General features: G+C 43.9%; 44 protein-coding genes (2 of these 44 running past the window's edge). 25 read left to right on the forward strand and 19 right to left on the reverse strand.

Annotated elements, in window-relative coordinates; translation table 11 throughout:
* The 5 genes in view from cyoE to cyoA are tightly spaced (at most 6 nt apart) and all read right to left on the reverse strand, a layout consistent with a single transcriptional unit that may run on beyond the window.
* Window positions 1-387: the beginning of a heme o synthase gene (gene cyoE, locus HUO09_RS06665; RefSeq protein WP_188233424.1), read on the reverse strand. Its footprint begins 480 nt before the window's first position; only the first 387 of its 867 coding nucleotides appear in the window; it begins with the start codon at window positions 385-387; its stop codon lies beyond the left edge, outside the window.
* 6 nt (window positions 388-393) lie between these two features.
* Window positions 394-708 carry a cytochrome o ubiquinol oxidase subunit IV gene (cyoD, locus tag HUO09_RS06670; RefSeq protein WP_188233425.1) on the reverse strand — a complete coding sequence of 105 codons (315 nt, stop codon included), beginning with the start codon at window positions 706-708 and terminating at the stop codon, window positions 394-396.
* The gene (gene cyoC / locus HUO09_RS06675) at window positions 708-1301 is read right to left on the reverse strand and encodes a cytochrome o ubiquinol oxidase subunit III (protein WP_167410730.1); all 594 of its coding nucleotides are present in this window, start codon (window positions 1299-1301) and stop codon (window positions 708-710) included. Before cyoC ends, cyoD begins: the two co-directional genes overlap by 1 nt.
* Entirely contained in the window at window positions 1291-3327 is a 2037-nt protein-coding gene (cyoB, locus tag HUO09_RS06680; RefSeq protein ID WP_188233426.1) for a cytochrome o ubiquinol oxidase subunit I, read from the reverse strand. The genes cyoC and cyoB overlap by 11 nt, the downstream gene beginning before the upstream one ends.
* Before the next feature lie 6 nt (window positions 3328-3333).
* The gene (gene cyoA / locus HUO09_RS06685) at window positions 3334-4248 is read right to left on the reverse strand and encodes a ubiquinol oxidase subunit II (RefSeq protein WP_167410732.1); all 915 of its coding nucleotides are present in this window, start codon (window positions 4246-4248) and stop codon (window positions 3334-3336) included.
* 656 nt (window positions 4249-4904) lie between these two features.
* Between cyoA and HUO09_RS06690 the strand changes: the two genes are divergently transcribed.
* Both HUO09_RS06690 and HUO09_RS06695 read left to right on the forward strand, forming a co-directional pair.
* Complete coding sequence (locus HUO09_RS06690; protein ID WP_188233427.1) at window positions 4905-6566, forward strand: methyl-accepting chemotaxis protein; 1662 nt, start codon at window positions 4905-4907, stop codon at window positions 6564-6566.
* Between the two features lie 153 nt (window positions 6567-6719).
* Complete coding sequence (locus tag HUO09_RS06695; RefSeq protein ID WP_167410734.1) at window positions 6720-8606, forward strand: methyl-accepting chemotaxis protein; 1887 nt, start codon at window positions 6720-6722, stop codon at window positions 8604-8606.
* Between the two features lie 113 nt (window positions 8607-8719).
* Here the strand turns inward: HUO09_RS06695 and HUO09_RS06700 are convergent, their stop codons facing one another.
* From HUO09_RS06700 to HUO09_RS06720, 5 genes are all read right to left on the reverse strand, one after another.
* Window positions 8720-9595 (reverse strand): NAD(P)-dependent oxidoreductase, encoded by an 876-nt coding sequence (locus HUO09_RS06700; protein WP_167410735.1) that lies wholly within the window; start codon window positions 9593-9595, stop codon window positions 8720-8722.
* Window positions 9596-9762: 167 nt separating this feature from the next.
* On the reverse strand, window positions 9763-10482 hold the full coding sequence (locus HUO09_RS06705; protein WP_167410736.1) for a YebC/PmpR family DNA-binding transcriptional regulator: 720 nt from the start codon (window positions 10480-10482) through the stop codon (window positions 9763-9765).
* A gap of 72 nt (window positions 10483-10554) precedes the next feature.
* Window positions 10555-10764: a DUF3283 family protein gene (locus tag HUO09_RS06710; RefSeq protein ID WP_042479545.1), complete on the reverse strand. Its 210-nt coding sequence runs from the start codon at window positions 10762-10764 to the stop codon at window positions 10555-10557.
* Between the two features lie 204 nt (window positions 10765-10968).
* Window positions 10969-11166 (reverse strand): PA3496 family putative envelope integrity protein, encoded by a 198-nt coding sequence (locus HUO09_RS06715; RefSeq protein WP_042479543.1) that lies wholly within the window; start codon window positions 11164-11166, stop codon window positions 10969-10971.
* A 634-nt stretch (window positions 11167-11800) separates the two neighbouring features.
* Complete coding sequence (locus tag HUO09_RS06720; protein WP_167410737.1) at window positions 11801-13777, reverse strand: replication initiator protein RctB domain-containing protein; 1977 nt, start codon at window positions 13775-13777, stop codon at window positions 11801-11803.
* 1255 nt (window positions 13778-15032) lie between these two features.
* On the opposite strand from HUO09_RS06720, the gene HUO09_RS06725 reads away from it, so the two are divergent.
* Complete coding sequence (locus tag HUO09_RS06725; protein ID WP_167410738.1) at window positions 15033-16250, forward strand: AAA family ATPase; 1218 nt, start codon at window positions 15033-15035, stop codon at window positions 16248-16250.
* A gap of 7 nt (window positions 16251-16257) precedes the next feature.
* Window positions 16258-17229 (forward strand): ParB/RepB/Spo0J family partition protein, encoded by a 972-nt coding sequence (locus tag HUO09_RS06730; RefSeq protein ID WP_188233428.1) that lies wholly within the window; start codon window positions 16258-16260, stop codon window positions 17227-17229.
* A 55-nt stretch (window positions 17230-17284) separates the two neighbouring features.
* Here the strand turns inward: HUO09_RS06730 and HUO09_RS06735 are convergent, their stop codons facing one another.
* Complete coding sequence (locus HUO09_RS06735) at window positions 17285-18316, reverse strand: PotD/PotF family extracellular solute-binding protein (RefSeq protein WP_188233429.1); 1032 nt, start codon at window positions 18314-18316, stop codon at window positions 17285-17287.
* Between the two features lie 219 nt (window positions 18317-18535).
* Here HUO09_RS06735 and HUO09_RS06740 point away from each other — a divergent pair, with 219 nt between their 5' ends.
* Complete coding sequence (locus HUO09_RS06740; RefSeq protein ID WP_188233430.1) at window positions 18536-20566, forward strand: GNAT family N-acetyltransferase; 2031 nt, start codon at window positions 18536-18538, stop codon at window positions 20564-20566.
* 35 nt (window positions 20567-20601) lie between these two features.
* Here the strand turns inward: HUO09_RS06740 and HUO09_RS06745 are convergent, their stop codons facing one another.
* Entirely contained in the window at window positions 20602-22290 is a 1689-nt protein-coding gene (locus HUO09_RS06745; RefSeq protein ID WP_188233431.1) for an EAL domain-containing protein, read from the reverse strand.
* Between the two features lie 353 nt (window positions 22291-22643).
* Between HUO09_RS06745 and HUO09_RS06750 the strand changes: the two genes are divergently transcribed.
* Entirely contained in the window at window positions 22644-24317 is a 1674-nt protein-coding gene (locus HUO09_RS06750; protein WP_167410743.1) for a FapA family protein, read from the forward strand.
* A gap of 80 nt (window positions 24318-24397) precedes the next feature.
* On the opposite strand, the gene HUO09_RS06755 is transcribed toward HUO09_RS06750, so the two are convergent.
* From HUO09_RS06755 to HUO09_RS06770, 4 genes are read right to left on the reverse strand one after another with little or no spacing between them, the layout of a single operon-like run.
* Complete coding sequence (locus HUO09_RS06755; protein WP_188233432.1) at window positions 24398-26512, reverse strand: type I secretion system permease/ATPase; 2115 nt, start codon at window positions 26510-26512, stop codon at window positions 24398-24400.
* A 17-nt stretch (window positions 26513-26529) separates the two neighbouring features.
* A complete protein-coding gene (locus HUO09_RS06760) occupies window positions 26530-28440 on the reverse strand; it encodes an EAL domain-containing protein (protein WP_167410745.1) in 1911 nt (636 codons plus the stop codon).
* Window positions 28441-28445: 5 nt separating this feature from the next.
* Window positions 28446-29108: a transglutaminase-like cysteine peptidase gene (locus HUO09_RS06765; protein WP_167410746.1), complete on the reverse strand. Its 663-nt coding sequence runs from the start codon at window positions 29106-29108 to the stop codon at window positions 28446-28448.
* Between the two features lie 56 nt (window positions 29109-29164).
* Window positions 29165-30556: an HlyD family type I secretion periplasmic adaptor subunit gene (locus HUO09_RS06770; RefSeq protein ID WP_188233433.1), complete on the reverse strand. Its 1392-nt coding sequence runs from the start codon at window positions 30554-30556 to the stop codon at window positions 29165-29167.
* A 284-nt stretch (window positions 30557-30840) separates the two neighbouring features.
* Between HUO09_RS06770 and pdxH the strand changes: the two genes are divergently transcribed.
* From pdxH to HUO09_RS06820, 10 genes are all read left to right on the forward strand, one after another.
* Complete coding sequence (gene pdxH / locus HUO09_RS06775; RefSeq protein ID WP_188233434.1) at window positions 30841-31476, forward strand: pyridoxamine 5'-phosphate oxidase; 636 nt, start codon at window positions 30841-30843, stop codon at window positions 31474-31476.
* A gap of 141 nt (window positions 31477-31617) precedes the next feature.
* Window positions 31618-32094, forward strand: a complete 477-nt coding sequence (locus HUO09_RS06780) for an Lrp/AsnC family transcriptional regulator (RefSeq protein WP_042479512.1) — start codon at window positions 31618-31620, stop codon at window positions 32092-32094.
* 21 nt (window positions 32095-32115) lie between these two features.
* Window positions 32116-33558: a coniferyl aldehyde dehydrogenase gene (locus tag HUO09_RS06785; RefSeq protein WP_188233435.1), complete on the forward strand. Its 1443-nt coding sequence runs from the start codon at window positions 32116-32118 to the stop codon at window positions 33556-33558.
* Window positions 33559-33845: 287 nt separating this feature from the next.
* Complete coding sequence (gene nifH / locus HUO09_RS06790) at window positions 33846-34721, forward strand: nitrogenase iron protein (protein WP_167410750.1); 876 nt, start codon at window positions 33846-33848, stop codon at window positions 34719-34721.
* 52 nt (window positions 34722-34773) lie between these two features.
* Window positions 34774-36243 (forward strand): nitrogenase molybdenum-iron protein alpha chain, encoded by a 1470-nt coding sequence (gene nifD / locus HUO09_RS06795; protein WP_188233436.1) that lies wholly within the window; start codon window positions 34774-34776, stop codon window positions 36241-36243.
* Between the two features lie 77 nt (window positions 36244-36320).
* Window positions 36321-37886 carry a nitrogenase molybdenum-iron protein subunit beta gene (gene nifK, locus HUO09_RS06800; RefSeq protein ID WP_188233437.1) on the forward strand — a complete coding sequence of 522 codons (1566 nt, stop codon included), beginning with the start codon at window positions 36321-36323 and terminating at the stop codon, window positions 37884-37886.
* Between the two features lie 60 nt (window positions 37887-37946).
* Window positions 37947-38168 (forward strand): putative nitrogen fixation protein NifT, encoded by a 222-nt coding sequence (nifT, locus tag HUO09_RS06805; protein ID WP_167413034.1) that lies wholly within the window; start codon window positions 37947-37949, stop codon window positions 38166-38168.
* Between the two features lie 14 nt (window positions 38169-38182).
* Window positions 38183-38893: a NifB/NifX family molybdenum-iron cluster-binding protein gene (locus tag HUO09_RS06810; RefSeq protein WP_223159337.1), complete on the forward strand. Its 711-nt coding sequence runs from the start codon at window positions 38183-38185 to the stop codon at window positions 38891-38893.
* On the forward strand, window positions 38886-39206 hold the full coding sequence (locus HUO09_RS06815) for a hypothetical protein (RefSeq protein ID WP_188233438.1): 321 nt from the start codon (window positions 38886-38888) through the stop codon (window positions 39204-39206). The genes HUO09_RS06810 and HUO09_RS06815 overlap by 8 nt, the downstream gene beginning before the upstream one ends.
* A 296-nt stretch (window positions 39207-39502) precedes the next feature.
* On the forward strand, window positions 39503-40402 hold the full coding sequence (locus tag HUO09_RS06820) for a DMT family transporter (protein WP_188233439.1): 900 nt from the start codon (window positions 39503-39505) through the stop codon (window positions 40400-40402).
* 58 nt (window positions 40403-40460) lie between these two features.
* On the opposite strand, the gene HUO09_RS06825 is transcribed toward HUO09_RS06820, so the two are convergent.
* Window positions 40461-41864: an HD-GYP domain-containing protein gene (locus HUO09_RS06825; RefSeq protein ID WP_188233440.1), complete on the reverse strand. Its 1404-nt coding sequence runs from the start codon at window positions 41862-41864 to the stop codon at window positions 40461-40463.
* A gap of 438 nt (window positions 41865-42302) precedes the next feature.
* Here HUO09_RS06825 and nifE point away from each other — a divergent pair, with 438 nt between their 5' ends.
* The 6 genes from nifE to HUO09_RS06855 all read left to right on the forward strand — a co-directional run bounded on the left by nifE (window position 42303) and on the right by HUO09_RS06855 (window position 48952).
* A complete protein-coding gene (gene nifE / locus HUO09_RS06830; RefSeq protein ID WP_188233441.1) occupies window positions 42303-43730 on the forward strand; it encodes a nitrogenase iron-molybdenum cofactor biosynthesis protein NifE in 1428 nt (475 codons plus the stop codon).
* 10 nt (window positions 43731-43740) lie between these two features.
* Window positions 43741-45129 carry a nitrogenase iron-molybdenum cofactor biosynthesis protein NifN gene (gene nifN / locus HUO09_RS06835; protein ID WP_188233442.1) on the forward strand — a complete coding sequence of 463 codons (1389 nt, stop codon included), beginning with the start codon at window positions 43741-43743 and terminating at the stop codon, window positions 45127-45129.
* Window positions 45129-45611 (forward strand): NifB/NifX family molybdenum-iron cluster-binding protein, encoded by a 483-nt coding sequence (locus tag HUO09_RS06840; RefSeq protein ID WP_188233443.1) that lies wholly within the window; start codon window positions 45129-45131, stop codon window positions 45609-45611. Before nifN ends, HUO09_RS06840 begins: the two co-directional genes overlap by 1 nt.
* An 81-nt stretch (window positions 45612-45692) precedes the next feature.
* Window positions 45693-45983, forward strand: coding sequence for a ferredoxin III, nif-specific (fdxB, locus tag HUO09_RS06845; protein WP_188233444.1), 291 nt, complete (start codon window positions 45693-45695; stop codon window positions 45981-45983).
* Window positions 45984-46283: 300 nt separating this feature from the next.
* Window positions 46284-47582, forward strand: coding sequence for an HD-GYP domain-containing protein (locus HUO09_RS06850; protein ID WP_188233445.1), 1299 nt, complete (start codon window positions 46284-46286; stop codon window positions 47580-47582).
* 92 nt (window positions 47583-47674) lie between these two features.
* Complete coding sequence (locus HUO09_RS06855) at window positions 47675-48952, forward strand: HD-GYP domain-containing protein (RefSeq protein WP_167413049.1); 1278 nt, start codon at window positions 47675-47677, stop codon at window positions 48950-48952.
* Here HUO09_RS06855 and HUO09_RS06860 read toward each other — a convergent pair.
* Window positions 48939-49565 (reverse strand): DUF2057 family protein, encoded by a 627-nt coding sequence (locus HUO09_RS06860; RefSeq protein WP_188233446.1) that lies wholly within the window; start codon window positions 49563-49565, stop codon window positions 48939-48941. The two genes, HUO09_RS06855 and HUO09_RS06860, sit on opposite strands and share 14 nt — an antisense overlap.
* A 307-nt stretch (window positions 49566-49872) precedes the next feature.
* Here HUO09_RS06860 and HUO09_RS06865 point away from each other — a divergent pair, with 307 nt between their 5' ends.
* Together HUO09_RS06865 and HUO09_RS06870 are read left to right on the forward strand one after the other, a co-directional pair.
* The gene (locus HUO09_RS06865; protein ID WP_167413044.1) at window positions 49873-50607 is read left to right on the forward strand and encodes an IclR family transcriptional regulator; all 735 of its coding nucleotides are present in this window, start codon (window positions 49873-49875) and stop codon (window positions 50605-50607) included.
* Between the two features lie 5 nt (window positions 50608-50612).
* Window positions 50613-51449, forward strand: coding sequence for an arginase family protein (locus HUO09_RS06870; protein ID WP_188233447.1), 837 nt, complete (start codon window positions 50613-50615; stop codon window positions 51447-51449).
* Between the two features lie 121 nt (window positions 51450-51570).
* Here the strand turns inward: HUO09_RS06870 and fdhF are convergent, their stop codons facing one another.
* Entirely contained in the window at window positions 51571-55707 is a 4137-nt protein-coding gene (gene fdhF / locus HUO09_RS06875) for a formate dehydrogenase subunit alpha (protein ID WP_188233448.1), read from the reverse strand.
* A 662-nt stretch (window positions 55708-56369) separates the two neighbouring features.
* Here fdhF and HUO09_RS06880 point away from each other — a divergent pair.
* Window positions 56370-57671: the 5' portion of a PhoX family phosphatase gene (locus tag HUO09_RS06880; RefSeq protein ID WP_188233449.1), read on the forward strand. Its footprint extends 573 nt past the window's final position; the window shows 1302 of its 1875 coding nt (coding positions 1-1302); its start codon is at window positions 56370-56372; its stop codon lies off the right edge, out of view.

Raw genomic sequence — 57671 nt, forward strand, 5'->3', positions numbered from 1 at the left:
CTTGTACCACATGGTGTAGAAGAACACGTAGAACACGTAGCCCAATAGCACGACCACCGCAGATAACGGATTCGCCATGCTATAAAGCAACGCCGTTCCCGCTAACAGCAATACGATGGCAAACACAAACGCATGATCAATGTTGATATCACCCTGAGCCAGCAAACGGCCGCGAGTTCTGTCCATTTTCAAATCAATATCGCGATCGAAAATATTGTTCACTACGCAGCCTGATGCAATCACCATCGCCACACCCGCTAAGGAGCACAACAGTAATAATCCATCCGCGGCTTCTGATTTGGCTGCGAGGAAATACCCCGCAGCAACAGAGATCAGGTTGCCGATGATAATTCCCGGCTTAGTGATTGATAGGTAACCTCTGATCATTTCAACCTACATCGACATGTTGACGTTAAGGTTCCACATGATCCAGATAGAACCTGCAATCAGTATCAAGACAACCAACGCAGTGAACATCAGTGAAACAAAGTTCCACTTGCCTTCATCTGTCTTAATTTCCATATGTAGGAAGTAGATGAAATGAACAATCACCTGAATCACCGCACAACCAAATAAGATTGCGTATGTGACGTCTTTTGGCAGACTTTGAGTCGCAACAAAGTAAAACGGAATAATGGTCAGGATCAGTGACGCAATAAAACCTTTTACGTAGTCGCTCTTCGCGCTCTCTAAATGTTGGTTGCTCATTACATAACCCCCACTAGGTAAACGATGGTAAATACACAGATCCAAACGATGTCGAGGAAGTGCCAGAACAAGCTCAAGCAGTTAAAGCGAGTTTCCATCATTTCATTCAAGCCTTTGGTTGATAGCTGCCAGTAACATACTGCCAACCAGATCAAACCAAAGCTCACGTGTAGACCGTGTGTACCAACTAGCGTGAAAAACGCAGATAGGAACGCGCTGCGCTGCGGGCTAGCGCCTTCAGCAATCAGATGATGGAATTCGTACAATTCCATCGCAATAAAGCCAGCACCTAGAACGAAAGTAAACGCTAACCAACGTTTAAGAGCTGCAATGTCTTTGCGCTTCATCGCAATCATGCCGAAACCGAAAGTGATACTACTGAACAGCAGCATCATGGTTTCTACAAAGACGAATGGCAGTTCAAACAGCTCTTTCGCGTCAGGACCACCAGCGGTCGCGTTAGCAAGTACTGCGTACGTTGCGAACAAGCTCGCAAACAGCACACAGTCGCTCATCAAGTAAATCCAGAAACCGAACAGTTTCAGACCACCAGTATCGTGGTGATCATGTGCATCATGAGTATTAGCGTGCATAAGTCACCTCCATATCATTGTCGTCTTCGCTCTGTACTGGTGATTTAGCTCTTGCTTCCAGTACACGTTTTCGGTGCGCTTCTTCAATCGCTTTGATTTCATCCACTTGTACGTAGTAGTCGATGTCTTCATTGAAGCTGTGCTTGATAGCGGTTACTACAACACCGATGAAACCAACAGCGGCCAGCCACCAGATATACCAAATCATTGCGAAGCCAAAAATCAGTGCAAAGGCAGAGATGTACATACCTGTTGCCGTGTTCTTTGGCATATGGATTGGCTGATATTCCACTTCTTTAGTGATGTCGTGTTCGCCACGCAGTTTCTGGTACCAGAAAGCATCTAGCTCATCGCCTTTTGGAATCACGGCGAAGTTGTAGAACGGAGGTGGAGAAGAGGTCGCCCACTCTAACGTACGGCCATCCCAAGGGTCGCCAGTAACATCAGGGTTCAGGTGACGGTCACGGATACTGACGTAGATCTGAATGAACTGACACAGTACACCAAGCGCAATAATCGCAGTACCGAATGCTGCCACTGCAAGTAGCGGGAAGAATTCAGGGTCGAGATTTTGGCTGATACGACGAGTCATCCCCATGAAGCCCAGTGCGTAAAGTGGCAGGAATGCTAGGATGAAACCTGTAATCCAACACCAATAAGCACGTTTGCCCCATGTTTCATTAAGCATGAATCCTGTCGCTTTCGGGAACCAGTACGTAATTGCCGCGAAACAGCCGAATACCACACCACCGATGATGACGTTATGGAAATGCGCAATTAGGAATACTGAGTTATGCAGAACAAAGTCAGCGCCCGGAACCGCCATCAGTACGCCAGTCATACCACCAATCGAGAATGAAATCAGGAAGCCAACGGTCCACATCATAGGAGTGGTAAACGTAATACGGCCTTTGTACATGGTGAACAACCAGTTGAAAATCTTAACCCCTGTTGGAATTGAGATGATCATAGTTGCGATACCAAAGAAGGCGTTTACGTTCGCTCCACCACCCATAGTAAAGAAGTGATGCAACCACACAATGAAAGCAAGAATGGTAATAACGATCGTAGCCCAAACTAGTGACGTGTAACCAAACAGTTTCTTGCGAGAGAAAGTTGCCGTTACTTCTGAGAACACACCAAATACTGGCAGTACAAGGATGTATACCTCTGGGTGACCCCATGCCCAAATCAGGTTGACATACATCATCATGTTGCCACCCATGTCATTGGTGAAGAAGTGCATCCCCAAGTAACGGTCAAGCGTTAGAAGTGCGATGGTAACCGTTAAGATTGGGAAAGAAATAATGATCAGGATGTTTGAACATAGCGAAGCCCAAGTGAAGACAGGCATCTTCATCAATGGCATTGACGGAGTACGCATGCGCAGAATCGTCGCGAAGAAGTTCACGCCCGATAATGTCGTACCTACACCCGATATTTGCAGTGCCCAAATCCAATAATCGACCCCGACTCCCGGGCTAGCATCAATGCCAGACAGCGGTGGATACGCAAGCCAACCAGTACGACCAAACTCACCTACAGCAAGCGACATATTGGTCAGGATAATACCCACAACAAACAACCAAAAACTAAGGTTGTTCAAAAACGGATACGCAACATCGCGAGCACCAATTTGCAAAGGGACAATAATGTTCATCAAACCAATGACGAGCGGCATTGCCACAAAGAAAATCATGATCACGCCATGAGCGGTAAAGATTTGATCATAGTGGTGCTGAGGCAGATAACCTGCTTCACCCGCTGATGATAGTAGCTGTTGGCTACGCATCATCACCGCATCAGCGAAACCACGAAGTAACATGATCATCGCCGCGGCAATATACATAAAGCCAAGCTTTTTATGGTCTACCGATGTAAACCACTCATTCCAAAGATACTGCCATTTACCCATGCGAGTAATCGCCGTAACAACAGTAAGGCCAACGATCGCAATCACGGCTAGCGTGATCATGATAATTGGCTCATGGTATGGAATGGAGTCTAAAGTAAGTCTTCCAAACATCGTCTGTTACCCTTTATGTTCTGCCATGTCCATGTGACTGTGTTGTGTCTCTCCTTCACCCATATTGAGTGAACCCATGTGTTGCATAACAACAGACTCAAATAAGTCTTGTGGGATTTGAGAGTAGTAAGTCACCGGAACGTTTTCACTTGGCTGTGCAAGTGCTTGGTAATCACTGAAAGCGTGTAGCATAGATGGCTGCTTTTTCACTTCACGAACCCACTCTTCAAAGCTTTGCTCGTTAGGTAGTGCATTCGCGACAAATTTCATGTGTGAAAAGCCTTCGCCACTATAGCTTGACGATATCCCCTTATACTCTCCCTCATGGTTCGCAATCAGGTGTAGGCGTGTCACCATGCCGGGCATAGCGTAAATTTGACTGCCTAAACGAGGAATAAAGAAAGAGTTCATGATGTTGTCAGAAGTAATTTTGAACGTGACAGGAACATCTTTAGGGAAGGCAACGTAGTTAACTGTAGCGATTTTTTGTTCTGGATAAATGAACAACCATTTCCAATCCAGTGAAACCACTTCAATCGTGACGGGTTTGATATCGCTCTTCAGCGGCACAGACGGTTCTAGCTCGTGAGTTGAACGCCAGGTAATCACAGCTAAGATCGCAATAATGATGATTGGAATCGTCCAGACAACCAATTCGATCTTAGTGGAGTGAGACCACTCAGGAGCATATTCAACTTCGGTATTGCTAGCGCGGTACTTATAGGCGAAGTAAATTGTCATTAAAATCACAGGGATAACAACAATCAACATCAAGAGAAGAGAGGTAATGATCAACTCTTTCTCACGAACTCCTACTAGGCCCTTGGGATCCAGCAAAGCAGACTGACATCCAGACAGGAGCAAAATTGCGAAAAACAATCCTACTCGCGACAAGATGCTTTTATATCTTGAGGCTTCCATTGACTTTCTCGATTATGTTTACGGAATTCCATAACAAAAGTTGGCACTTTAAGAATCCGTATGAATTTATATGCGTTTTTTATTGTGTTGAGCATGTAACAAATGCGCTGATGCAATCTCAACCAAGACAATTTCTGACAAGTGATTCGAACCCTTCAAAAACTATCAACGTGAACGTTACAAAATGAAACATTTGGTTACAACCGGCGCATTATGCTTACATGGAGACGGCTTTCAAAGTGCGACAAAATGGAATCTAACCTTCCAAAAATGAAATTTACCTTCAAAATTAACCACTTACACAGAGAGGTTAATACCCTTAACCTGTTGTTATACCGTGATAAAAGATTTATTGATCTAAATCAATAAATAGGCCTATTGAACCGATAAATTACGCTCTATTTTTTTTATTTTTTATGCGTGTATTGACACAGTCGTTTTTTTACTGAGGACCGTTAGCTAAGTAGCGTTCGGAATGTAATTCCACCGAGTAGTTGCAGTAACTTCAAGACTTTAAGCAAGGATGTCGGTGATTACCTTCAAGCTTTCATCTTCCAATACAGAGTTTCTACAACTTCTGAACTAATCTTATTGATAACAACATTAACAACTATAAAAGCCAGTTGTTATGGTCTTTGATCTAAAGGGATGTGGCCATGAACTTAACTATTCGTACTCGACTTTATATTCTGTCTATTGTTCCACTATTGCTGATTGCCGCCAGCATGATGTTTGTGAGTTTTACTCAGACTACCAATCTGAATAACCATCAAATGGAATCAACCCAAAACGCCATGATGGCGATGAAAAAAACGGAGCTGAAATCTTATTTAAAAATTGCAGACTCAGCGTTAACACCACTGAAGAACAGTAACGCATCTTTACAACAGGCATTAGAAATCCTTAAAGAGGTGCAATTCGGCCAAAATGGTTATCTGTTTGGTTATGATTCGAAAGGGACTCGGCTGCTGTTGGGAAAAAGCAATGCTGGCATTGGTGAAAACTTTTGGAATCTGCGAGACACCCAAGGCAACTACTTGGTACAAGACCTACTTCGCAATTCTAAAACCGGTGAATTCACTACTTACTACTTCCCAAAACCGGGAGAATCCACGCCTTTACCTAAGTTGAGCTACTCCGTCTACGTACCTCAATGGGATTTAATGATAGGGACGGGTTTTTACACCGATGATATCGACGCTGAAATTGCGACTATGGAAAAACGCGCAAATGAAGAACTCATGCAAAGTCTATGGAGTTTAACTACCGTAACCGCAATCATAATACTCGTTGTCGGTGTATTTACACTGTTCTTCAACCGCACCATAATGCGCCCGATCGAAATGTTTGATTCTTCAATCCGTTCTTTTGCCAGTGGCGATGCCGATCTCACCGCGCGAATGGAGAAGTTTACCGTTCCAGAATTCGCATCACTCAGTACCAACTTCAATGCTTTCGTTGGCAGCCTGCAAGAAATCATTAAACGAGTGAATCAAGTGGGCAGACAAGTAGTGGATGAAACAAATCTGATGACAGAGCGCGCGGCTCAGGTCGACAACTTAGCCACTAATCAGAGCGGAGAAACTGAGCAAGTTGCTACCGCTATGACAGAAATGACCACCACTGCCAATGAAATTTCAAATAATGCCATCCAAGCCGCACAGTCTGCTAAAGATGCCGATGACAATGCAATATCAGCGCACAAAATCGTCGATTCCGCAGCGCAATCAGTGCAGGCACTTGCAGAGGAAGTCTCACAAGCAAGCAGTGTTATTTCGAAACTAGAAGGGGATGTAAAAAATATTTCAATGTCTCTGGAAGTCATTCAGGATATTGCAGAGCAAACCAACTTGCTGGCGCTCAATGCTGCAATAGAAGCGGCAAGAGCGGGTGATCAAGGTCGAGGCTTTGCAGTTGTTGCTGATGAAGTGCGTAAGCTAGCCAGCAGAACGCAGCAAAGTACAGGTGAAATACACGCAGTGATTGATCAGCTCAAAACAGCATCAGATGCTGCAGTGCATGCCATGGACTCAAGTCAAAGCAGAAGCGAATCGGCGGTGAATGAAGCCAACGCCGCGGCAGAAGCTCTAGAAAAAATCCAACAATCCATTAGCATGATTATGGACATGAACGCCCTGATCGCGACCGCAACGGAAGAGCAAAGTATCGTTGGTCAAGAAATCTCGCAACGCATTGTGGTTATCTCCGATCAAAGTAGTGAGTCAGCAAGCCTGGCAAATGAAAACCGACAAGGTAGTCAAAGCTTGAATGAACGAGCGCATGAGCTTTACGATCTGGTAGCAAGATTTAAAGTGTGAGTAATTTACACTGTAAACAACAACTTTGAAGCACTTAAAGACAATCCGCAATGAGTGGCGATTTAGTTTTCGACATCGACGCTCATTGCTCAATGAATCTCTAATAAATACATAACTATTTAATGAATACACAAACATCAAAAAGGCCTGCTTATGTTTAAAAATTTGTCTTTGAAAAACAAATTGGCTATCTCTGCCAGTGTTGCCATCATCCTTGGTGGCGTGTTAGTAGAAGCGTTATCTTATAATGCGGCTCTTAAAAGGCTCGACATCGAAGTTGAACAACGTTTACAAAGCACAACCACCTCTTATAACCAGTACGTTAACGACTGGCTTATTTCAAAAGAGCGAGCCCTGACAGCACTTTCAGAAGAAGCAAAAAAAGAAGACATTGTTACTCACCTAAAACAAGTGCGTGATTCAGCAGCATTTGACAACGTTTTCTTAGCATTCCCAGATGGATCTCAAAGCAACGCCAACGGCGTAAAGCTACCACCGGGTAATGACGACCCTCGAAAATGGGGTTGGTACATCAATGCCAAAGCTAATCCTGCCAAAGTGTTTATGGATAACCCAACAACTGCAGCGGCAACCGGTGCCAACGTTGTTTCTCTCGGTAAAGCGTTAAACTTACATGGCCAACAAGTTGTGTTGGGTGCGGATGTAGAAATCACAGATATCATCAACAACATGAAACAGGTAATTTTACCGGGTGATGGTTATATGTTTATTGCCAACGAACAAGGCAACATATTCACTCATACCAACACAAAATTACTGAACAAAAGCGTTTCAGAATTAGGTATCGACTACTCTGACATCAAAAAAGCCGTTTCCAGTCAAACCGATCTGACGATTTCAGTGGCAGGTGAAACCTACGTTTTGTTCGCGAGAAACATAACCAACACACGTTTAACTACGGTAACAGTGATTAATTATGAATCACTGGTCGCCCCCTTGTATGACGCGATTTTAGGGCAACTACTTGTCACTGCTGTCGTTGTGATTCTCTGTACCGTATTGTTCAACCTGTTATGTAATGTTCTATTCCGTCCATTGAATAATGTGTCAAACGCACTGGCACAAATCGCCAATGGTAGCGGTGATTTGACTCAACGTATTGAAGTTGAAAACAATGATGAAGTTGGAACGTTAGCAAACAACTTCAACACATTCGTTGAAAGCTTAAGACAGTTGATCGAACATATTCGTCTACAGGCGCAACACCTATCAGAACAGTCGGAACATGGCGCACATCGCGCAAATCAATCAGCATCTGAACTGAATCATCAGCATCAGGAAGTGGTAATGGTAGCAACGGCGGTGACTGAGATGGCATCTGCCACTCAAGAAATTGCTTCGCATGCAGAACAAACCGCTCAAGCAGCACAAGACTCAGCTATCAGCACGAATAATGGTCATGATTTGGTGATTCAAACCAAAGGCTCAATTAATAATCTGGCAAACTCAGTAAGCGAAGCAAGCACGGTGATTTCAGCGCTCAATAAGCACGCTCTTGAAATATCAACAGTGCTCGCAACCATTCAAGGTATTGCTGAGCAAACTAACTTATTGGCACTAAACGCTGCAATTGAAGCAGCACGTGCTGGAGAACAAGGTCGAGGATTCGCGGTAGTAGCAGATGAAGTTCGCGTTTTATCTCAACGAACTCACACTTCAACGGAAGAAATCAAAGCGACCATTGAGACCTTGCAAGATACTACCAAACAAGCGGTAAATTTGATGGAAAGCAGCTCTGAACTCGCTAGGGATTCAGTAGACGATGCCGATAAAGCAACGATGGCACTGGAAGAGATCAAAACGGCCGTCGCTCTCATCAGTGACATGGCCACTCAAATCGCAACAGCGGCGGAAGAGCAGACCCATGTGACCAGTGAAATTACGCAAAATGTCACGTCAATCAAAGATGTGACTGATCAGCTTGTTGTCGGGTCTGAAGAAAGTTTAAGCCAATCAAATGAACTAAGACACCAAGCAGATGAACTAAGAGAGAAAGTGGCGACATTTAAACTCAGTTAATAATCGTTAGTGTGATAAACAAAAGCCGCGCCTCAGAAATGAGCGCGGCTTTTCATTTGCTTCTAACACTATCTTTACCAAGTGAGGTATCAACCCTCAAAGGCATTAGAAATTTAGTGCTCAGCTTCCTTTTTGATCGCTTTGATCAAAATGGAGGTATCCATACGACCTTCACCTTGTTCAGACAAAGATTTATAGGACTCAATCGTTTTTTGAGTCATTGGCAATGTGATACCTTGACGCTCCGCTTCATCGAGACAGAAACCAAGATCTTTGATCATCCAATCGATAGCAAAACCGAAGTCGAATTTACTCTGTGACATGGTTACAGCACGGTTTTCCATCTGCCACGATCCTGCAGCGCCATTTTTCAAACATGCTACAAGTGTTTCGATGTCAAGACCGGCTTTTTCAGCCAGAATCAAGCCTTCTGAAATTCCGGTCAATGCGCCAGCAATGCATATCTGATTCACCATTTTGGCGCGTTGTCCCTGCCCTACTTTGCCCATCAGAACAGAAGAACGACCATACGCATTAAATATAGGCTGAAGATAATCGAAAATCTCTTGCTCACCACCGCACATAATCGTCAGAACGCCATTCTCCGCGCCAGCTTGACCACCAGATACTGGTGCATCCATAAAGCGCACTCCAACAGCCTGAGCGGCTTCTGAGAGCTCTTCAGCAAGGAGAGCAGATGTTGTCGTATGGTCAACCAGCACAGCTCCGGATTTCATGAATGCCAATGCGCCTTTTTCGCTGGTGGTCATGCTACGAACATCATCGTCATTGCCAACACAAAGTAAAACCACATCTGCGTCTTTCACGCATTCTTCAACCGTTGAGCGATAAGCTCCACCATGTTGCTCCGCCCAAGCTTTTGCTTTCGCTTCTGTGCGGTTAAAAACGGTAACGTCAAATCCAGCTTTAACCAAATGACCAGCCATGGGATAGCCCATAACACCTAAACCAATAAAACTGACTTTCATTTAAATATCCTTGAGAATTGAGCTTTTCTTAGCCAATGGAGTGGAGCCATTCCATCGATAGGGATTCACTTTATTCTTATGCACTGACTAAGTTGATTCTTGTAAACTGACTAACTTACACGATTAAAGTTCAAGAACAAAAAACCGAGCCTAAGCTCGGTTTTTCATTATTGGATTTCAGCGTTGTGGTAAACCTGCTGAACATCGTCACAGTCGTCTAGTAGATCTAGGAACTTCTGGAACTTCTCAGCATCTTCACCAGAGATTGGGCTTTGGTTCTGAGGAACGAAAGTAATCTCTTCAACATCAAGAGTTAGGTCAGGAAATGCTGAGTTCAATGCTGTTTTCACTTTAAAGAACTCAGTGTTTGGTGCAAATACAGTGATCACACCATCTTCAAGTTCGATATCCGTTACATCCGCATCTTCCATCATTAATGCTTCTAATACCGCTTCTTCGTCATCGCCTTCGAACTGGAATACAGCTTGGTGATCAAACATGTGTGCAACAACACCAGGAGTACCGATTTTAGCACCAGTCTTAACGAAACATTGGCGTACATCTTGGAAAGTACGGTTACCGTTGTCAGTCAAACAGTCAACGATCACGCTTACGCCGCCAGGCCCAAAACCTTCGTAACGTGCTGGTTGGTAATCTTCACCGCCACCACCACTTGCTTTGTCTAACGCTTTGTCAATAACGTGTGCTGGTACTTGGTCTTTTTTCGCTTTGCTGATCAGATGGCGTAAAGACAAGTTCATGTCTGGGTCGATACCACCGTTCTTTGCACAAACGTAAATCTCTTTACCGTATTTTGAGTAAACTTTAATTTTTGCGCCTTGAGTTTTCGCCATAGAGGCTTTGCGCACTTCGAAACTTCTTCCCATCGGGATGTTCTCTCTAGTTCAATTTAATGCGACGGATTCATGCAGAAAGCAAGGTTTCTGCTTAGGTGGGCATTACATGACGCCCATAACCCTTTTGTATTTGTCCACCGACTGTTGAAACCATTCTTTATCTTGTTCAGAAGTCAGAGTGGTTAGATGCTTAGTAATCTCTTCCGGTCCGCCTTTTGCCTGCTTCATTTTCCAAATCAAAAAAGAAGCCTGTTTATCCAGTTCTATTTTGTTTTTCTCATTCGCATCAAGCAGAGCAAGGTTGAAAGACATTAGTAAACCCACAGTCGATAAAAACATGAGGCGAAATATAGCATAGGAATAGCAAAAATTAAGAGTCAAAAATGTCGGATTCTATGACTTTCGTTACTAAGCGTACAAAAAAGCGTATTAGGTGAAAATTTGATATTAGGGCGAATACCCACAAAATAGAAAGGGTGGCCACAGCCACCCTTGTAAACCTAGCAAGTGAGTATCTTAATGAAGGAGTCCTAGTTCCTTTGCTTCTTCAATAGACAAGCCACTTTCACGGATCTCTCTTAATGCTTCAATGCGACGACGAGCTTCCGCTGATTTTTGTTTGCTTACTGGAATCTGAGTATCAACTTCTTCTTTGAAGTCCCACTTTTCTGTGATGCCAGTGATTTCATCATGGTTAATAGAATTAATGGACATTGTAACCTCCGAACAAACCATGCAAGGACATGTAATCTGTAGCAAAGGACCAAATCGCTGTTAAGTACATTTGAGCAAGAATGTGATTCAGGCGATAGTTCAGCAATCTAATTTATAAATATCTCAATTATATTTTGTACAAGCTCAAATCTGGCAGTACATTTAGAGAATTCACAGCAAAAAATCCAACCTGATCCAGCTCAACTTTTCTCTCTTCTAAGCCACGCCATATCTGGATATCTGCCTTATATCTCGCATCAAAAAACGTTCAATTGTTGTTTGTTTTTCATTCTATTATTTCATCGTTTTTGAGTACTTTTACTCTATAAAAGTAACGTCACCATTTTCACTAGAGATTAACGGTCCGGAAAAATGATCAAGGGAATGGCAAGAAATACGAAAGCATGATCATGGAAGATTGATCAAACTACACAAATTTGAGACAAAAAAAATCGAGCCCTTGGGGAGAACTCGATAAAAAAATATTCAGAATGAATGTAACAATATGAGCCAATCTTTAAATTCATCAGATAGGGCAAAAGGTTGTCTATTCGCTTGTAACTTTAGCCAACAAACGCAGGTAAAATGTCAGGCATATGTCAGCGTTATGTTCAATGTCTGTTCATTTGCGGTGTTAAATGCCAATAGCGACTTCATCAAGAGCTCTGAACACAGATTCGTCCAGATGCCCGTCAAAAACCTGCTTACAAACTTTTCTTCTTACCGCTAGACCAGAGATCAATCGTTCGATCGAAAGATGCTTGTTCTCATTCTGGGTGTTATAAAGCTCGATCATCTTACTCAGCGTCTCATAAGGTATGACTTGGTCATCTACTCGTAGCCAATCAAGCTTGTCAATCAACTCTAAGCACTCTTCTCTGATTGATGAAGGTGCATGTCCAGTCATAGCTGCTAACGCGCTTATACTGCGTTCTAGAGCTTCTGAAGATGTGTACTTAGATAGCGTAATGGTTATCTCATCAGCATTGATTTCAACTAAATGTTTACGCTGTTTCACTCGACGGCCTAATTTGCCTCTTGGCGAGGGTGATTTACGTTGTATAGGTTCAAATTCACCATCGATGATCTCAGAAAGTTCAGCCAACTTTTGTTTCGACACCATTTCATGGCGAAGCGGGTTCGGTAATGTTGGCGCCATATTGCGTTTCCCAGCATTCGTCATCTTCGCCCGAGAGTAGCGTAAAACTTCTTCAACATCGCATTTGATATCCACTTGGTAATCAATAACCTTACCTTTATCGATCGAAGTCGTGATCGTCAGATGATAGCCCCATAAGTTAACAACAAACAGATCATCATTGCCTTTGCCATCAGAGAGACGTTTCAGCTCTCTGATAAGATCCATTGAGAATCTGCGCCATTCGATATTACGCGCGAGCTTCTGATTAAGTTCGCTTAACATCATCACATCTGTATGTCTGCGTGACATACGGCTTCTGAAATACGAGTACAACTGGAAGACGAGAGTGTGTTGTTTCAGAATTTCAGGTGGGAACAGGAAGAAGTAATCACGAGTCATCAGCTCTTCGAAAAACGAAGGCTCCCAAACCAGAATGTACAGATTCGGTTTGATCCTAATTTCGCCATCACTTCCTTCTGTTGGCGCTTCTTCTGAAGCCGTGATCGTTCTCGCTAAGAAACGAAAGCGATCACTTTTAAAGCCTTCAGGCATGTTCTCGCTCAACCAGCGCCCTGTTAACTCATGCAACTGGAAGTCTGTAAATTCGATACGATCAATGCTGTCACGAATAGAATCACGCGCAGGACCACTGTCTTTCTTTCCTCTCAGTGAAAGAATGTCTGTGATGTAGAGCGGCGTCTTATTCGGAACGTGACTTGCGTTGAGCTGATAGTCTTCGTGGTGATGATCATGGTATTGAACTGTCAGCGTAAACAGAGCAAACAAGGTCATAAGATCATCGACTGTCATGATGTTCTTTGATGAACGTGTTTCTATTACCGCTCGGGTACCAGAAATAGAAACCATTGATTTTTGATAGCTTTTTCGTGTTCTCGGTGGAGCCAACGCTTGATCAATGATCCCAGCCCAGTTTGTTGGCGAAACAACGAACTGCTCTGTTTCATCTTTCATCGCTGGTGGCGTATTAAGACCGTGCTCATTAAGCAAACGTTTGTTGACCTGTGTTTGTGCTAGTGCCTTAGAACGCTTTTGCTTTTCTGATTGTTTCACTGATTCAGTGACTAAGCTGGTGGAGCCCAATACAGAAATAAGCTGATTTGGATTGATAAAACGATGCAGCATGGTTTTACCCGCTAGACCTTCTTCAAATCGCACCGGGATTTGCTGGAACAAGCCAATACTGACGGCTGCACGGAGCCTTTGTTGAATAGCGGCTCGAGTCAGTTGACCATCTGTGGCATCAATCAATTCGGTTGTTGAAACCAGCCCATCTTTACTGCTAAAGCCACGAAGTGAGATAAGATTAAGCAATTCGATAATACTTTTCGTCACACCTTTAAAATGTTGATACTGCTCTATCCAATCGATCGCAGATTCAGAAACGGCAAAAAGATGTCCATCTTTGTGGCTTCTGGGTGCTTTGATCAGTATTTTTTCGTCTGATGCCATTATTAGATCTATCCCACACTAACCGTAATATCGCTATAGTTCCAAAAGAATAAAGAAAAAAAGATCATAAATAAAGAAAAAGTTGTAGCTCTTAAATAACTGATCTTTTTGATTATAATGATTAATAGTGATTAGAGTGATCATATGATCTGAGTGGAAAATTGCGTATAACTGACTGTATTTATTAAAGATTTATTTTTACCCTTCAGAAGCATGATCATCGTTATCCCGAAACTATGATCATTAACTCTTTGAAAGCATGATCAATATTATTTAGAACGATGATCATGATGATTTCGAATGAATGATCAACGTAACTCTCAAAGCATGATCATGGTGGGTTCACAACTTATCCACAATTCGAATTGGTATTTCGTCGTCATATCATTTTACACCATTATTTTTGTAAGAGATTTCTTTGGACGCATGATCAAGGATTTCAAATAAACGCCATTTGTTGAGCAAATTTTAATCGTGTAAAGTAGAAATGCATCTTCAATGAACACTCGGTGTACAAGCAGTATTCATAGGGACCTGTCGAAAGCATGATCAGGGAATATTTCATATCCAACCGTTGTCGTTCTAATTTGCAATGAATCGTATACCAGTACCATCAAAATTGACTAAATCCCCTATTACAACTGACATGTACCGTAGTTTGGTCGATTTTTTTCATGCTTCCGAACGATGTATATCTCTTGATCATTGATCCGAAAATGGATCTTCAGATCATATATGTTCGTTGAAGAAAATCATCAACCACCATCCTTGATCATTGTTCCTATGGTGTCTGAATTCTTCGGAACTATGATCATCATTGTTACCTTGATCATGCTTCCTTATTTATTTTTGATAAATATATTACTAATTAAGGTGCCTGATTCATTACTAATCTTTTTGGTCAAATTAATTCTATTGATAAAGTTTCTGTTGAATTTACACCTCCCGTAATTTATTCGCCGTCTTTAATCGTTCCGAGAGAATCTATATAGGTTTTAAAGTTAATCTCCGGTTTACATTGTAAATAAGTGACACTGTAATATTTTAAATCTTAAGCGGTTTACCTAACTTTGTTCGAGTAAATAAACGTTGTTATCAGGCTCATTTTTGACCATTTCATCGTTCATTCATTTAAATGATACTATTTTGTCAATTTAATGTGATTATTGTCTAAAAGTGATTGTTCACCTTTTTATTGTAAATTGCATTCTATGCTGTACAATCTTTTGTTAGAAACTAATAACGGAAATTGGCTATGAAAAGAGAACAAACAATCGATAATCTCTACAAGCTCGCCGAACAAACACAACAGGTGCAGTCTGACCGTATTGAGATTGTTTTAGAAGAACGTCGTGATGAACATTTTCCTCCGATGTCAAAAGCTTTGATGGAGACTCGTTCTGGTTTAACTCGACGTAAGTTGGACGAAGCGATTGCTAAAATGGAAGAAGCTGGGCATCAGTTTACAAAGAACAATGCTAACCACTACTCCATTTCTTTGTCTGAAGCGCATATGCTAATGGATGCGGCCGGTGTGCCGAATTTCCACGAACGCAAGAAAAACTCAGAGAACAAACCTTGGATTATTAACGTACAAAACCAAAAAGGTGGTACGGGTAAATCAATGACAGCAGTTCATTTAGCTGCTTGTTTGGCTCTGAATTTGGATAAGCGCTACCGCATTTGTCTTATTGACTTGGATCCACAAGGTTCGCTACGTTTGTTCTTGAATCCACAGATTAGCGTGACTGAACACAGTAATATTTATTCAGCTGTGGATGTTATGTTAGACAACGTCCCTGAAGATGTTGAAGTGGACAAAGAGTTCTTACATAAGAATGTATTGCTTCCAACCCAATATCCGAATTTGAAGACGATTTCTGCGTTCCCAGAAGATGCGATGTTTAACGCTGAAGCGTGGCAATATCTGTCTCAAAATCAGTCTCTCGATATCGTTCGTCTGTTAAAAGATAAGTTGATTGATAAGATTGGTGACGATTTCGATGTCATCATGATTGATACTGGTCCACACGTTGACCCACTTGTATGGAACGCTATGTATGCGTCTAACGCGCTACTTATTCCATGTGCTGCGAAGCGCCTAGACTGGGCTTCAACGGTCAACTTCTTCCAACACTTGCCAACGGTCTATGAGATGTTCCCTGATGATTGGAAGGGATTGGAATTCGTACGTTTAATGCCGACCATGTTTGAAGATGACAATAAGAAGCAGGTTTCGGTATTAACGGAAATGAACTATCTATTGGGTGACCAAGTCATGATGGCTACAATTCCACGTAGTCGTGCTTTTGAAACTTGTGCAGATACCTATAGCACTGTATTTGATTTGACTGTGAGCGATTTTGAAGGCGGTAAGAAAACCTTAGCTACCGCTCAAGACTCCGTTCAAAAAAGCGCGTTAGAGCTTGAGCGTGTTCTTCACAGTCACTGGACTTCATTAAATCAGGGGTAAGTAAGTTATGGCAATTAAGACATCTGATCTGAATGCAAAATTGTTTGGTAAAGTTGATAAGCGCCGTGCAACTACGCCTAAAGAAGCTCAGTCAGCCGCAAAAGAGCAGGCTCAAGTTATTGAGTTAGCCGTTGCTGGTGAGCAAATGGTGACGTTTGAACTGACGCGAATTCCTGCAACAGAAGTTGAAGCTAAAACACAAGTTTTTGCAGCGAATGCCCGTGAACAGAGCTTTTTAAATGAGCATGCACTTTCTGACATTTTAAGCACGCTACGTGAACGTGGGCAGCAATATCCGGCTGTTGGTCGCCGCATGGCTGATGGAACTGTTGAAGTTCTTGATGGTAGCCGTCGTCGCATGTCGTGTATTCTGGCTGAAAAAGAGTTCCTTGTTTATGTTGCGGATGACATTAATGCAGAACACGCGAAGTTTTTGTCTGATGTAGCCAATGCTCATAAGCCACTTTCTCTGTATGAGAAGGGGAAAGAGATGCAAGCTAAGTTAGACAGCGGTGAAGCTGAAGACCAAAAAGCACTCGCGAAAATGTTCCAGTGCAGTGAAGCTCTTGTGAGTGGTGCTCTTAAAGCTGCGGCTTTACCTCTAGAGTTATTACAAGCTTACCCTAACGTGGTTGAATTGGGACGCCCTACTATCGTTAAACTGCATAAGCAATTTAATGAGCTAAACGACAAACAACGTTCTGCACTGTTAAACAAGTGCCACGAAGAAGAAGGTTTTGTTTGGCAGCGTTGTCAGTCACAAGGCGTAGCACGAATCACAAAAGAAGTGACAGAGACTTTAGAAGAGTGGATTCACGATTTAGTTCCACCAAAACGTGCTGTCAGCAGCAGTGTTGATTTGATCAAGGGGCGTGTAAGTTATGCCCGCAAAGGCAATAACCTGACCTTGAACCTGAAGAAAATTGACGACGCTTTAATGAAAGATATCTTCGAGTTTTTGGAAAACAAAATCGACTAATAAAAATCCCGCGAACTTCGCGGGATTTTTTTATCTATTCATGCTTAAAGCGTCATTAGTTTCTTAGACGTTGCCAGTATTTTTCGTAAATAGCTAACGCTTCTGGACCTACGTCGTTAATGAATTCACCGTTCGCGATATCTTCATCTGTTGGGAAGATAGTTGTGTTGTTTCTTAGCTCATCCGGTAGCAGTGCGCGGCCAGTTGTTGTTGCCGATGCGTAACCCAAGCTGTTAACGATTTCAGCCTGGTTATCTGCTTGATACATGAAGTTAATAAACTTGTGTGCCAATGCTTTGTGTTCACTTCCTGACGGGATAGTGAAGTTATCCATCCACAATACAGAGCCCTCTTTTGGGAACACAAATTTAAGCTCAGGCATATCCACTTGGCCTTGATATGCATTACCGTTCCATTGCATACCTACAGACGCTTCACCAGACACGTAAGGAACGTGTGGCGCATCTGAGTTGTACAGTAGAACGTTATCTTTAAGTTCAACAAGAGACTGATACGCTTTTTCGATCTCTTTTTCGTTCTTGGTATTGACGCTGTAACCGTTAAGTTTTAGTGCCATACCAAACACGTCGCGAATATCGTCAATCAACATCACTTGCTGAGCGTATTTTTTATCCCACAAATCAGCCCAGTGAGTTACACCCTCTGGAATAACCGCGGAATTGTAGCTCATGCCTGTTACACCGAAGATGTATGGTAAAGAGTACTTGTTCTTCGGGTCATGAGCTTGACCTAGTAACGCTGGCAAAGCATCTTTCATATTTGGGATTTGGTTATGATCTAATTCTGCAAGCAAACCTTCACGCCCCATTTTCTCTATGAAGTAAGCTGATGCGAACACAACGTCATACCCTGTGCCTTTAAGAAGCTTGAGTTTGGTATACATTGACTCATTGTTCTCAAATGTTGAGTAGTTAACAGTTACGCCTTCTTGTTCTTCAAATCGTTTAAGCGAAGCTTCCGGTAGGTAACCACCCCACGCATAAACGTTTAGAGTTTGTATTTCTGCACTTACTTGAGCAGATCCAATTGTTGCAGCTAATACCAATCCTTTGATGAAAGTTTTCATTAATAATCTAATCCTGACAGCCAGTACCATACTGGGGTTCTATTGAATAATTAGGCAAATTGTTTGCTCAATAAAGCAAATATAATTTGTCGTCAGGGAAAATTTTTTTGACCTTAAATAGCCTGAACCAAAAGGCCTTACAGGCGAGCCTTAACTCACCTTACGGTCTATTATTGGGGTGTGTTACCATACAATTACTTTCACTGATTGCGTAACGTTATGTCTTCTGAAACCACTCAATTTATACCTTATTTATTCTCGCTACGTGAGCTTGCTTTGAAACATCAATATCGATTTGGTGTGGATTTGAAGGGGGCGCAAGAATGGAATCATTCGCTGATTCAACATTGGCTGAAGGATTCAAATAGCAATACCGCTTTCCAAGTTGGTGGTGATGCTTTTGAAGGCGTGCGATATGTTCCGTTTAATAAAGGCCAACAATTGTTGGGACAAGAGTGCGACCTGCTGATTTGTGATATATCTACAGGTTGGGATGCAAACAGTTTTAGCGCTGCATTGGGTACGCTTATAGGCGGCGGACTTTTGCTTGTGTTAGGCGGAAGTTCTCTCTCTGACAATCCCGCTGAAGTATGGTTGAAGAAAGCTTTAGATAAACTAATCACCTTATCTCCGACCAATCAGCCATCCCTACCCCCAATTATTGGCGATGAACATAACATTGATTACTCTCAGCAGCAGCTAGCGGTAGACAACATAGTAAAAGTGGTTACTGGGCATAGAAAGCGTCCATTGCTTTTAACTGCAGATAGAGGTCGAGGCAAAAGCAGTGCGTTAGGAATGGCCTCTGCAAAGCTAATGTCAGAACGCAGTATACGTATTGTGGTCACAGCTCCAAGCCTGGCCTCTGTCAGCCCCGTTTTTCATTTTGCGCAGAAATTGTTGGCGGGCTCATCTGGTCAGAAAGGTTTGGTTGAATACAAGCATTCTAGTTTGCGTTTTATTGCACCAGACGAGTTATTAAGAAGTCGATTTGAATGTGACTTGCTCTTGGTCGATGAAGCGGCTGCTTTACCTTTACCTATGCTAAAAGAGATGGTGACCCGATATCATCGCGTGGTGTTTTCATCAACCATTCATGGGTATGAGGGATGTGGACGAGGCTTCTCTTTAAAGTTTCAGACATGGCTAAAGGATGTTAGGCCAGATATGAGACTGCAAAATATGTCTCAGCCAATCCGTTGGAGCCAAGGCGATCCGCTGGAAGCATGGCATCGAGAGAGCTTTTTACTCGATTTTGAATTCCAACCAATCCGTGCTGAAGTTGCCGTTGGCGATTTGCAATTCAGTGGTGTAACCAAAAACAATTTACTGGATAAACCTGAATTGCTTCATAGCATTTTCAGCTTGCTAGTTAATGCACACTATCAGACATCACCAAATGATTTATTTCATTTACTGGGTGATGACAAAATGTCAGTCCATATAGCCATGCATCAAGATGTTTTAGTCGGGTGTATTCTCGCTGTGGAAGAAGGAGCGTTGGACAAAGCTCTAATTGAAGACATTCAACTTGGTAGACGACGACCTAAAGGACATCTGTCCCCTATAACCATCGCCAATCAGCTCGGTATTGAAGATGGTGCGACTCAGCTTAGCCAACGAATCATGCGTATTGCCGTTCATCCTGACGTGCAAAATCAGAATATCGGTTATGCGTTCGTCAAACACTTTACTTCAAAAAGTTCAACTGACTACCTTTCTACAAGCTTTGGCGCAACATCGGATTTAGTGAAGTTTTGGCGAAAATGTGGTTTTCAAACCATCAAAGTCGGCTCTCAACGAGATCAGGCAAGTGGTTGTTACTCTGTGCTGATGGTAAAAGGTGAAAACATCGATTGGCTTGAGCTGGCTAAGCAAAGACACGCACTGCACTTTGAATTTGAATTATCTGATTCTATGCAAGAGATGGAGCCTGATTTAGTTAAAACCTTGCTTAGCGAAAATCTATGTTCTGATACCCGAGCGCCCATCTCTCTTATTCACAATTACGCGCTTGGTGGTTCAAACTATGAAAGTGTCGCCGTGTGGTTGAGGTCATTCGCTTTTTCAGTTGGAAGAGAGCGAGTAACATCTCTGTCGGATCTATTTGTCTCGAAAATCGTTCAGCGATTATCGTGGACGGAATGCGCCGAGCGACATCAACTTACGGGCAGAAAGCAAGTTGAAGCGTATATTAGAAAAGAACTACTAGCGTTAATCGACGATTTACACTGTAAACTGGCAAAGTAATCTCTTGCGTGGCGATTTTACAGTGTAAATTAAACTTATCTAATTGATTTATATGATATTTGATTAAAAACAGGGTTGTTTAATCTATCTGTCAGCATTGCTTGAACAACCGGCATTGGTTTTGCGATTAAATAACCTTGATATGAACAAACATTGAAACGCGCGAACGCTTCAACCATATCTTGGGTTTCAATACCTTCAATAGTCATCTCCATCTTCTTGTTTTCACACAAGGTCGACAAAAATTGCAGATATTCAAAAGCTTCGTTTTCGATGAGAGATTGATTAGCGAGTTCTCGATCCACTTTTAATAATTTGAATGGAAGTTTGAAAATAGAAGTAATGGAGCTGTAGCCCGAACCAAAGTCGTCCATCGCTAACGGAAAGCCCATGATGTTCAGCTCATTGAGCCCTTCTAAAACTTGATGGTTGTTATCGATAAGAACCGATTCCGTTAATTCCAAAACTAAGTTTTCAGGCTTGGCGTTTTTCTCTAGAGTTATTGCTAACAGCTTTTCCGGAAATGTCTCTTTCAATAGTTGCAGAGCAGAAATATTGACGTGCACTTTCAGATTGCAGTTCCAAGTCTGATTGTATTGCACGATAAATTCGGCTGACTTAGAAAATACTTTTTTACCAAGTAGAGAAATAAGACCGAGAGCCTCTGCTACCGGAATGAATTCATCGGGAGGTATAAAACCAAATTGTTCTGTTTCCCAGCGAGCGAGTGCTTCAAAGGATTTCAGCTGGCCGCTTTTTGCATCAACGATAGGCTGCAAATGTATCGAAATTTCATTGTTTTCGATCGCTTGCTTGATATGGTTTTCTACATAAAAGTATTTGTCGACTTCTGGTTTAACTTGGTCGTTATAAACCACCCAATTAAGTTTGGACTTTTCAACCGCATATTCGCACGTCTGGTAGGTGGAATTCATAATCTCTTGTGATGAAAGGCTGCAATCACGGCAGACGTATATACCGATATACGCATCACCAAAGTAAGAAACGTTGTTGCGTGTCGTCGCTTTGAAGAGATGGATAAATTCGTTGGATAGCCTACCCAGCTCTTCGTCGGATAACTCTTCCGCAATGAGTACTGAAAAGGTATCTAAGCTGCTTCTATAACATTGGCTTTCATAACGGCTAAATAGGTGGAAACATTCTAATAAACTCGCTATGAAATCGGTCAGGATGAATTCGCTGTACTGACTGACGTAGGACTTAATGCCGGAGACATGAATGGTTACCATGGTAACGCTGGAAGTACGCTTGGATAAATCTAACGTGAGCTTATCCTTATTTGGAAGGCCTGTTAGCTTGTCAAAATAAGCCAGCTGAAAAACAGATTCTTCAAGCTTTCTCTGCTCAGTAATATCTCTGTGGTTTCCCACCATGTACTCACCAGAATCATCGACTTGGTTAATACCTGTCGCTTCAATCCAAATATAAGTACCTTCCTTATTTTTCACTCGGTACTGAGTGATAACGCGAGTGTCGTCACCCACGGCTTTAATATGAGTGCTTACATTATTGCTGAAAGGTTTTCTGTCTTCTGGATGTATCAGTTGAGTCCATTGATCAAGAGTTGTCTGTTGTTGCAAGTCGAACTGTTCGTAGAAACTTTGATTGTAAAAGGAGATTTGCCCATCAGGCATCATCATCCATAAACCTTCTACGGCTGAGTTAAACATGTTGTTAAAACGTCTTTGGATCAATTCATCCATATCAAGGAGTATCCTTTCTCTCTCTGAATACTTATGTTTACAGTACGGCAGGCACTATCATACATGTGTTACTTGATTTATATCAATTATATTAATATCAGTAATCTATTTTGAACGCCCCCTTTGATAGGTGAATCCTGCTGTTGCTAGTTTCAAAAGTTAGAGATAAGGTGGCTCTTGTATAGCTAGTGTAAATGACCACACTAGCTACAATTTACACTGTAAAGACAATATTGGCGTGTAGTGCTATTAGGGTGATACATGCCTTAATTTGAATATAAGGATGTTTGGTATACGTCTCAGTTTCGATACACTGGAAACCTACGTTATGTATACCGTAAAGGTTTAGTTGTATGTGGAAGGATGTCATTACGCTCACGGAAGATAAAACACGTGTAGTCGCTAAATTAACCGATGATCAATTCATCAAGAAGGAGTTTACTCAAGAGGGGCTTTTGAGTGCTTTACAACATCTTGATGCTTCTAAATTCTATCTGATGGAAGATGAAGTCACGCGTTTCGTCAATTGTGCCGGTGAAGGTAAAGGTGAAGCGTATGAAGGTATTGTCATTGCGGAAACACGCAACGCAAGTCTTGAAGTGGTGCTTAGCGAGCATGACATGATTGCAAGCATGGTTGTGACCGGTGCGTACGGTGGACGAGGTCTGCAAAGCGGTGAAATTATCCAGGCTCTGGCAGGAGCAAACGTAGTCAAAGGCATCAATAAAGCAGCACTGAAAAAAGTCTTTGTTTTGAGTAATAAATTGGCGGGCGGTGAGACGTTTACTCAACCTGTAGCTCAAGGAAAAGAAGCCATTAATGGTAAAGATGCGAAGTTTTTACCACTAGTTGAAGATGTGAACAAACGAGTTCTTGCGCCTCAATCTTCTAGAGGTCAGGACAAAATTGATATGCGCGACTTAGGTGAAACGATTACGGTCAGTGAAAATGACCCTGTGATGCGCCGCCAGCCTGCGACCAAAGGTGAACCTGGATACACTGTCCAAGGCAAAATTCTTCTTCCTAAACCCGGCACCGATTCTGCTCTTGTCGCGGGTAACGGTACCCATATTAGCCCTACTAATCCTAATTTATTACTGGCATCGATTAATGGTATGCCTGTATTTCGAAATAAGAGCATCGACGTTGAAAATGCAATTTGCCTTAATAACGTGAGTGTCGCAACAGGGCATGTGAAGTTTAAGGGCAATGTGGTTATCACTGGTGATATCGAGCCGGGGATGATTGTACGTGCTACAGGCTCAGTGACGGTCGGCGGTTTTATTGAGTCCGCTGATGTTCAGGCGCAAGGTAACATTGAAGTTGGTAAAGGCATTATTGGTCACACCGCGACTGAAGGTGAAGAAAAGAGTTGTACGGTTAAATCGGGAAGCTCAATTAAAGCCAATTATGCTCAGTACGCAGAACTTCAAGCTGGCGAAGATATTCATCTAACTGTACATAGCATGGGGAACGTTATTCGCTGCGCTAAAGATCTCGTTGTTCTTGATGAAAAAGAAACCCAAGGAACATTAAGTGGTGGAACCGCGAAAGTGGGCGGAAAAGTGGTGTGTCTCAACTTAGGCGTGGAAGGGGATACCGTGACTCACCTTGAAGCGTTTGCCAATTTTAACCGCTTCAAAGAGCGTATAGCCAGCCACAAAGAGCAGTACAAGCAGGCCCAAGAAGGTACGATGGATGCCATTCGTAAAGAACTGGAGTTCAAGAAGCGCCCTAAAGCCGAACGTACCGAAGAAGAAGAACTTAAGATTAATGATAGAAAAGAAAAAGCCAATGAACGCTTAGAGAAAGTTAAGAACTCACTGGATTTGCTGAATGAAGAGTTCGAACTTGCTATGGCTGCAAACACTGTAGATGTGAAAAGTAAGGTGTTTACTCATGTTACAGTTCAGTTTGGCGAAGAAAAAGTTACGACTAAACGAGTTCGTGGCCCATCTATATTTTCTTTCAATCAATATGAAATCCAAGTGTCTTCAAAACTGGAAGATGAAGACGTTGGCGTTTAACTATTAATCTGAAACAACGTTGAACATAACAAAGGGGAGCATTTGCTCCCCTTTGTTATTGGATTGATCTCTAGTTACGCTTAATTCACGGCGCGTATCTTGCCGTGTTTCAGATCGCTCAGCACCATGGATTTTGGTCCATCTGCAATGATGGTGCCTTTCTCCATTACAATTACACGTTCAACGATATCCAGCATTGATGTTTTATGGGTAATCACAATCAAAGTTTCACTTGGAGTCAGCTGTTTCATTTGATTCTTTATATGCATTTCAGAGCGATTATCCATAGCGCTGGTTGGCTCATCCATGAGTAACACCGGAGGGCGACCTAACAGCGCTCTAGCGATTGAAACCGCTTGACGTTGACCTCCTGATAGCAACAAACCACCTTCACCAACTTGGCGCTCTAAACCCGCAGGATCTTGCTGTGTAAATACGGTAACACCAGCTCTGTTAGCCGCATCCATGACCTCTCTATCGTCCACCAGCGGGCGTCCTAAAGTAATGTTATCTCTGATAGAGCCGTAAAACAGAACGCTTTCTTGAGGCACGCAGCCGATATTACGACGGATATCTATGTGATGAAGTTGGGCAATATCGGTATCGTCAATGCGTACATGACCTTCAGTCGGTTGGTACAATCCCATGATTAAACGCTCAAGGGTTGTTTTACCTGAGCCTATACGACCGATAATCGCTACTTTCTCACCCGGATTAATGGTCAGGCTCAAATCGCGAATCGAGGCAATTGGAGAATCTGGGTAATGGAACGTAACTTTATCCAGTTCGATTTTTCCCTGAATCATCGGACGGTGAATATAGCGTTTACCTTCTTCTTGTTCATCCGGCATTGCCATTACCTGCTCGATGATTTTCAAAGACGCTTTTGCTTGGTTGTAGCGGGTCGATAATAGAGATAATTGAACCATAGGGCCAATAGCGCGGCCACTCAGCATGGTTGCTGCAATTAGACCACCCATCGTTAGGTTGCCTTGGGCAATGAGGTACACACCCAGAATAATCATCCCAACGCTCGATGCCTGCTGAACCAAACCAGCCGTGTTTTGAATGCCGTCTGTAATTCGGCGGCTTTTGATGTTCCAGTTCGCCATGTGGGAAATGGCTTCTTCCCAGCGATGTTGGAATTGTCCTTGTGCACCAAACAGTTTTACCGTTTCAAGGCCAGCTAAGCTCTCTATCAAGTTCGCGTATTTCTGAGAAGCTAGGCGGGAGCCTTCTTCAATCGCACGACGTAAAGGCGCTTGAATCAGCAGAGAATAGATGATCAGGATACTTACACCGATAATCGGTACGTAAACCAGATCGCCAGCCATCAGCCAAATAATGATCAGAAATAGAATCGAAAACGGCAGATCAATCAGCGAAGAAATGGTCGCGGAAGTAAAGAACTCTCGTATGGATTCAAATTCTTGTAGATGGCGAGCAAATGCACCTACTGATGGAGGGCGAGACTCCATTCGAATCCCCATTACTTTACTGAACAGTTTTGAGGAGATGAGGATGTCCGATTTCTTACCAGCAACATCAATAAAGTAGTTGCGAAGCATCTTCAATGTGAAGTCGAACAGGAAGATGATAAACACGCCACTGGCTAAAACCCACAAGGTCTCAAAGGCGAGGTTCGGCAGCACCTTGTCATACACTAAACGGGTAAACATCGGCGCTGCAATAGCAAACAGGTTTGTCAAAAGAGAGGCGAATATAACATCACGATAAATGCGCTTTGATTGCCAAATTGTGCCCCAGAACCAGTGTCCTTCACGAGTTTTTAGAATTTCAGGTGAACGTTCATCGTAACGAAACTGCTTTTTCACCATGAAGTAGCGGCCGATAAAGCGAGCATTTAATTCTTCTAGCGGGTACGCAATCGGCACCATTCCTGATTCAGCTGTAACAATCTCGGCTTCTTGTTTCTCTTCATTAATACTGTTGAGAACACATGCTTCATTTCCCCGTAGAAGAAGAATCACAGGGAAGACCAAGCGAGGGATCTCTTTGAGAGTCGAACGATTTTCTTTCGCGATAAGCCCCGCACGCTCTGCAGCGCGGGGGAAAAGAAACGGAGTCAGCTTGCCATCTGTCAGCGGTAATCCATTGATTAGCGCGTCAGGTGAATTCGCCAATCCATAATAACGACTCACATAGACCAGTGAATTAAGTAGCGTATCTTGCATTAAACTGACCTTTATCCTTATTTATCTACGATGAAACCTTGGAATACTTCTATAAAATGCTCTGATAAGAAATCCAATTGAGCTTGAGTTTCAACGCGAGAAGCGATGGTTTTAATTCCTAGGTTATGCGCAGTTCTTGAAATCGACGTTAACGTGAATTTCTGCTTTTCATCATCTAAGTGGTGCGTAAACAGATAATCCAGTTTCACGTATTTAGGTCTAAATTCGTTGATGTAATCCAATGATTGGAAATTACGCCCATAGTTATCGACACCAAATTCAGCGCCTGCAGAGCGTATAGCGTTGCAGAACAGTGCAGTATGGTGTGGAGCGTTGATAAAACAGCTTTCTGGTATCTCAAAGTGGAGTAGGGCACAAACCTCTCTGTGTTTTGCAAGCTTTTGCGTGATCCAACGGATAAAGCTCGGCTGTTCAATACTGCTTTGAGCAATGTTAATCGCCAGTGGCGCGTTAAATTCGTTCGCTTCTAACTTCTCTATCATTTTCTCAATGACGTACTCATCGAACTGGTGGCTTGCGTTTAACTGTTCAAGAGCAAACAAATATTGGTTGGCTGTGTAGCGTTGTTCGCCATTATCAATCGCAGAGAACACTTCACGGTGGAAAGTCTCACCCCAGCCGTCATTCGCCGCCTGAAAACGGTATTGGAACCAGTCGTTGTGCATGGCTTCTTCAACCAGTGCTTTCCACTGTTGTTTACCCATAATGACTTGGTCGGATTCCGCTTTGATAAAGCCGTATTTCACTTCTGCGTTGGCCTTAGAAGCCGCGACGGCGTTATCTAGCAACGACAGTATCTGTGTTGAGTTTTTCTTGCTCTGATTATGCACAATACCCAGATAGACTTTCTCTTGAGTCATACCAGTTGGGTCTGCGCTGATGTCCTGAACGCAGCCGAAGATACTCTCTGCGACCATTTTCAGCTCGCCTTCGTCCATGTTCGGCAGAATGAAACCAAACTCGTCAGTAGAGATACGGGCAATGGTGGTGTTTGGTGCTGAAAGCGTGACTTTTAAGCGCTCCGCTAGGTTACCAATCATGCCGTCTCCGGCTTCATAACCCTTATCGTCGTACAACTCTTTAATGAATTGGGCCTGAAGAATGGCTACACCACCGATGGCACTTTCTGCCAACCAGCTATTCAGTTGGTTCATGTAGTAAGCACGGTTACCTAAATGAGATACAGGGTCGATGTAAGCACGCTCACGAAGTTGTTGGGCTTCTTGTGCTTGCGCTTTGAACGATTTTTCAACTTGTGCTGACATGCTGTTGATGCCTTCCACCACAGAGATAAGGTCTTTGGTTTTAGGCAGAGGAAGTGGGTCGCCAAAGTAGTTGCGAGCCACTTGTTCCATCTTATTGACGATCATTTGTAGTGGACGAAGTGCGCGTCTTACGATGACTGAAATCGCAACTAAACCTGCAAAGAAGATGGCGCCGAAAGCAATGCTCAGACGAATAAGCGCGTTCCATAATTGCGAATAAGCCTCACCAGGGTGGCTGATAATTTCGACTTCTGCCAGTTGCATCCAGCCACTGGTGACGACGCGTTGATCGTGAATCGGTTGAAACAAGTTTAAATTAGTAAACCACTCAGGAACCGAACTTGGCTTGATAGGGTAGGCACGTTCAATCTGTTGGTCGTCGTCGAGAAATTTCAACCTAACTAACGAGTAGGTACTTCCATCAAACAGAGCATTGATAACAGACTCAACCGCGACGGTGTCTTTCTTCTCAAGGTAAGGTGCGAGAGCTAAACCAACGGTATTGATCGTATTACTCACCTCAGAGCGTTGCTGCTGCTCTAAGTTGTCACGAGTGGTGTTAAATTCGATAACGAAGACCGAAGCTAACAACAGAACAAATACAGTGATCATCCCTGCGACCAATTGTTTATATAGTGTCATAGTACCTACTCATCGTAACTGATTAGTGGTTTATTCAGTTTAAGAGAGCGCTCTCGAGCGCGTAAATCATTCCAAAGGCTAAGACGTGAAGAGTCACCAGCAAGCTGGCCGTTCTTAGATTTCATTAGCCACAAGTTTTTACCGTTGAAACTGTATATAGGTAACAAGTCTCTACGAGTTGAAGCGGGTTTTATTTCCCCGTTGATGTTGTCTAAAATCAACGGTTCTGCATTCGACGTTGAGTAGTAGGCAAGAACCATGTGGAACTGGTTCAGCTCGATGGCTTTAACGTACACGAGGCGCAGTTTTTTATCTGATACACCAAGTTCAAGCAGGGAGAAATACTTCGCAATCGTGAAGTCTTCACAGTCTCCTGCATTACTGCCCAGAAATTCCAGTGGTGTTGCCCAGTAGTCATTTTTTCCCCACAGCTGAATGTCGTTAACAAAGTAAAGCTGGTTAAAAAAACGATTCACCTGAGTGAGTTGTTCTCTCTCTGACAAGCTTTGATAACGAACCATTTCTGCACGCCAGGTCGCAACGCGTTTACCCGCTCTTTGACCATAAGTCGCAGAGACAGCATCAATCCACTTTTGCTCTTGTTTGCTGAGCGCCAGTGACAAGGATGAAGTCATCAGGATAAGCGTTGCAGCTAGCCAGCGCTTCATAGCGTGTCCCAATTACTGTTGTTGAAAAGGGTTAGTTCATACTTGAGCATTCGCTGTTATTCCCGCAAGGCGTTTTTCTTTGCTCTAAGAATCGGTTCAAGTAAGTACTCCATTACTGTTCGTTTACCGGTAATAATGTCAATCGATGCTGTCATCCCCGGAATAATCGGCAGATTTTCATCGTGGCCCAACGAAGTCTCATTGGTACGCACTCGAACCAAATAAAAACTGTTGCCTTCTTCATCTTGTGAAGTATCGGCACTGATATGTTCTAGAGTACCTTCTAAGCCGCCGTATTTAGTAAAATCGTAAGCGCTGAATTTCACAATTGCATGTAAATCAGGGCGTAGGAAAGCGATATCCTGAGGGGCTATTTGTGCTTCCACAAGCAGCGTGTCTTCTGTCGGAACGATTTCAACGATATCCATACCCGGCTGAATGACACCGCCCACGGTATTCACATTCAGGGTCTTCACTGTACCAGTGACAGGCGAAATAACGACAGTTCGATTTACGCGGTCTTCTAATCCCACCGCAGATTCTGTCATTGAAGAGAGCTTATCCTGTACTTGGTTGAGTTCTTGTTGTTGTTGGGAACGGAATTTTTGAGCGGTATCTATCCGGCTCAGCATCGCTTCGCGAATGTTTGATCTCAATACAGGCACTTTTAGCTCACTGGAAGTGAGTTCACGACGAGTGTCATTCACCTGACGTTGCAATTTGAGAAGCTCAATTCGTGGCACCACACCTTCATCGGCTAAAGGTTTGGTGATTTCCAGTTCTTTATTCGCAAAATTATAGCTTTGGCGAAGGTTTTTGATTCTTGCCTGAATCTCTATCAGTTCTTGTTGCTTCTGCTTCACTTGCTGAGTCATTACAGAAATTTGGTTTCTCAAATTGTCCAAATCTTGCTGATATTCGGCGCGTTGACGTGCTACCAGCTCAGGCTTTGTATCTTTGAGTAGGGGAGGGAATGCGAGTTTGTTGTAATCAATACGTACACTGTTTTCCCAATTTTTTTCAGAAAAATCTTCATCAATTGTGACACTGGAAAGTGATGCAGAGAGCTGCAACACGTTTGCCGTTAAGTTGGCTACTTGTTGTTCACGTTCGCGGAAATCTGAGCGAAATCGGGTGTCGTCAATCAGGATCAGTTGTTGGCCCTTTTGAACTTGCTCACCTTCTCGAACCAATATCTGTTTTACCAGACCGCCTTCCAAGTTTTGGATGACCTGGACTTGTGACGATGGCACGACTTTTCCTTGACCTCGGGTGACTTGATCGATTTCTGCCCAAGAAGCCCATGCGGAAGCTGCGATAAAAAAGGCGATCATCACCCAAAGCATGACCCTCGCACTACTTGGTGTGTTTAGCAGTAGTGCGGCTGTTTGGTCGTCGACATACTCTAGTTCTGTCGCGGAGAGCTTATTGTAACTACTCTTGCTCATGATGTTCCTTGATATTGCGGTTCGTCGCTAATCGCTTATTGATTTACCTATAAGAATAAATGTTAATTATGGAATGCGTATAGCTATTTCCATTTAATTTTTGAATTCATTCGTTTTTTCGATAGGTTTGTTGAATTGTTAGCTTGCTTATTTGGTCTATGAGTTGTTTTTCTTAACTTTAGTTAAGATCATAATTTCTCGCTGTTAACGCTTATCTACTGGTGAATCGCTTGAGTTCTGTAACAGTTCAGAGGACAATCGGCAAAAAAATACGAGGAGTAGAAATGGATCTTTCAGATATTCGCCGTGAGTACATCCAAGGTGGTTTGAGACGTAAGGATTTGCTTGCTGATCCTATTGATCAGTTCAACTTATGGTTACAACAAGCGATTGATGCAAAACTAACTGACCCAACAGCGATGACGGTTGCGACCGTAGATCAAAATGGTCAGCCTTTTCAACGTATTGTTCTGCTGAAGAACCTAGATAAAAATGGTTTTGTTTTCTATACCAACTTGGGAAGCAGAAAAGCACAGCACATTGAACACAATAACAAAGTCAGTATCCATTTCCCTTGGCATCCTTTAGAAAGACAAGTTCATATTACAGGCACGGCAGAAAAGCTGAGTGCCTTAGAAAATATGAAGTACTTTACTTCTCGTCCAAAAGATAGCCAAATTGCTGCTATCGCTAGTCATCAAAGTAGTCGCATTTCTGCTCGCGGTATTTTGGAAGGCAAATATTTAGAGCTGAAACAGAAGTTTGCGAATGGTGAGATTCCGGTTCCTAGTTTCTGGGGTGGATATCGTGTTAGACCAGAGAGCATTGAATTTTGGCAGGGAGGGGAGCATCGTTTGCATGACCGTTTCTTATTTAGCAAAACAAACGATACTTGGACGGTTGACCGCTTAGCACCATAGTTATCTGACACAACAAAGGGCATCATCTGATGCCCTTTGTTTTTGATTGTGATTATGCTCACAACACATAATGATGAGGTTCATCCTGCCGTTATTAGCCAGTATTGTATGGCGCAATGACTGTTGGAAAAGTATTGAGCTATGAATCTAGACCGTGTGGATCAACAAATCCTGCGTATTTTACACACTAAAGGCAGACTGCCAGTGGTTGAACTGGCGAAGTTAGTGAATCTCACCACATCACCTTGTTCTGATCGAGTTAAGCGACTTGAAAAAGAAGGTTACATCAAAGGCTATCACGCTGAGTTAAATCCAGAAAAGTTAGGCTTAGATGTTCAGGTTTTTATTCATATTCGTTTAGATCAAACCTGTTTCTCCATTTTTGAACGTTTTGCTCGCGCAGTGGAAGACATTCCTGAAATTGAGTCTTGTTATTCTCTGTCAGGTGACTTCGATACCATGATTAAAGTTCGCGTCAAAGATATGAAAGCTTACCAAGCGTTTATGTCTGGACGATTAGGTACACTGCCTGGCGTGATTCAGACAAGAAGTGAGTTTGTGATTGAAGAACATAAGACAAGCTTTGGTATTAACCCAGAACTTCTTTCCACGTTATAACGTTGTCTGGTAGGAGATAATATGAATCGAGTATCCGCTGTAGAAGCTCAGTGGCAAAAATTACAAGTGACTGAGCTAGAAGTACTGCACGCGCAATACAGCCGTCTTCGCCTTCAATACGCTAATGACCCATCACCCAGTTTAGAGCAGAGATTACAACGTCTGTCGTTTTTACATGCTGCATTGCTTAAAGAAAAAAACGCGTTAGTGGAAGCTTTGAGCGAAGACTTCGGTTTCCGTCCGCACTTTGACAGTACTTTTTGTGATGTACTGCCTGTCATTAACCAGATTAAGTACACTCAAAAGCATCTTAAAAAGTGGATGAAGCCATCGCGCCGTCATGCGGGGTTATTGGTTCTGCCCTCGAAAGTGCAAGTACACTATCAACCCTTAGGTGTGGTCGGCATTATTGTTCCGTGGAACTTCCCTGCAATGCTCAGCTTGTCTCCTCTTGTTATTGCCATTGCGGCCGGTAACCAAGCGATGATTAAGTTCAGTGAATACACGCCCGAAACCAACAAAGTTTTGACTCGTATTATCGGTTCGCTAGGTGATATCGCGGTTTGTATGGAAGGGGATTTAACTATCGCCACGGCGTTCAGTTCTCTGCCATTTGATCACCTGCTTTTCACGGGTTCAACACCCGTTGGCAAACTCGTGGCTCAATCTGCGGTGAAAAATTTAACCCCTGTTACTCTGGAACTGGGCGGAAAATCGCCGGCGATTATCGCACCGGATGCTGACTTAGTTCGCAGTATCGACAACATCATGCAAGGTAAAGCGATTAACTCAGGGCAAATCTGTATTGCGCCAGATTACGTGATGCTACCTGCCGATAAGGTTGAGCAGTTTGTCGAGTTGTATCTGAAGCGTTTTACGAAACGTTTTATCAACAAACACGGCGAATTGGACTGTGCGGGTATCATCAATCAAGCCCAGTTAGAGCGTCTGCAAAGTTACCTTGACGATGCGAAACAAAAAGGTGCGCAGATTTACACTGTAAAACAGTCGGTTGAACTGAAAGCAACGCAGATGGCGCCAAGTCTAGTCACTAATGTCACTGACGATATGTGGCTAATGCAAAATGAAATCTTTGGGCCAATTCTGCCTGTCATTGGTTATAAAACCATTGAAGAGGCAATAGAAAGAGTGAACACTCAGTCTCGACCTTTAGCTCTGTATCTCATGACGGATGATAACGATATTGCTGACTATGTACTTAAGCACACTCACAGTGGCGGAATGTGTATTAACGATACATTGATGCATGTAGCCGCAGATTCCGCGCCATTCGGCGGCATTGGTGATTCTGGAATGGGGCACTATCACGGCATCGAGGGCTTTAAGACATTTACCCATGCTAAAACGGTCGTGCGCTCTTGGAGTAAATTGCCACGTAGTTCATGGATATTGAGTTATCGTAAAACGATTCTGTATCTGCTTAATCGTTTCTTGATTCGCTAGCTCTACCAATCTCATTTATAAAGGCGCCTGTGCGCCTTTTATCATTTTTATCGATTCTCGATAGCAACTGCGCCAACCAATCGCTCGCACAATTAACCTCTTGTACAGTTAGCTTCTCGTACCATCCACTCCTAGAACAATCAGCCGACAAAGGCTTGTTGCAAAGCAGACAATGTTTGCTTGTTGCTTCTCACGCCAATAACTAACTGTATGAAAAATCGCTGATTTTCTGATGGTACAAATATCGCAATAACGACCGTGAGTCTAATTTAATAAGGAGATAGACCATGGCAATTCGTCAATGTGCAATTTACGGAAAAGGCGGCATCGGTAAGTCAACTACTACTCAGAACTTAGTAGCAGCACTGGCTGAAGCAGGTAAGAAAGTAATGATTATCGGTTGTGACCCGAAAGCGGACTCAACTCGTCTTATCCTACACACTAAGATGCAAAACACCATCATGGAAATGGCAGCGGAAGCCGGTACTGTTGAAGACATCGAACTGGAAGATGTACTACTGACTGGTTACGGCGACGTTAAATGTGTTGAGTCAGGCGGTCCAGAGCCAGGTGTTGGTTGTGCAGGTCGTGGGGTAATCACAGCGATCAACTTCCTGGAAGAAGAAGGTGCATACGAGGAAGACCTCGATTTCGTATTCTACGATGTTCTTGGTGACGTGGTATGTGGTGGTTTCGCGATGCCAATTCGTGAAAATAAAGCGCAAGAAATCTACATCGTTGTTTCTGGTGAAATGATGGCAATGTACGCTGCCAACAACATCTCCAAAGGTATTTGTAAGTACGCTGCGACAGGTAGTGTTCGTCTTGCTGGCCTTATCTGTAACTCTCGTAACACTGACCGCGAAGATGAGTTGATTATGGCGCTTGCCGAGAAGATCGGCACTCAAATGATTCACTTCGTTCCTCGTGACAACATCGTACAACGTGCAGAAATACGTCGTATGACGGTTATCGAATATGACCCAAATTGTAACCAAGCTGACGAATACCGTGCTCTTGCTAAGAAAGTTATTGAGAACGAAATGTTCGTGATTCCTGAGCCATGCACCATGGATGAGTTGGAAGACCTACTCATGGAATTCGGCATCATGGAAGTGGAAGACGAGTCTATCGTTGGTAAAACGGCGGCTGAGTTAGCGTAAGCGACTGATTTAGAGTTATCTAAATACGCTTTAATCAATTTGGAGACAGAATATGTCGATGAATAAAGAACAAAAGCAGGCGCTGATAGACGAGGTGTTGGAAGTCTATCCTGAGAAAGCGCGTGAAGATCGTAAGAAACACGTCGCGGTCACCGATTCTACATCCGAAGGAACCTGTATCACCTCTAACCGTAAAACGGTTCCTGGTGTCATGACGGTACGTGGTTGTGCGTACGCAGGCTCCAAAGGGGTAGTGTGGGGACCAGTCAAAGATATGATTCATATCTCACACGGTCCGGTAGGCTGTGGCCAGTACTCGCGTGCGGGTCGTCGTAACTACTACTCAGGTACAACGGGTGTTGACTCTTTTGGTACGTTGAACGTAACGACTGACTTCCAGGAACGTGACATCGTTTTTGGTGGCGATAAAAAACTTTCCGCAGCGATTGATGAGCTAGAACAATTGTTCCCGCTATCAAAAGGTATTTCCATTCAGTCTGAGTGTCCGGTTGGTCTGATTGGTGACGATATCGAAGCGGTTGCCAAAATCAAAGGTGCAGAAATCGGTAAAACGATCGTGCCTGTACGTTGTGAAGGTTTCCGTGGTGTATCTCAGTCTCTGGGTCACCATATCGCCAACGATACCATTCGTGACTATGTACTGGATGCATCTGAAGGTGAAGAGAAAATCGAATCAACGCCTTATGACGTCGCCATTATTGGTGACTACAACATCGGTGGGGACGCTTGGTCTTCTCGTATCATTCTCGAAGATATGGGGTTGCGTGTTGTTGCTCAATGGTCTGGTGACGGTACGTTACCGGAAATGAAAAACACACCCAAAGTGGCGTTGAACCTGGTTCACTGTTACCGCTCTATGAACTACATCGTTCGCTACATGGAAGAGAAAAATGGGATTCCATGGGTAGAGTACAACCTGTTTGGTCCTACCAAGATCGAGGAGTCAATGCGCAAAATCGCGGCATTCTTCGATGAGAAGATTCAAAAGCAAACTGAAGACGTCATCGCGCGCTACCGTGAACAATGGCAAGCGGTTATTGATAAATATCGTCCTCGTCTCGAAGGCAAGTCAGTGATGCTTTATGTCGGTGGTCTGCGTCCTCGTCATATCATTGGCGCGTACGAAGATTTAGGTATGGAAATCACAGGTGCTGGTTATGAGTTTGCACATAACGATGACTACGTGAAAACGACACCGGAAGTGAAAGATTCAACGCTTCTCTTCGATGACGCAAGTGCTTATGAACTGGAAGAATACGTTAAAGCCCTTAAACCAGACCTTATTGGCTCCGGTGTTAAAGAGAAGTATGTATTCCAGAAAATGGGCTTCCCATTCCGTCAAATGCATAGCTGGGATTACTCAGGTCCTTACCACGGTGTCGATGGCTTCGCTATTTTCGCTCGCGATATGGATTTGACAATCAACAACCCTTGCTGGAACAAGATGAAAGCACCTTGGTTGGAAGAAGCATCAGACGACGCGTTAGCGAAAACTGCTTAATGTGAGTTGGAAAGGATTTCCAATTAATGTAACCCGAGCCGGAGTTCACAGATTAGTGGCACGGTAGGAGAATACTCATGACTCAAAAAGTTGAAGATATCAAAACTGGTTATGCTCTCTTTCAGCAACCAGAATATCAAGAGATGATGGCGAATAAGCGCGCATCTTTTGAACAAGGCGTTGATGCTGAGAAGGTTCGTGAAACCTTTGAATGGACAACAACGAAAGAATACCAAGAGATTAACTTTGCGCGTAAACACATTACGATTGACCCGGCAAAAGCATGTCAGCCATTGGGTGCGGTATTGTGTTCTCTAGGTTTTGAGAAAACATTACCTTACGTACACGGCTCTCAAGGTTGTGTAGCGTATTTCCGTTCTTACTTTAACCGTCACTTCAAAGAGCCCATCGCTTGTGTTTCTGACTCGATGACAGAAGACGCTGCGGTATTCGGTGGGCAGGACAACATGTTTCAGGGTTTGGAAAACGCTTTCGCGCTCTACAAACCAGAAGTGGTGGCGGTCTCGACTACCTGTATGGCTGAAGTAATTGGTGATGACTTGAATGCGTTTATCAATAATGCAAAGCAGAAAGGTCATATCCCAGCAGAACTACCAACACCGTTTGCGCATACTCCATCATTTGTGGGTAGTCATGTGACAGGTTGGGACGGAATGTTTGAAGGCATGATGAAATACTTTACTGATGTAGAAAGTATTAGTGCTGGCAGCAATGGCAAAATAAACATTGTTCCCGGATTTGAAACGTATCTTGGTAACTATCGCGTCATTCATCGTATGTTGAAAGAAATGGACGTTGATTACTCTTTCCTATGTGATCCATCTGAAGTATTGGATACCCCTGCAGACGGTGAATACCGTATGTACTCAGGTGGTACTTCAATTGAAGAAATGAAAGATGCCCCGAATGCGAAAACAACTTTCTTGCTTCAGCCTGATCAACTTGTGAAAACTAAGAAATACATCGAAGGCGTTTGGAAACACGAAGTGCCAAAAACCACTATCCCTATGGGCCTAGAGTGGACGGATGATTTCTTGATGAAAGTATCTGAAGTGACTGGCAAGCCAATCCCTGCGTCGCTAACTAAAGAGCGTGGTCGTTTGGTTGATATGATGACTGACTCGCACACTTGGTTGCACGGCGTAACGATTTCGCTATACGGTGACCCAGATTACCTCTTGGGTATGTGTAAGTTCCTAACCGAGCTTGGTTGCGAAATTAAGCATGTTCTTTGTAATAACGGTTCGAAAAAATGGAAGAAACAAATCGAGGCACAACTTGCGGAAACACCATACGGTGCAGGCGCAGAAGTGTTCTTCAAACAAGATTTGTGGCACCTACGTTCATTGATGTTTACTGACAAACCTGATCTATTGATTGGTAACTCTTACGGTAAATTCATCGAGCGTGATACCAAAGCAAAAGGTCCTGAATTTGAAGTACCACTTGTTCGTATCGGTTTCCCAATCTTCGACCGCCACCACCTACATCGCCAATCAACACTGGGCTATGAAGGCGCAATGTATGTTCTAACTACTTTAGTTAACGAAGTACTTGCGAAGCTGGATCGTTCAACAAGCGACTTAGGTAAAACTGACCTTGGCTTTGACTTAGTTCGCTAATGCAAATGGCCGACGGAGTGTTCTGTCGGCCTTTTTATCAGCCAAACAGAGGGAAAGGTTATGGCGAATGTAATGATTCAGTACAACGAAAATAACGAACTGTCGCTTTATTTACCGAAGAAAGATCTGGAAGAAGTGATCACTTATTTTGAGTTTGATAGCGAAAGCAAATGGGGTGGTGAAGTGCGATTAGCCAATGGGGCGATTTATCACATTGACCCAATGGGAACAAAACCCAAACTGCCAATCACCGTAAAAGCAAGACGATTACAAGCAGCTTGATTTAGGAGGACGATATGATGATGGACAATACCATTTCCGACCAAGCGGCGATACGCATTGCTTTAGCGTCTAAGTCGTTGCCCAATATTGAACTGCGATCGCTGTTGGGGTTGTTGATTCAGCACCTTGGAGAGCCGCTGACTGAAACTAAGCTTGTCGGTTTATCACCGAAAGCCTTCCGTTTAATGGTCGGTTCGCTAGGTTCAGGGCCAACTCGCAAGGACGTGTCTAATGCTTTGAATGTGCTTTGTAATCCAGAAATCAGTGATGTTTCTGCGCCAGAAATCTCTTTGCAAACGCCTATCTCTGGGCCAAAACTGCGCGTGGCGTTGACATCAAACCAAGGCGAAATGGTCAATGGGCACTATGGTTCCTGTTTGCGTGTTTTGATCTATGAAGTTAATGCAACCCAGCATCAACTGGTTGACGTGCGTGAAATGCCGATGGAGAAAAAAGGCGAGGAGCGAGCCATTGCAATGCTGGATAGAATTCGCGATTGCCATATGCTATTTACCCTTTCGATTGGTGGCCCAGCCGCTGCACGTGTGACTCGCGCCAATATTCATCCGATTAAGAAAACCGCGCCAGTGGAAGCCTCAATCGTGTTGGATGATCTTTCGCAAGTCATCGCGACTAATCCACCACCTTGGGTCAAGCGTATTCTTGGTTTAGAAAAGAGTGTACAAGAGGTGAGCGAATTGGTGCTGGAGGAGAGTTATGAGTGAGGTAACAATAAAATCTCCCGCGTCAAGCTCGATGCAGCTTACGCATCTTTCTTCCTCCGTTTTGTCGGACATCGTCGCCAAACTAGAGACGCAGTCGGACATTAATCAGCACACTTTGGATAGCTTGAAGCAAAGCTATCCTGAACTGCGCTTTACTCTCTGTTTTGAGCAAGAGATGGGAGCAAATGATGCTTATATTGAAGCTAATGGCTTTGATCTTCATTTAGTTTCGCACAGCTTGTCTGGTTGTAGCGCGTTGACCTTTGATTTAGCTGCATGCAGTGGTCTTGTGATTGCACTTCGAGATGAGTGAAACCAAACTTGGCTTTAAAAACACTTCCTGCTTTTTACGGTAATCAGCACTAATCCTATCTATTTAAAGCGCCTCTTAGCATGCAAAGAGTGCGCTCACTCAATTATAAAAAGCCATAGATTAGAAATAGTTAATTGTGATAGAAATACCTGTTCGTTAATTATTCATTCTCATTTAAGCTCTTACCTTCGATTCGGCTTGATTGTGCTGAATTTATCGCTCGCCGAGCTCAAACATCAAATAGCAGCTAGATAAATCGTTCAAATTTAGTTGTTTAGTATTCGATAGGATTAAAAATGCGGTTATCTGATTACACTCGATTATTGGCTCTCGCGGCAATTTGGGGAGCGAGTTTTCTGTTCATGCGTATAACGGTTCCAGAGTTTGGCGCAATCAATAGTGCATTTTTGCGCGTGTTTTTTGGTTTTACCGGTTTGGCTGTGATTTTGTTGGTGCTCAGATGTCCTATTCGATTTGAAGGCAAATTTCGCGCGTGTTTTATGCTTGGAATTATTAATTCTGGTGTGCCATTTATGATGTATTGCATCGCGGCGCAATGGCTTCCTGCAGGCTATTCTGCAGTACTGAATGCCACCACGCCTTTAATGGGAGCGCTAATTGGATTTTCTTTTTTTGCCGAGAAACTTACTTTAAGTAAGTGGGCCGCAGTGTTTCTTGGCGCGTTAGGGATTGCGATTATCACTACTTTTGGTGAGGCGGAATCAGCACAAGCGTTGATATTTGGCGGACTTGCTTGTCTGGTTGCCACTAGTTGTTATGCGGTTTCCGGTTTTCTTACCCGTCAATGGATCAACAATCGAGGCGGTTTGGATTCAAAAATCGTTGCGTTTGGTAGCCAAATAGGAGCGACCACTTTTCTGTTGCCGTTGTTTCTTTTCAGCAGCACTACCGATACCACCATTAACTGGGCGCAAGCCGAAGTGTGGGCCTGCATTATTGCGCTTGGCGTGATTTGTACTGCTTGTGCCTATATTGTGTTTTTCCGCTTAATCAGTGATATCGGACCGCTACGAGCAATGACAGTAACGTTTCTAATTCCTCCCTTCGCCATTTTGTGGGGATTCGTGGTGCTTGATGAAGCAATTAGCCAAGGGTTTATTTTAGGCTCACTAATAGTGGCTATAGCAGTATGGTTGATTGTTCGTCCGGTAAAGCAGGAAGCTGTAAAAGCGTGAAGGGCTGACTCTAGTCGTCGTATTCACTTGCGCTCATTCTTTATTTTTGCAAGTCAACCTAGAGCATCGGTGACGCGGGAACCCCACTCTTCCCAATATCTTTCATATACTTCTCTGGCAGTTTGCTTAGTGCCGCTTTTAGCGCATTAAAGCACAATGGGTCGATGGCTGTTCCAACATTTTCTTCCATGATTTCTAAAGTTTTTGGTATTGGAATGGCACCTCGATAAGGGCGTTCAGCCGTAATGGCATCAAAAATATCTGCTGTGGTAATAATCCGTGTCATCATCGAGATTTCATCGGCAACCAGTTTATCGGGATAGCCTGTCCCATCTAACTTTTCATGATGAGCAGCTGCCATTTTGGCGAATTGTTTTAAAGGCGAGATCTTTTCAATGATCTCTCTGGTAAACACCGCGTGATTTTGTATTTTTGCCCACTCGTCATCATCCAATTTTCCTGGTTTATCCAAGATCGTGTTACTTACCCCAAGTTTACCTAGATCATGTAAGAGTGCCGCACGTTTCAGCCATAATCGATCCTCTTTGTCTACCTTGAGTTCTTCGGCTATGAGCGTACTAAAAATAGCCACTCTGGAACTGTGGCCGGAGGTAAAAGGGCTCTTGGCATCAATAATTTTTCCGAAAGCAGTCACAATTCGATCGAAATAATCATCATCTAATGGAATCATCGCTTGGGCGGGTGACATAGAGAGTACAAAAGGGACTATCGATGGGGCATTCAGTGCCTTAAGGAACTCAGGATTGTCTTTCAACTGTTTAGAGATGGCCACTAAGTTAGGATCTAGCCAGTTTCCGGAACGACTTTCTAGTTCAGAAAATGCAATATTCAAATCATGTTCACGTTGAAAAACATCCATCACTTGAGCGAGGAGGGCAATTCTTGAAAATAGTGGGATTTGATCATGAATCAACCCATCAGGACGACCTGATCCATCCCAGTGCTCATCCAAATGCTGTATACCTTGAGCCACATTTTCACTGAACAAGAGCTCACGAGCAACTTCTGCCCCTTTTGTACAACGCGTTTGAATCAGTTCTTGAGCATAATCTGTACCATTTTTCAAAATATCAATCGTGGTTGAGATACGCTTGTGCCAATGTTCTCCCGAGCCTGCATTTTTTAGTACGAAATTAATCGCACTCGTCAGGCTAGTACCGACAGTTTTATAACGTTGTTTAAATATAAGATCATCGGTGGCGTAGAGTTCACAGATACGAGCTGCATTGCTGCTGCAGCCAGCATCCTTGAGAAGTAACGTAAAATAAAGGTCATGGAGCTCTGATGATGAGAGGTTCATTCGCTCCCCAATATGCATTCCAATCCAGCAGCAACGCATACTGTGCTCTGGAGGCTGTCCCTCTGTCATATCTAATGCTAATGTCAGTGAAGAAATCAGCTCGGCCAGAGGCATATTGAGATTCGAACCTTGTAATAACATCGCACTCTACTTATTAATATTTAAACAAAAAGTATAGTGAAATCTTACATAATGACCTAATCACAAATAAAACAAGAAAAATACTGTAGTGGCTTAGTGACATTGCCATTATCTTAGATTTTTGCCATATATTCTCTTATCCGAAATCACCCGCTCTAATTTAATTTCTAGAGGATTCCTGTCCCAAATCATGCTAGCAGGCTGTGATAGCAAGACCCATCATCACACCTGATAAAATTCGCGTATCAACCACTTTACTTTTTGTCGTACCTTCTGTTTGGCTTTGTCCGTTTTACGACAATCGTGCGTTCCATTTTCTAAATAAACTTTATTTATCAATCAGTTATTTTTGGCGCTCTAATTGCAACTTCACCGACTAAAGCGACATTCAAGGATTGAATGTCACAACATCGTTTGATGTAGACCGTTGGAGGCACTATGAAGCAGTCCGAAATAAAACTCTTACAAGATGAACCTGCCTGCGAGCATAACTCAGGCAGTAAAAGTGGCTGCAGCCGTCCCAAACCGGGTGCTACCGCTGGAGGCTGCACTTTTGACGGAGCGCAAATCAGCTTATTACCGATTGCCGATGTTGGGCATATTGTTCACGGACCGATTGGTTGTGCGGGTAACAGCTGGAACAACCGAGGTACTCGTGCCACGGGCACAAACTTGTTTCGTTATGGTTTTACTACTGACCTAAATGAGCAAGATGTGATTATGGGGCGAGCGGAAAAGCGCCTGCTTCATGCCATTAAACAACTGATCGAAAAACATGCTCCGCCGGCCGTGTTTGTTTATATGACATGTGTGCCAGCGTTGGAGGGCAACGACATTGAATCGATTTGTCAGCTGGCGAAAGAGCGCTGGAATATTCCTGTGATCCCTGTTGATGCCGCAGGATTCTATGGCAATAAAAACCTTGGTAACCGCATTGCAGGCAATGTGATGTTTGAGCGGGTAATCGGCAGTGCAGAGCCGCCCGCGAAACCCTTGATGAAACATGACCCAACGCGACATGTGCATGACATCGTCTTGATCGGCGAATACAACATTGCCGGAGAGTTCTGGCATGTTTCTCCGTTATTTGAACAACTGGGTTTACGCGTACTGTGCTGCTTGGCTGGCGACACCCAATTTCATCAAATTCAAACCATGCATCGTGCTGATGCGGCTATGGTGGTGTGCGCCCGAGCACAAGTCAATGTTGCCCGTAAGCTAGAAGAAAAATGGCATATCCCTTGGTTTGAAGGCAGCTTTTACGGCATCGAAGATACTTCAGCTGCGCTGCGATCCTTTGCTCGTTTAATCAAAGATGAGCGCCTAATCGAAGAAGCAGAGACTTTAATTGCCCGAGAAGAAGCTCAGACACGTGAAGCACTCAAACCTTATGTTGAACGCCTTAAAGGCAAGAAAGCACTGCTTTATACCGGTGGAGTGAAGTCTTGGTCTGTTGTTAGTGCACTAAAAGAACTTGGTGTTGAATGTGTCGCGACAGGTACGCGGAAATCCACTCAGTCAGATAAGAAACGGATTATGGATATCATGGGGGAAGAGGCTTTGATGCTCGATGAAGGTGGAGCGTCACTGCTTCTCGATACCTATCACCGCTACAACGCTGACATCATGATTGCTGGTGGACGCAATATGTACACAGCTCTCAAGGCGCGCTTGCCATTTTTGGACATCAACCAAGAACGCGAACACGCCTACGCAGGATACAAAGGCATGCTGACTTTGGCGCAAGAGCTATGTCGCACCTTGGAATCACCGATCTGGTCGAAGGCTCGCAGTGAAGCCCCTTGGGCACTTCAGACAACCGCAACTAGCTTTTCCTATGCAACGGCATTAGCGAACGGAAAGTAAGGAGAGTCGCATGGTTACTTTAAGAAAAATGAATTCGCCTTTGGTTTCTCAGCCACTTAAAACCAGCCCTGCCACGGGAGCGACACTTGCGTCACTTGGCTTTCATCGTTCAATTCCATTAATGCACGGTGCGCAAGGTTGTAGCGCTTTTGCCAAAGTCTATTTGATTCAGCATCTGCGAGAGCCGATACCTCTGCAGAACACCGCGATAGACCAAGTCTCTGCGGTGATGGGAGGCGATGAAAATCTCAGTGAAGCGTTGCTGCTGTTGTGTGAAAAGCAGAGCCCTGAGCTTATAGCAGTAATGACAACTGGTCTGACAGAGATGCAAGGCTGTGATGTGTTTCGGGTGATAGCGGATTTCAAACTTAAGAATCCGCAGTTTGCCAACATCCGCATTGTGTCAATGGCAACACCGGATTTTGTCGGCTCGATGCAAACCGGGTTTTGCGAAGCTGTGCGTAGCGTGGTGAAGCAACTCGTTCAACCCCCGACTTTACGTCCTCGTCAGCGCCAACAGGTGAATGTGCTCTGCTCTTTGGGGATGACCGCGGCAGATATAGAAACTATCAAGCAGTACATCGAAGCTTTTGGGCTTGATGCTGTTGTCGTGCCAGATTTATCGTTGTCACTGGATGGGCATTTGGATGAAGCGGAGTACAACGCAACCAGCACTGGTGGTACCTCTGTAATGGAGGTAGAGCTGATGTCGGACAGTGTTATGACACTGGTACTGGGCGATGGTTTGGTTGATCTCGCCCAATGGCTCAAGCAGCGTTTTGACATTCCTTATCAATCATTTGGTATGGGTATGAATATGGATGTGGTGGACGATCTTGTCATGACTCTTTCGCGGATCAGTGGCCACGATGTACCGAGCTGGATGACGAGAGCCAGACAACGCGTGCAAGATGCGATGTTAGATACCCATTTTCTGCTTAGTCGAGAAGAGTATGTGATTGCGTTAGAGCCGGATCTTGCCAAAGGCTACGCCGAACTCCTTCTGTCCTTTGGTGGGCGGATTTCACAATTGATCACGACTATCGATGCGCCTCATTTATCGGATATCGAAGCAGATGAGGTTATCATCGGCGATCTTTCCGCCATCGATCTGATTAATCCACACCTCAAAGCAGTGATCAGTAATACCCACGCGGCGCAAATGTGTGAGTCTCAAGTTTCCGTATTGCGTGCCGGATATCCTTGCCATGACCAGTTCGGAAATATGGACATACGTCAGTTCGGTTATGAGGGTATTCGCGAGCGTCTGTTTGCGTTAGCTAACTTGCTGCTACGCAATCACACAGATGAAGTGCCCGCTCATATTAGCGCTTATCGCTTTGAATCCCACGAAGTTAAACCAAATAAAACTACGGCACTAGGTTGCAAGGGGGCGTGATGAGCATAAATAAACGTAGATTGCATGTCGAACCCAGCCCTGATGCCAGTAGTTTTAAAGTGAAAGTTGCCTTTGCAACCCATGATAGGCAGACCGTAGATCAGCACTTTGGCAGCTCGTTGGGTATGTTGATCTACGGTATCTGCGAACAAGACTGGCATTTGTTCGAAGCTATTGAATATTCCACATCGGATCGTGTCCACGATAAGCTTCCAGGTCGAATCAATGATCTTTCAGGCTGCTCAGCGGTATTTTGCAATGCTTGTGGCGCTGCGGCTATCAGGCAGTTGATTGAACACTATATCCAGCCGATCAAAGTACACCAAGGTTACGACATTCATCAGATCTTGTCGGAAATTCAACAAGAGCTGCAAAAAGGGCCTTCGGGTTGGTTGGCAAGGGCTATGAAGCAGCGAGAAGAAGCGGAAACCGAGCAGAACAGCCAAAAACGTTTGTCTCAGCTCATGGATGAAGAATGGTAGCTGTCGCGGCCAGTTTGAACGTTATAGCTGGCACGATTATGCGTGAAAAGGATGGTTTAAATATCAACAAGGAAGAGAACAGTGAGCAATAGAGTAGGTTATACCCAAGGCGGTGCCGAATGGGTGCCGCAATTTATTCAGGCAATCGACAAACAAAACTGCATCGGCTGTGGTCGTTGTTACAAGGTATGTTCTAGAGATGTGTTTGATTTGGTTGAAAATGAAGACATCGATGAAGACGACGATTACTTTGACGACGATGAAGTGATGATGGTGATGACTCTTAAAAATTCAGGGGACTGTATTGGATGCGAAGCTTGTTCAAAAGTGTGTCCAAAAAACTGTCAGAGCTTCGCGCCTGCCAGCGCCTAAATTTTACTCAATATTCTGATATATATTGAATTTTTCTGGGGTAAGAATAGTCGTTCTTTCCCCTTTGTTTGTTCATTTCCTAATTAAGAACAAATTCTAGTGCATATGCACCAAGTTGGATTTCGATCACGATTTAAAATTATTCTCGTTTTCAAATGTAACAATATGACGTTCGGTGAAAACCATCGGTCACATTTTTTAAGTGTTCCGTCGATATCTCCGAATATATTAAGGACAAAAGTATGGCATTGATTTATATTTTTTAGCCTTAAAGTTTAGGTGAGATTGCTAGTTGCTCTTATGGATATGTCAGGTGAAGATGCAAGAGTAAATTTGCGTCAGGCTTTGTTGGGTGTTGCTCAGGCATTAGACGCCATTGATCATGAAGTTCCTTACCACGGCTACAATGTTGCCTATATTGCTTATCGTTGTGCAGTTTTTATGGGGTGGGATGAGGAGCAGGCTCAGTTAGCGTTTTCTATAGGACTGATGCATGATTGCGGTGGAACTCAGTCGACCAATCTTTTGCCTCTGTTCCCCCATTGTTTAACGGGTAGCTTTTCACGTCATTGTGAAAAAGGTTATATGTTACTCAAAGAGTGTCAGCCTCTATCCTGTTTTGCTACGCCAATTTTATATCATCATACGCCTTGGCAAGAGCTGAAAGTTCTCCCGCTATCCGACACTGACAAGCAACTGGCTTCGCTGATTTTTTTGGCCAATCGCTTAGATCATCTCTATCGTCAACATAAAAAAGACAAGTTCGGTAATCTCTCCGCTATCGAAAAAAGGGCCATTTGTGATGAGCTGAGGCATCACGCCGAAAGTGTGTTTGAACCGAATATGGTTCAGCATATGACAGAGCTGGTGGATAAAGATGATTTCTGGTTTTCCATGAAACCAAAATACATTGAGGAAATGTATTTTCGCATGGAACCAGTGCCGTTTTTTTCTGGCCGAATTGATTTGGATGGCACTATCGCGATAGCAGAATTTTTCGCAAAAATTGTTGACGCAAAAAGCGCTTTCACTTTCCAACATTCGCATAAAGTTGCTCAGCTAGCGCAGTTTATCTCTAAACAGCTGGGATATTCTCCTAAGGTGCAGAAGATGTTGTATCTGACGGGGTTAGTGCACGATATTGGTAAGCTTTATACGCCTGACCCAGTTTTGCATAAAATGGGTAAGCTGACCTCAGAAGAATATACCTGCATAAAAAGTCATGCCACGGACACTCGCTTTATCCTGCAAGCTATTTTCCGCTCTCAGCGCATTCTTGAATGGGCATCCAACCATCATGAACGATTGGATGGTTCGGGCTATCCGTTAGGTAAAATGGCTGATCAACTCGACAGACCAAGCCGGATTATTGCCGTGTCAGATGTGTTTCAAGCTCTCACTCAGTCACGTCCATATCGAGCAGGAATGCCATTGGAGCAAGCCTTGGATATTGTTCGCTCACTCGTCGAAAACAATCAGCTAGATAGAGAAATTTTTGATTGTTTACAACGACATGCTAACGAATGCTATCAGTTGTCTATTGGGGACAACCCCGAAATATTGGAGTATGCGCCGGCCTTAACCGTTGGTGAAAACTGATCGAACCAAAGTTTAACTACTAGCCAATGTTCTACTATATTTTCATTAGGGTAGTAGTATTCAACTAAAACACTAGAAATGAGTTGCGTATGATGAGTCCAGTGAAAATAGAGTGGCATGTCAATTTAAGGCAGACATTCTTTAGCATCGCGAGAGCGTTAGATTCGATTGGCATTGATGACATCAATCACGGCCATCGTGTGGGCTATATGGCCTACTCTTGCGCGAAAGCGATGGAATGGAGTGAAGAAGAGTGCCAGTTGGTGTTCTCACTTGGCTTAATTCATGACTGCGGTGTTGCACAAAAAAGCGACTTTTATAATTTGCTCGAAAATATGCAACCTGACAATGTTCGCCAACACTGTGTGCGCGGATATGAGCTTCTTTCTCAGTGCCCCCCATTAGCGTTTTTTGCAGACGCCATCTTGTACCACCATACCCCTTGGGAAGAACTTAAGCATATCGATATCTCGGACAGAGATAAGCGGTTTGCCGCGCTGATATTTCTGGCCGACCGGGTTGATTATCTCAAAGAGCTTTACCCAAGAGATGAATTCGGTAACGTGACTCAGGAAGCCCGCAATGAAGTGTGCCTTGAAATAGGTCGGCTTAGTGGCACCTTATTTGAGCGAGATCTTGTGCGTCAAATGCAGAGCTTGCTAAGCAAAGAATTTATCTGGTTCTCAATGGAATATCATCACATTGAAGCTCTTAGCCAAAACTTACCTTCGACTCCTTTCTTCGAACAGAATCTAGAGGTGGGGGACGTTGTGGCTATCGCGATGCTGATGGCAAATATTGTCGATGCGAAGAGTCAGTTCACTTTTTATCATTCTCAGAAAGTCGCCGAGATTTGTCACAGCTTGGCTCGGCAGTTGGGTTTAAACTCTGAGATGCAAAAAGCCCTGTATTTGACTGGGCTGGTACACGATATCGGCAAGTTACATACGCCCGAGGATATCCTGCATAAACCGAGTAAATTGAACGAGAGCGAATACCTTTGCATTCAGCGTCACTCAACGGATTCTGGTTATACATTGCAAATGATGTTTGGTCAGTCAGCTGTCTGTGAATGGGCGGCCAATCACCATGAACGGCTAGATGGTTCGGGCTACCCGAGAGGTTTGCAAGGCGCAGAAATTGATTTGCCTTCACGTATTATTGCGGTGGCAGATGTGTTTCAGGCATTAACTCAAGCACGGCCTTACCGAGGAAGAATGACTCTTGAAGAAGTGATGCAAATTATGTCTCATGAAGTGAGTTGCGGGCGGCTAGACAGTAAGGTGTTTGATGTTCTGGTGAAGAACGAAAAAGAGTATTACGAGCTCTCGATTCAAGAGAGCTCGCCAGGCTGGGTTAATGCCCTTTAACGTATTCTTTAAAGCGCGCTTTAGTTTCTGCATCGGCTTTGTTGTACCAGAAGTGCAGCATCTCTTCCGCTGTAGAGTCTGCGGCTACAGGCTGGCTGATAGCCAGTGAAGTAGCACTGTTATCAGCAATAGACGCTATTGCACCTGTTTGGTTGTATTCTTTCGTTTCCTGATAGAAGTTGCGGCCAAGCTGCATGCCTTCTTTGACTAAACGATCCTGATCAATGCTGATTGCTGCACCACTTTTATCCATCAAAGACCACTCAAAAGACTTAATCTTATTCCGTGCCATTTTGGCATCGCGATACTCAGGTAATGAGAAAATCAATTCTTTATCTTGTGCAGTAAATTTGGCGATCACTACATCGCTCGCTACGCCAACACGGTCATCCCCTTCAGTAAAATACGGTTCAAAACGAAATACGATCTGATTTTGCCCATCTTCCAGTTCAAGACTTTTGGTTGAAGAGAACAGACTTCCAGACGTTTTTGGTTTTGCACCATTTACAACCAGCAAATCAATAGAGCTAGGAACTTCGATCGTTACTTTAGCGGCTACAGAGGCGCTAAAAGCGAGGGCGAGAATATACGAGAGTGGTTTGATTAATTTCATTTTGTTTATCCTTGAAGCCAACTTGCAGAAATACGCAAACTACTTGCAGTAACAGCAAACCCCAAAACAAGGAACACCGTTGGCGTCGCTGCACATTTAAATAGGAAGGCTATAGAGGGTGCCGATAGATGGCGTGAAATGCAAGCCGTCATATGTGAGTAACATAAGAATTGCGATTGATGCTAAATCTGAATTTATTTTGCAACATTCTCACCCAGTGAGAATGTAATGCTTTAATTTGGGTAAGATTCTCGATATATAAGAATTTGAGTTTGAGGCGTTTGCTGATAAAGGCTAAAACAATCCCATGAATGAAATAAAACTGTCTTCTAATCAGGTTAACGAAAAGTCACTCCAGCTTTTAATGCAAGTGGCGGTGAATAGTGAACCTGTTTCAGCGAAAACGCTGAGTGAACAATTGCAAGTCCCGTTGAGTAGTCTTTACCGACACTTAAAACTGTTGAAAGAGTGGAGTTTGATTGAGGAAAGTCCATACGACAAAACCTTGATCATCGGTCCGGCAGCTTTGTTGTTAATGCGTAGTTACGAGACCAGCCAGCATAGTTTAGACGAAGTTGATGCGGTGCTCACACGCTTGCAAAAACAGACAGGAGAAATGGCGGCATTTATGGTGCCAGTAGGTTACAGAGCACTGTGTGTCATCCAGAAAGAAAGTATGCAGGCGCTCCGATGCAGCTACGTCCAGGGTCAAAGTCAACCCCTGCTTCGCGGCGCCTCATCCAAAGCGATGCTGGCTTTTATGCCAACTCAGCGTTGTGAAAAAATATTGCGATACTTCGGGCAAGAAGAGCAATTGAATAAGTGGCAAGTTGAGTTGGAGAAAATTCGGCAACGAGGATATGCCGTGAGTACTTCTGAGATTGATCCGGGCGTTTCTGGGATCAGTGCTCCGGTGATGAAAGGAAGCAAATTGATTGGCGCGATAACCGTTATGGCTCCAGCCCATCGCGTAGACGCTAATAAACAGCGAATCATTTTGCATGTGTTACAGGCCGCTCGCGCGTTGCCACCAGAGAGGTAATCATCATGTTGAGTTTATTCAAACGTTACCGTATGAACCGCAGTTCGGTGCATACATTCTCTCCGTTCACTTTTCTCACCGTTTGTGAACGTGTAAAGCCTATGACACAGGTAGAGTTTGAATTTACTCAGCAGAGTTTGGAATTGTCTTCAGAGTGGCTTTACAAACAACAATCTAACCTCAACTACAGTGATGCAGGTCATTTCGTAGTTCAAGACCACCAGGACGTCGATTATCAAGAGTTACTCAGCCGTAACTTCGCTTTGTGCTCTGTGCCAGTAGCTTTGGCAAACTGTCATGAGTTGCTCCTCAAAGCGATGCAGGTATTAGCTTTAGATAACGAAGAGATTGGCGTGATTCATATTGGTCACGGTTTTGAATTGAAACAATCGCTAGAGCCAACAATGGGTTCTGCGTTTCACTTTATGTTGTCGCGTTTTCAAAACACCAGAGCTTTCTTTATTGGCTCAGATCTCAAGCGTACTGCGTCTCAAGTATTAGAGTATGCCGAAGATCTAGGCTGTGATTGGCTAAGTTCTGAAGAATGCAGTTTTCGTCATCGTAGCCAACTGAAAAATCAGCTCAACCACTTTATGGATCACTGTGATCAGTTGGTGGTGAATATCGATTTAGCGTCATTGGTACCAAGTACGGGTTTGTCCGATGATGAGGTGCTCGATAATCAAATGGTTCTGCGTATTTTAAGACATGCGATATTGTCCAAAAAAGTGAAGATGGTTCAGTTGGTCGGTTCGAAAGATAAGTTGATCTATTCAAAACAAACCAAAGAAATTGTTGATGAGTTATGTTCTCTCTCTCCGGATATTATCCACGCTGCTTAACATGCTTCTGAGAAATAGATGATAAAAAACCACTCTCACTGCGGTATTTAGTAGAAAGAGTGGTTTTTGCTTTTTAGAGCCAGTTGATGGAGGTTGTTTCAAAACTAAGTATAGACACAGATTATTCTTTTAAAGGTACTTTCTGCATCTTTTTATTCGTTAACTCTAATTTTTCTAACCTTACCGCTGAAACTTTGAATTCCGGTATTTTGGCGTAAGGGTCTCTTGCCTCAGATGTCAGTCTGTTCGCTGGGGATTCTGCAAAATGGAATGGAACAAAGACCACGCCTTGTTGCATTCTTTTGGTGACAAATGCTGGTGCTTCGATGACGCCACGGCGAGAGCATAGGCGTACTGCTTCACTGTTTTTGATACCAAGATTTTCTGCATCCTGCACACTGATCATAATTCGTGGCCCCGCCAGTTTGTCCAATCCTTGAGTCTTACGAGTCATGGTTCCGGTATGAAATTGTTCCAGCAAACGCCCAGTAGTCAGAATTAGTGGGTAGTCATCATCTGGCATTTCAGCAGCATAGATGAAAGGTACTGCTACCATCTCGCCACGCCCGCGTTTGAATGTGCTCTGGTGCATGATGCGCGTGCCGTTTGGTGCTTGGTCGTTACACGGCCATTGCACACCTTGGTTGCCGACTTTTTCCCATGTGATGCCAGTGTATTGCGGTGTCACTTCGCATATCTCAGCATTGACTTGTTCAATGTTTTGATAGAGCCAGTTGCCACCCATTGCATTGGCAATCTGGGTGATGATCCACCAGTCCTGTTTCGCTTCACCCGGTGATTTAATCGCAGGTGAAAGTGCCTGAACACGTCGCTCGGTATTGGTAAAATGTCCGCGTTTTTCTGCAAATGAAGCCGAAGGTAGCACCACATCGGCAAGTTCAGCTGTTTCCGATAAGAAGATGTCCTGCACCACCAGAAAATCGAGCGTTTTAAGTGCTTCTATCACATGGGTTTGATTTGGGTCACTGAGTACAGGGTTCTCACCCATGACGTACAAACCGCGAAGTTCTTTACGATGCGCTGCATCTATCATCTCCGTTAGGGTTAAACCATTTTCGGTGGATAGGTGCTCAGCTTGCCAAGCTTTAGCAAACTTGGTTTGCACCAGCGGGCTCAATACTTTCTGATAACCGGGATAATCGGTTGGTAATGCGCCCATATCACAAGCGCCCTGAACGTTAGATTGCCCACGCAACGGATTAATACCACCGCCTTCAACGCCAATATTGCCACACAACATTTGTAGGTTGGCGATAGAACGAACGTTATCGTGCCCTGTGGTGTGTTGAGTGATACCCATAGCGTAGTAGACGGCGGTCACTTTGGCAGCGCCGATCATCTCTGCCATTCGTTTAATGTCTTTTGCTTTGACTCCGGTGACGAGTTCCACTTTTTCCGGCAAATAAGCATCGGACATCACTTCCATCATCAAGTCTTCAAAGCCATCGACGCGTTGGCGAATATACTCTTTGTCATACCAAGCATTTTGGATGATCTGCTGCATGATACCGTTGAGTAACATTACGTCTGTACCCGGACGCTGTTGAACATGCAGTGTTGCGACATCGGCCATGCCGATACGTTTCGGGTCTGCCACAATCAGTTTTGCGCCGCGACTCACTGCCTGTTTGAGGTGGGAGGCTATGATTGGGTGTGCCGATGTGGTATCTGAACCAATAACAAAAATCACATCCGAGTGCTGAATGCTGGCGATATCGTTGGTCATCGCACCGCTACCAATTGACGCTTCCAGCCCAGTAACAGTAGACGCATGACAAAGCCTTGCACAGTGATCGACGTTGTTGGTGCCAAACTCACGACGAATCAGCTTCTGGAACAGATAGTTATCTTGGTTGGTGGTTTTCGCGGATGAGAAGCCACCGAGCGCATTGCTACCGTGTTGCTGTTTAATCTCTGTAAAGCGTTTAGCGATATTTTCTATCGCATTCTCCCAAGAAGTAGGCACTAACTTACCATTTTGACGGATCAGAGGTTGAGTTAAGCGCTCTGGGCTATGAATGAAGTCAAAGCCAAAACGACCTTTCACACACAGCATACCTTGGTTGACTGGCGAGTTTTTATCGCCTTCGACATAACGAACTTTGTTGTCTTTTTCATCCACATACAGAATTACGTTACAGCCGACGCCACAATAGGTGCAGACGGTTTTTACGGGTTTGAGTATTTCTACTCGGGAGTAAGACTTATCGCGTTTGTCAGCAAGTGCGCCAGTTGGACAAACCTGAACACAAGCGCCACACTGTACGCAGCTTGAACCGCCCATAGATTCGCCGTTTGCGAAATGAGGGCGCAATGAACCTTCAGTAAACTGAAGGACACCATGTTGTGTATCTTCTTGGCAAGTTTGCACGCACAAACCGCAACTGATGCAACGGTTCGCATCAAATACAATGAACTCACTGCTTTTATCTACTGGAAAGCGATGTTTGCCTGATACGCAATCCACTTCTTCCGTTTTGACTTGATATTCACTGGCATAATCACGTAAATCGCACTGGGTGCTGGCTTGGCAACCACATTCCAGACAGCGTTGAGCTTCCTGCATTGACGCTTCAATACCCGCATCGAGTTCCACTTCGTTAAAACTGGTGGCTGATTCCGATTCTGACAAATGTGGTAACTGGATTCTGCGTTTCACCGCCTCTAAACGATATTCGAGCTGTTTTACCCGACTCAGAGAAGGCTCTTTTCGGCTCCTAAACTGATGCGGCTTAGGTGTAATACCACCAAGCAAAAGTTTCTCAGCAATGGCTTCCGCTGCGCGTTTCCCATCGGCTATCGCTTCAATTGCCGTGGCTGGTCCTCGGCGAAAGTCTCCAATTGAAAACACATTTCGCGCATGGTGCATGGTCTCTTCAGTGACATCCGCTGTGCCACGGCGAGTTAATGGTAGGTCAGCACCAGCAATGACCACCGTATCTGATCTTTGTGAAATTGCCGAGATGACGGTATCGAATGCCATTTCTACTACTTCACCTGTTGGAATCGGTTGTCTGCGCCCAGATGAGTCTGGTTTACCGAGCATCATTTTTTCGAGTTTTACTGCTCGAACATGCCCATTTTTATCAGCAAGGTTTTCTACTGGGTTTGCAAGAAAATGGAAAGCCACACCTTCGTTTTTGGCTGCTTCTATTTCATATTCTTCTGCGGGCATCTCTGCCATGGTGCGCCGATAAATCAGCGTCACTCTAGCGCCAAGTCGTAGTGCGGTGCGGGCGCAGTCAATGGCGGTATTACCACCACCGATAATCGCCACACGTTTACCTGTTTTCAGTTTACGCTTTGTTGCGGCATCTTTGAGGTAATCAACGCCCAGATAACAGCCTGCTAACTCACTGCCGGGATAGTGGCTGCTTACCGCTAAGCTTGCGCCAATGGCAAGACAAACTGCGTCGTAATCGTGTTCCAGTTGTGCCAGTGTGTAGCTTTCACCGATCTTCTGATTGCAATGAATTTGCATGCCCGTTTGGGTGAGTAATTCAATTTCTTTGTCGAGCACATCTTTTGGTAAGCGATATTCGGGAATTCCGTAGCGTAACCAACCGCCTGCTTTCGGCATCTCTTCATACACAATCGTTTCAAAACCCAATAAGCTGAGATAGTAGCCGCACGCTAATCCACCGGGGCCGGCACCGACAACCGCTACTTTTTTACCGTTGCTTGGCTGAATGTCGGCTTGATACGGTGTTGCTTCCAAATCAATATCCGCTGCGTGACGTTTTAAATGGCGTATGGCAACAGGCTCATCGACAACACTACGACGACATTCTGACTCACAAAACGCAGGGCAGACGCGACCAATGGAAGCAGGAAGCGGAAGGTGTTTTTTTATCACCTCAATGGCTTTTTGTGGTTCGCCTTGGGCGATGTGGTGCAAATACGTCTGAATATCTACATGGGCTGGACACGCGATTTGGCAAGGCGCTTCGCAATCAGCATTGTGGTCTGACAGAATGCGTTTCAGAGCCTGATGGCGTAATTGCTGCAAAGCTTCTGTATGAGTTTGAATGCGCATATTCGGCATCAGTTCTTGTTCACAAGAGCGAACGATACCGACACCATCAATCTCGACCACACACAGGCCGCAAGGTTGTTTTTGTTGCTGATGACTGGCTGCGCAGAGGCTCGGGACGTCAATCCCTGTAGATTTAATAAATTGAAAGACGGTTTTCCCTGCCTCGTAAGCATAGGAAACACCATTGATAACCACGTTCATAATACCCTCATTAACTCCCATAGGAGGAAGTTGGCCTGTTAATGGAATAAGGTCAGGCCCTTGGTTTCTGTTTTCATTGTTGTGCTGCTTCTCTGCCCGCTACTCTGGTGTCATCTAGTCAGGATGACTAAGCAGAGTTTCTACGGATTTTTTTCCAGTTAGCATTGCTATAAACAATCGTAGAAATAACGGTAATAAAAATGTGGTTACTGTTATTGAGTATAAGGAATACAAAGGAAATGTGAACGGTTACTGCTCTCAAATTTTCATGCTGCTGTCATGACTAAGAAACATGTCGTTCACATCGTAGTCACATTTGAAAGCTAAGCTCCTGAATCTTAGAAAATCTAAGTTGCACTGATGCAATGGCTATACCCAAGTAACCTCAAGATGCTTGTTCAGCGAGAATTTATTCGCTCTTAGGCAAGGCACTGATTTGAAGACATAGTTATTCTAAGTCGAAAATTAGTAACGCAGCATAGGAGCGAATAAAACTCGCCCTTTGGGAGCTCATCAACGAGTTCATTTCTGCGCTCAATAACGTTGAAAGGGATTACCATTCCTTCCGTTATTAAGCTTGCTCTGAACTCGTTGATGAAGCTCTGAATCCGGCTTCTTGAGGTCACTTGAGTATATTAATGAGTAAAGTCAAGGAGTCTCCAATGTGGAATCGTGATGAGCAAGATTCTCAGTTCAGTGAAATGATCGAAGCGAGATTGTCTCGCCGTGGTTTCCTCACTGGAACTGCAGCAGTGAGTGCGGGTGCATTTTTAGCGCTTAACCCAGTGGCAAAAGCAGTTGCAGCAAAACCAACATCGTCACTATTGAATTTTGAACCTATACCAGCATCAACAGCAGATACAGTGGTGGTGCCTAAAGGTTATAAAGCGACACCGCTTATCTCATGGGGTGACCCAATTTTCCCTAACGCTCCTGACTTTGATCCGAGTGGAAAACAAGAGTCTGCCGCTCAAGCGCTTCAATTTGGTGACAACACTGATGGTATGAGTTTGTTCCCGATCAGCGATGATCGAGCAGTATTGGCGATCAACAACGAATACACCAACTACGAGTATTTATTTGATCATCAAGGCAAGAATATGACTGCTGACGATGTGCTGAAAGCACAGGCGGCAGTAGGCAACACCATTGTAGAAATCGTACGTAAAAATGGTCAGTGGATGATTGACCGTGACGGTAAACGCAACCGCCGCATTACGGCCAATACACAAATGAAAATGACGGGTCCGGCAGCAGGTCATGAACTGCTAAAAACGGCAGCCGATCCATCGGGCTCCATGCCAAAAGGGACGTTTAACAACTGTGCGAATGGGCAAACGCCTTGGGGTACTTACCTAACGTGTGAAGAGAACTTCAACGGCTTCTTTGGGGCGAATACCGAAGGCAGTGTCGATGCTGACCAGAAACGTTACGGCATTTCGGCTAAGCCAAGTGGCTATCAGTGGCATAAGTTCGACGAACGTTTTGACGTGACGAAGAACCCGAATGAGCCAAACCGTCATGGCTGGGTGGTGGAAATTGACCCAAATGATCCAAACTCAACACCGCTTAAACGTTCTGCGTTAGGTCGCTTTAAACATGAAAACGCGGCGCTAACCATTAACAAAGACAACCATGTTGTGGTGTATTTGGGGGACGATGAACGCGGTGAGCATCTGTACCGATTCGTATCGAAGAACAAATACCAAAAAGGTAATGATGCAGCGAACCGCAATTTGCTTGAAGAAGGCACCTTGTATGTTGCTCAGTTCGATATGGAAGACAAAGAGCTGAAAGGTCAAGGTCGTTGGTTAGAACTGACTTTCGGCAAAAATGGCTTAACACCTGAAAACGGATTTAACAGCCAAGCGGAAGTGCTGATTTTTGCTCGTCGTGCTGCAACACAAGTGGGTGCAACTACGATGGATCGCCCAGAGTGGGTAGCGGTTCATCCAAACAATGAA

Source organism: Vibrio sp. Y2-5 (genome assembly GCF_014596725.1).
Taxonomy (GTDB): Bacteria; Pseudomonadota; Gammaproteobacteria; order Enterobacterales; family Vibrionaceae; genus Vibrio.

Excerpts from the sequence above, each read along its gene's own strand:
- HUO09_RS06730 (WP_188233428.1), top strand. The coding sequence starts at position 16,258 with ATGGCAATTAAGACATCTGATCTGAATGCAAAATTGTTTGGTAAAGTT.
- HUO09_RS06715 (WP_042479543.1), bottom strand. The coding sequence starts at position 11,166 with ATGTCCATTAATTCTATTAACCATGATGAAATCACTGGCATCACAGAA.
- HUO09_RS06810 (WP_223159337.1), top strand. The coding sequence starts at position 38,183 with ATGATGATGGACAATACCATTTCCGACCAAGCGGCGATACGCATTGCT.
- HUO09_RS06820 (WP_188233439.1), top strand. The coding sequence starts at position 39,503 with ATGCGGTTATCTGATTACACTCGATTATTGGCTCTCGCGGCAATTTGG.
- HUO09_RS06815 (WP_188233438.1), top strand. The coding sequence starts at position 38,886 with ATGAGTGAGGTAACAATAAAATCTCCCGCGTCAAGCTCGATGCAGCTT.
- HUO09_RS06765 (WP_167410746.1), bottom strand. The coding sequence starts at position 29,108 with ATGAAGCGCTGGCTAGCTGCAACGCTTATCCTGATGACTTCATCCTTG.
- HUO09_RS06855 (WP_167413049.1), top strand. The coding sequence starts at position 47,675 with ATGAGTCCAGTGAAAATAGAGTGGCATGTCAATTTAAGGCAGACATTC.
- nifK (WP_188233437.1), top strand. The coding sequence starts at position 36,321 with ATGACTCAAAAAGTTGAAGATATCAAAACTGGTTATGCTCTCTTTCAG.
- pdxH (WP_188233434.1), top strand. The coding sequence starts at position 30,841 with ATGGATCTTTCAGATATTCGCCGTGAGTACATCCAAGGTGGTTTGAGA.
- HUO09_RS06710 (WP_042479545.1), bottom strand. The coding sequence starts at position 10,764 with ATGTCTTTCAACCTTGCTCTGCTTGATGCGAATGAGAAAAACAAAATA.
- HUO09_RS06740 (WP_188233430.1), top strand. The coding sequence starts at position 18,536 with ATGTCTTCTGAAACCACTCAATTTATACCTTATTTATTCTCGCTACGT.
- nifD (WP_188233436.1), top strand. The coding sequence starts at position 34,774 with ATGTCGATGAATAAAGAACAAAAGCAGGCGCTGATAGACGAGGTGTTG.
- HUO09_RS06870 (WP_188233447.1), top strand. The coding sequence starts at position 50,613 with ATGTTGAGTTTATTCAAACGTTACCGTATGAACCGCAGTTCGGTGCAT.
- HUO09_RS06865 (WP_167413044.1), top strand. The coding sequence starts at position 49,873 with ATGAATGAAATAAAACTGTCTTCTAATCAGGTTAACGAAAAGTCACTC.
- HUO09_RS06785 (WP_188233435.1), top strand. The coding sequence starts at position 32,116 with ATGAATCGAGTATCCGCTGTAGAAGCTCAGTGGCAAAAATTACAAGTG.
- HUO09_RS06705 (WP_167410736.1), bottom strand. The coding sequence starts at position 10,482 with ATGGGAAGAAGTTTCGAAGTGCGCAAAGCCTCTATGGCGAAAACTCAA.
- nifN (WP_188233442.1), top strand. The coding sequence starts at position 43,741 with ATGGTTACTTTAAGAAAAATGAATTCGCCTTTGGTTTCTCAGCCACTT.
- HUO09_RS06750 (WP_167410743.1), top strand. The coding sequence starts at position 22,644 with ATGTGGAAGGATGTCATTACGCTCACGGAAGATAAAACACGTGTAGTC.
- nifT (WP_167413034.1), top strand. The coding sequence starts at position 37,947 with ATGGCGAATGTAATGATTCAGTACAACGAAAATAACGAACTGTCGCTT.
- nifE (WP_188233441.1), top strand. The coding sequence starts at position 42,303 with ATGAAGCAGTCCGAAATAAAACTCTTACAAGATGAACCTGCCTGCGAG.
- cyoD (WP_188233425.1), bottom strand. The coding sequence starts at position 708 with ATGAGCAACCAACATTTAGAGAGCGCGAAGAGCGACTACGTAAAAGGT.
- HUO09_RS06760 (WP_167410745.1), bottom strand. The coding sequence starts at position 28,440 with ATGACACTATATAAACAATTGGTCGCAGGGATGATCACTGTATTTGTT.
- HUO09_RS06770 (WP_188233433.1), bottom strand. The coding sequence starts at position 30,556 with ATGAGCAAGAGTAGTTACAATAAGCTCTCCGCGACAGAACTAGAGTAT.
- HUO09_RS06735 (WP_188233429.1), bottom strand. The coding sequence starts at position 18,316 with ATGAAAACTTTCATCAAAGGATTGGTATTAGCTGCAACAATTGGATCT.
- HUO09_RS06745 (WP_188233431.1), bottom strand. The coding sequence starts at position 22,290 with ATGGATGAATTGATCCAAAGACGTTTTAACAACATGTTTAACTCAGCC.
- cyoB (WP_188233426.1), bottom strand. The coding sequence starts at position 3,327 with ATGTTTGGAAGACTTACTTTAGACTCCATTCCATACCATGAGCCAATT.
- HUO09_RS06780 (WP_042479512.1), top strand. The coding sequence starts at position 31,618 with ATGAATCTAGACCGTGTGGATCAACAAATCCTGCGTATTTTACACACT.
- cyoA (WP_167410732.1), bottom strand. The coding sequence starts at position 4,248 with ATGGAAGCCTCAAGATATAAAAGCATCTTGTCGCGAGTAGGATTGTTT.
- HUO09_RS06840 (WP_188233443.1), top strand. The coding sequence starts at position 45,129 with ATGAGCATAAATAAACGTAGATTGCATGTCGAACCCAGCCCTGATGCC.
- HUO09_RS06825 (WP_188233440.1), bottom strand. The coding sequence starts at position 41,864 with ATGTTATTACAAGGTTCGAATCTCAATATGCCTCTGGCCGAGCTGATT.
- HUO09_RS06720 (WP_167410737.1), bottom strand. The coding sequence starts at position 13,777 with ATGGCATCAGACGAAAAAATACTGATCAAAGCACCCAGAAGCCACAAA.
- HUO09_RS06700 (WP_167410735.1), bottom strand. The coding sequence starts at position 9,595 with ATGAAAGTCAGTTTTATTGGTTTAGGTGTTATGGGCTATCCCATGGCT.
- HUO09_RS06690 (WP_188233427.1), top strand. The coding sequence starts at position 4,905 with ATGAACTTAACTATTCGTACTCGACTTTATATTCTGTCTATTGTTCCA.
- HUO09_RS06755 (WP_188233432.1), bottom strand. The coding sequence starts at position 26,512 with ATGCAAGATACGCTACTTAATTCACTGGTCTATGTGAGTCGTTATTAT.
- HUO09_RS06850 (WP_188233445.1), top strand. The coding sequence starts at position 46,284 with ATGGATATGTCAGGTGAAGATGCAAGAGTAAATTTGCGTCAGGCTTTG.
- HUO09_RS06725 (WP_167410738.1), top strand. The coding sequence starts at position 15,033 with ATGAAAAGAGAACAAACAATCGATAATCTCTACAAGCTCGCCGAACAA.
- fdhF (WP_188233448.1), bottom strand. The coding sequence starts at position 55,707 with ATGAACGTGGTTATCAATGGTGTTTCCTATGCTTACGAGGCAGGGAAA.
- HUO09_RS06695 (WP_167410734.1), top strand. The coding sequence starts at position 6,720 with ATGTTTAAAAATTTGTCTTTGAAAAACAAATTGGCTATCTCTGCCAGT.
- nifH (WP_167410750.1), top strand. The coding sequence starts at position 33,846 with ATGGCAATTCGTCAATGTGCAATTTACGGAAAAGGCGGCATCGGTAAG.
- cyoC (WP_167410730.1), bottom strand. The coding sequence starts at position 1,301 with ATGCACGCTAATACTCATGATGCACATGATCACCACGATACTGGTGGT.
- HUO09_RS06860 (WP_188233446.1), bottom strand. The coding sequence starts at position 49,565 with ATGAAATTAATCAAACCACTCTCGTATATTCTCGCCCTCGCTTTTAGC.